Origin of the sequence: Cobetia crustatorum (genome assembly GCF_000591415.1) — a bacterium.
GTDB classification, from domain to species: domain Bacteria; phylum Pseudomonadota; class Gammaproteobacteria; order Pseudomonadales; family Halomonadaceae; genus Cobetia; species Cobetia crustatorum.
This window is the reverse complement of the sequence record NZ_JEMF01000016.1, coordinates 115,343-173,013: the sequence shown is the minus strand read 5'-3', so window position 1 is coordinate 173,013 and position 57,671 is coordinate 115,343. Positions and strand designations below refer to the sequence as shown.

At 55.1% G+C, this 57,671-nt stretch carries 52 protein-coding genes and 3 pseudogenes (1 of these 55 cut by a window edge); 19 read left to right on the top strand and 36 right to left on the bottom strand.

The features are described from left to right. Nucleotides 1-90 precede the first annotated feature (90 nt). The 3 genes from hslO to BF12_RS0104155 form a co-directional block, all read right to left on the bottom strand. Nucleotides 91-1,011 (bottom strand): Hsp33 family molecular chaperone HslO, encoded by a 921-nt coding sequence (gene hslO, locus BF12_RS0104165; RefSeq protein WP_051510732.1) that lies wholly within the window; start codon nucleotides 1,009-1,011, stop codon nucleotides 91-93. Nucleotides 1,012-1,228: 217 nt separating this feature from the next. Then, the gene (locus BF12_RS0104160) at nucleotides 1,229-1,621 is read right to left on the bottom strand and encodes an RNA-binding S4 domain-containing protein (protein ID WP_024951180.1); all 393 of its coding nucleotides are present in this window, start codon (nucleotides 1,619-1,621) and stop codon (nucleotides 1,229-1,231) included. After that, on the bottom strand, nucleotides 1,618-2,313 hold the full coding sequence (locus BF12_RS0104155; RefSeq protein WP_024951179.1) for an HAD-IA family hydrolase: 696 nt from the start codon (nucleotides 2,311-2,313) through the stop codon (nucleotides 1,618-1,620). Before BF12_RS0104155 ends, BF12_RS0104160 begins: the two co-directional genes overlap by 4 nt. A gap of 323 nt (nucleotides 2,314-2,636) precedes the next feature. Between BF12_RS0104155 and nudE the strand changes: the two genes are divergently transcribed. Beyond that, the gene (gene nudE, locus BF12_RS0104150) at nucleotides 2,637-3,206 is read left to right on the top strand and encodes an ADP compounds hydrolase NudE (RefSeq protein WP_035159013.1); all 570 of its coding nucleotides are present in this window, start codon (nucleotides 2,637-2,639) and stop codon (nucleotides 3,204-3,206) included. Between the two features lie 188 nt (nucleotides 3,207-3,394). Here the strand turns inward: nudE and BF12_RS0104145 are convergent, their stop codons facing one another. Continuing rightward, nucleotides 3,395-3,754, bottom strand: a complete 360-nt coding sequence (locus tag BF12_RS0104145; protein WP_024951177.1) for a protein YbgS — start codon at nucleotides 3,752-3,754, stop codon at nucleotides 3,395-3,397. Between the two features lie 592 nt (nucleotides 3,755-4,346). Between BF12_RS0104145 and BF12_RS0104140 the strand changes: the two genes are divergently transcribed. Next, entirely contained in the window at nucleotides 4,347-5,930 is a 1,584-nt protein-coding gene (locus BF12_RS0104140; protein ID WP_024951176.1) for a helicase HerA-like domain-containing protein, read from the top strand. A gap of 226 nt (nucleotides 5,931-6,156) precedes the next feature. Beyond that, a complete protein-coding gene (locus tag BF12_RS23085; RefSeq protein WP_282705480.1) occupies nucleotides 6,157-6,279 on the top strand; it encodes a hypothetical protein in 123 nt (40 codons plus the stop codon). A gap of 2 nt (nucleotides 6,280-6,281) precedes the next feature. On the opposite strand, the gene BF12_RS21935 is transcribed toward BF12_RS23085, so the two are convergent. Further along, nucleotides 6,282-6,434: a hypothetical protein gene (locus tag BF12_RS21935; protein WP_156941128.1), complete on the bottom strand. Its 153-nt coding sequence runs from the start codon at nucleotides 6,432-6,434 to the stop codon at nucleotides 6,282-6,284. 32 nt (nucleotides 6,435-6,466) lie between these two features. Continuing rightward, nucleotides 6,467-8,311, bottom strand: coding sequence for a dihydroxy-acid dehydratase (gene ilvD, locus BF12_RS0104130; protein WP_024951175.1), 1,845 nt, complete (start codon nucleotides 8,309-8,311; stop codon nucleotides 6,467-6,469). Nucleotides 8,312-8,680: 369 nt separating this feature from the next. Between ilvD and BF12_RS0104125 the strand changes: the two genes are divergently transcribed. Continuing rightward, the gene (locus tag BF12_RS0104125; RefSeq protein WP_024951174.1) at nucleotides 8,681-9,022 is read left to right on the top strand and encodes a YegP family protein; all 342 of its coding nucleotides are present in this window, start codon (nucleotides 8,681-8,683) and stop codon (nucleotides 9,020-9,022) included. A gap of 184 nt (nucleotides 9,023-9,206) precedes the next feature. Here the strand turns inward: BF12_RS0104125 and lon are convergent, their stop codons facing one another. The 9 genes from lon to nrdR form a co-directional block, all read right to left on the bottom strand. Continuing rightward, the gene (gene lon / locus BF12_RS0104120; protein ID WP_024951173.1) at nucleotides 9,207-11,663 is read right to left on the bottom strand and encodes an endopeptidase La; all 2,457 of its coding nucleotides are present in this window, start codon (nucleotides 11,661-11,663) and stop codon (nucleotides 9,207-9,209) included. A gap of 209 nt (nucleotides 11,664-11,872) precedes the next feature. Continuing rightward, entirely contained in the window at nucleotides 11,873-13,153 is a 1,281-nt protein-coding gene (locus BF12_RS0104115) for a DUF945 family protein (RefSeq protein WP_024951172.1), read from the bottom strand. A gap of 113 nt (nucleotides 13,154-13,266) precedes the next feature. Further along, a complete protein-coding gene (locus BF12_RS0104110) occupies nucleotides 13,267-13,740 on the bottom strand; it encodes a phosphatidylglycerophosphatase A family protein (protein ID WP_024951171.1) in 474 nt (157 codons plus the stop codon). Beyond that, nucleotides 13,737-14,765 (bottom strand): thiamine-phosphate kinase, encoded by a 1,029-nt coding sequence (gene thiL, locus BF12_RS0104105; protein WP_024951170.1) that lies wholly within the window; start codon nucleotides 14,763-14,765, stop codon nucleotides 13,737-13,739. The genes BF12_RS0104110 and thiL overlap by 4 nt, the downstream gene beginning before the upstream one ends. A 1-nt stretch (nucleotide 14,766) precedes the next feature. Continuing rightward, entirely contained in the window at nucleotides 14,767-15,282 is a 516-nt protein-coding gene (gene nusB, locus BF12_RS0104100) for a transcription antitermination factor NusB (RefSeq protein ID WP_024951169.1), read from the bottom strand. Then, nucleotides 15,279-15,761, bottom strand: a complete 483-nt coding sequence (ribH, locus tag BF12_RS0104095; protein WP_024951168.1) for a 6,7-dimethyl-8-ribityllumazine synthase — start codon at nucleotides 15,759-15,761, stop codon at nucleotides 15,279-15,281. The genes nusB and ribH overlap by 4 nt, the downstream gene beginning before the upstream one ends. A 113-nt stretch (nucleotides 15,762-15,874) precedes the next feature. Beyond that, nucleotides 15,875-17,029 (bottom strand): bifunctional 3,4-dihydroxy-2-butanone-4-phosphate synthase/GTP cyclohydrolase II, encoded by a 1,155-nt coding sequence (ribBA, locus tag BF12_RS0104090; protein WP_024951167.1) that lies wholly within the window; start codon nucleotides 17,027-17,029, stop codon nucleotides 15,875-15,877. Between the two features lie 156 nt (nucleotides 17,030-17,185). After that, entirely contained in the window at nucleotides 17,186-18,433 is a 1,248-nt protein-coding gene (gene ribD, locus BF12_RS0104085) for a bifunctional diaminohydroxyphosphoribosylaminopyrimidine deaminase/5-amino-6-(5-phosphoribosylamino)uracil reductase RibD (RefSeq protein WP_024951166.1), read from the bottom strand. A 126-nt stretch (nucleotides 18,434-18,559) separates the two neighbouring features. Further along, nucleotides 18,560-19,045 (bottom strand): transcriptional regulator NrdR, encoded by a 486-nt coding sequence (nrdR, locus tag BF12_RS0104080; protein WP_024951165.1) that lies wholly within the window; start codon nucleotides 19,043-19,045, stop codon nucleotides 18,560-18,562. 300 nt (nucleotides 19,046-19,345) lie between these two features. On the opposite strand from nrdR, the gene BF12_RS0104075 reads away from it, so the two are divergent. Continuing rightward, a complete protein-coding gene (locus tag BF12_RS0104075) occupies nucleotides 19,346-19,594 on the top strand; it encodes a GlsB/YeaQ/YmgE family stress response membrane protein (protein WP_024951164.1) in 249 nt (82 codons plus the stop codon). 143 nt (nucleotides 19,595-19,737) lie between these two features. Further along, on the top strand, nucleotides 19,738-21,603 hold the full coding sequence (locus BF12_RS0104070; protein ID WP_024951163.1) for a sugar phosphorylase: 1,866 nt from the start codon (nucleotides 19,738-19,740) through the stop codon (nucleotides 21,601-21,603). 149 nt (nucleotides 21,604-21,752) lie between these two features. Here the strand turns inward: BF12_RS0104070 and BF12_RS0104065 are convergent, their stop codons facing one another. From BF12_RS0104065 to BF12_RS0104040, 6 genes are all read right to left on the bottom strand, one after another. Beyond that, a complete protein-coding gene (locus BF12_RS0104065; RefSeq protein ID WP_024951162.1) occupies nucleotides 21,753-22,964 on the bottom strand; it encodes a glycosyltransferase family protein in 1,212 nt (403 codons plus the stop codon). Between the two features lies 1 nt (nucleotide 22,965). Beyond that, nucleotides 22,966-23,856, bottom strand: a complete 891-nt coding sequence (locus BF12_RS0104060) for an HAD-IIB family hydrolase (RefSeq protein ID WP_024951161.1) — start codon at nucleotides 23,854-23,856, stop codon at nucleotides 22,966-22,968. Nucleotides 23,857-24,147: 291 nt separating this feature from the next. After that, entirely contained in the window at nucleotides 24,148-25,449 is a 1,302-nt protein-coding gene (locus BF12_RS0104055; protein WP_024951160.1) for a TRAP transporter large permease, read from the bottom strand. Next, complete coding sequence (locus BF12_RS0104050) at nucleotides 25,449-26,054, bottom strand: TRAP transporter small permease subunit (RefSeq protein ID WP_024951159.1); 606 nt, start codon at nucleotides 26,052-26,054, stop codon at nucleotides 25,449-25,451. The genes BF12_RS0104055 and BF12_RS0104050 overlap by 1 nt, the downstream gene beginning before the upstream one ends. A 127-nt stretch (nucleotides 26,055-26,181) precedes the next feature. Beyond that, a complete protein-coding gene (locus BF12_RS0104045) occupies nucleotides 26,182-27,228 on the bottom strand; it encodes a TRAP transporter substrate-binding protein (RefSeq protein WP_439644471.1) in 1,047 nt (348 codons plus the stop codon). Between the two features lie 93 nt (nucleotides 27,229-27,321). Further along, entirely contained in the window at nucleotides 27,322-28,158 is an 837-nt protein-coding gene (locus tag BF12_RS0104040) for a FadR/GntR family transcriptional regulator (RefSeq protein ID WP_024951157.1), read from the bottom strand. A gap of 3 nt (nucleotides 28,159-28,161) precedes the next feature. Here BF12_RS0104040 and BF12_RS21930 point away from each other — a divergent pair, with 3 nt between their 5' ends. From BF12_RS21930 to BF12_RS0104025, 4 genes are all read left to right on the top strand, one after another. After that, nucleotides 28,162-28,302: a hypothetical protein gene (locus BF12_RS21930; RefSeq protein ID WP_156941126.1), complete on the top strand. Its 141-nt coding sequence runs from the start codon at nucleotides 28,162-28,164 to the stop codon at nucleotides 28,300-28,302. Between the two features lie 324 nt (nucleotides 28,303-28,626). Continuing rightward, nucleotides 28,627-28,845 carry a DUF4177 domain-containing protein gene (locus tag BF12_RS0104030; protein ID WP_024951156.1) on the top strand — a complete coding sequence of 73 codons (219 nt, stop codon included), beginning with the start codon at nucleotides 28,627-28,629 and terminating at the stop codon, nucleotides 28,843-28,845. Continuing rightward, entirely contained in the window at nucleotides 28,754-29,077 is a 324-nt protein-coding gene (gene yidD, locus BF12_RS23540) for a membrane protein insertion efficiency factor YidD (protein ID WP_369343278.1), read from the top strand. Before BF12_RS0104030 ends, yidD begins: the two co-directional genes overlap by 92 nt. Before the next feature lie 4 nt (nucleotides 29,078-29,081). Beyond that, nucleotides 29,082-29,498: a hypothetical protein gene (locus BF12_RS0104025; RefSeq protein WP_024951155.1), complete on the top strand. Its 417-nt coding sequence runs from the start codon at nucleotides 29,082-29,084 to the stop codon at nucleotides 29,496-29,498. Nucleotides 29,499-29,568: 70 nt separating this feature from the next. Here the strand turns inward: BF12_RS0104025 and BF12_RS0104020 are convergent, their stop codons facing one another. From BF12_RS0104020 to BF12_RS18605, 5 genes are all read right to left on the bottom strand, one after another. Then, entirely contained in the window at nucleotides 29,569-29,847 is a 279-nt protein-coding gene (locus BF12_RS0104020) for a DUF6506 family protein (RefSeq protein ID WP_024951154.1), read from the bottom strand. A gap of 223 nt (nucleotides 29,848-30,070) precedes the next feature. Continuing rightward, nucleotides 30,071-31,333, bottom strand: coding sequence for a serine hydroxymethyltransferase (glyA, locus tag BF12_RS0104015; protein ID WP_024951153.1), 1,263 nt, complete (start codon nucleotides 31,331-31,333; stop codon nucleotides 30,071-30,073). A gap of 218 nt (nucleotides 31,334-31,551) precedes the next feature. Beyond that, nucleotides 31,552-32,739, bottom strand: coding sequence for an ABC transporter permease (locus tag BF12_RS23320; RefSeq protein ID WP_345917357.1), 1,188 nt, complete (start codon nucleotides 32,737-32,739; stop codon nucleotides 31,552-31,554). After that, nucleotides 32,736-34,301: an ABC transporter permease gene (locus BF12_RS23315; protein WP_345917356.1), complete on the bottom strand. Its 1,566-nt coding sequence runs from the start codon at nucleotides 34,299-34,301 to the stop codon at nucleotides 32,736-32,738. The genes BF12_RS23320 and BF12_RS23315 overlap by 4 nt, the downstream gene beginning before the upstream one ends. Next, on the bottom strand, nucleotides 34,294-35,106 hold the full coding sequence (locus BF12_RS18605; RefSeq protein ID WP_024951152.1) for an ABC transporter ATP-binding protein: 813 nt from the start codon (nucleotides 35,104-35,106) through the stop codon (nucleotides 34,294-34,296). The genes BF12_RS23315 and BF12_RS18605 overlap by 8 nt, the downstream gene beginning before the upstream one ends. A gap of 157 nt (nucleotides 35,107-35,263) precedes the next feature. Here BF12_RS18605 and BF12_RS0104000 point away from each other — a divergent pair, with 157 nt between their 5' ends. Both BF12_RS0104000 and ppk2 read left to right on the top strand, forming a co-directional pair. Beyond that, on the top strand, nucleotides 35,264-35,974 hold the full coding sequence (locus tag BF12_RS0104000; RefSeq protein WP_084487961.1) for an arylesterase: 711 nt from the start codon (nucleotides 35,264-35,266) through the stop codon (nucleotides 35,972-35,974). A 137-nt stretch (nucleotides 35,975-36,111) separates the two neighbouring features. After that, nucleotides 36,112-37,014: a polyphosphate kinase 2 gene (gene ppk2 / locus BF12_RS18600; protein WP_024951150.1), complete on the top strand. Its 903-nt coding sequence runs from the start codon at nucleotides 36,112-36,114 to the stop codon at nucleotides 37,012-37,014. An 18-nt stretch (nucleotides 37,015-37,032) separates the two neighbouring features. Here ppk2 and BF12_RS18595 read toward each other — a convergent pair. After that, nucleotides 37,033-37,945: pseudogene (locus BF12_RS18595) on the bottom strand (DMT family transporter). A gap of 136 nt (nucleotides 37,946-38,081) precedes the next feature. On the opposite strand from BF12_RS18595, the gene BF12_RS0103985 reads away from it, so the two are divergent. Beyond that, complete coding sequence (locus tag BF12_RS0103985; protein WP_024951149.1) at nucleotides 38,082-39,092, top strand: zinc transporter ZntB; 1,011 nt, start codon at nucleotides 38,082-38,084, stop codon at nucleotides 39,090-39,092. 6 nt (nucleotides 39,093-39,098) lie between these two features. On the opposite strand, the gene BF12_RS0103980 is transcribed toward BF12_RS0103985, so the two are convergent. Next, nucleotides 39,099-39,431 (bottom strand): Rdx family protein, encoded by a 333-nt coding sequence (locus BF12_RS0103980; RefSeq protein ID WP_024951148.1) that lies wholly within the window; start codon nucleotides 39,429-39,431, stop codon nucleotides 39,099-39,101. 155 nt (nucleotides 39,432-39,586) lie between these two features. Here BF12_RS0103980 and BF12_RS0103975 point away from each other — a divergent pair, with 155 nt between their 5' ends. From BF12_RS0103975 to BF12_RS23675, 4 genes and pseudogenes are all read left to right on the top strand, one after another. Beyond that, nucleotides 39,587-40,969 (top strand): MFS transporter, encoded by a 1,383-nt coding sequence (locus tag BF12_RS0103975; protein WP_024951147.1) that lies wholly within the window; start codon nucleotides 39,587-39,589, stop codon nucleotides 40,967-40,969. A 192-nt stretch (nucleotides 40,970-41,161) separates the two neighbouring features. Then, entirely contained in the window at nucleotides 41,162-41,602 is a 441-nt protein-coding gene (locus BF12_RS0103970) for a PAS sensor domain-containing protein (protein ID WP_024951146.1), read from the top strand. A 260-nt stretch (nucleotides 41,603-41,862) separates the two neighbouring features. Beyond that, the gene (locus BF12_RS0103965) at nucleotides 41,863-42,108 is read left to right on the top strand and encodes a PA3496 family putative envelope integrity protein (protein WP_024951145.1); all 246 of its coding nucleotides are present in this window, start codon (nucleotides 41,863-41,865) and stop codon (nucleotides 42,106-42,108) included. Between the two features lie 915 nt (nucleotides 42,109-43,023). Continuing rightward, nucleotides 43,024-44,002: pseudogene (locus BF12_RS23675) on the top strand (IS30 family transposase). A 69-nt stretch (nucleotides 44,003-44,071) separates the two neighbouring features. On the opposite strand, the gene BF12_RS0103955 reads toward BF12_RS23675, so the two are convergent. Genes BF12_RS0103955 through BF12_RS0103945 form a run of 3 tightly spaced genes read right to left on the bottom strand, consistent with a single transcriptional unit; the run spans nucleotide 44,072 to nucleotide 49,567 of the window. Next, on the bottom strand, nucleotides 44,072-47,062 hold the full coding sequence (locus BF12_RS0103955) for an AAA family ATPase (protein ID WP_024951143.1): 2,991 nt from the start codon (nucleotides 47,060-47,062) through the stop codon (nucleotides 44,072-44,074). Then, the gene (locus BF12_RS0103950) at nucleotides 47,059-47,658 is read right to left on the bottom strand and encodes an ABC-three component system middle component 1 (RefSeq protein WP_024951142.1); all 600 of its coding nucleotides are present in this window, start codon (nucleotides 47,656-47,658) and stop codon (nucleotides 47,059-47,061) included. Before BF12_RS0103950 ends, BF12_RS0103955 begins: the two co-directional genes overlap by 4 nt. A gap of 1 nt (nucleotide 47,659) precedes the next feature. Then, nucleotides 47,660-49,567: an ABC-three component system protein gene (locus BF12_RS0103945; RefSeq protein WP_024951141.1), complete on the bottom strand. Its 1,908-nt coding sequence runs from the start codon at nucleotides 49,565-49,567 to the stop codon at nucleotides 47,660-47,662. A gap of 442 nt (nucleotides 49,568-50,009) precedes the next feature. Here BF12_RS0103945 and BF12_RS18585 point away from each other — a divergent pair. Next, a pseudogene (locus tag BF12_RS18585) lies at nucleotides 50,010-50,958 on the top strand (DDE-type integrase/transposase/recombinase). Between the two features lie 170 nt (nucleotides 50,959-51,128). Here the strand turns inward: BF12_RS18585 and BF12_RS0103935 are convergent. From BF12_RS0103935 to BF12_RS22300, 5 genes are read right to left on the bottom strand one after another with little or no spacing between them, the layout of a single operon-like run. Next, the gene (locus tag BF12_RS0103935) at nucleotides 51,129-51,527 is read right to left on the bottom strand and encodes a hypothetical protein (RefSeq protein WP_024951140.1); all 399 of its coding nucleotides are present in this window, start codon (nucleotides 51,525-51,527) and stop codon (nucleotides 51,129-51,131) included. Between the two features lie 2 nt (nucleotides 51,528-51,529). After that, entirely contained in the window at nucleotides 51,530-53,743 is a 2,214-nt protein-coding gene (locus BF12_RS0103930; protein ID WP_024951139.1) for a hypothetical protein, read from the bottom strand. Further along, complete coding sequence (locus tag BF12_RS0103925) at nucleotides 53,740-55,326, bottom strand: tyrosine-type recombinase/integrase (protein WP_024951138.1); 1,587 nt, start codon at nucleotides 55,324-55,326, stop codon at nucleotides 53,740-53,742. The genes BF12_RS0103930 and BF12_RS0103925 overlap by 4 nt, the downstream gene beginning before the upstream one ends. Then, nucleotides 55,323-56,033, bottom strand: a complete 711-nt coding sequence (locus tag BF12_RS22305; RefSeq protein ID WP_248623617.1) for a site-specific integrase — start codon at nucleotides 56,031-56,033, stop codon at nucleotides 55,323-55,325. The genes BF12_RS0103925 and BF12_RS22305 overlap by 4 nt, the downstream gene beginning before the upstream one ends. Nucleotides 56,034-56,079: 46 nt before the next feature. Then, nucleotides 56,080-56,595, bottom strand: a complete 516-nt coding sequence (locus BF12_RS22300) for a hypothetical protein (RefSeq protein ID WP_211242390.1) — start codon at nucleotides 56,593-56,595, stop codon at nucleotides 56,080-56,082. Between the two features lie 145 nt (nucleotides 56,596-56,740). On the opposite strand from BF12_RS22300, the gene ettA reads away from it, so the two are divergent. Beyond that, nucleotides 56,741-57,671, top strand: the 5' portion of a protein-coding gene (gene ettA, locus BF12_RS0103915) for an energy-dependent translational throttle protein EttA (protein WP_051510714.1). 758 nt of this gene lie beyond the right edge of the window; only the first 931 of its 1,689 coding nucleotides appear in the window; it begins with the start codon at nucleotides 56,741-56,743; its stop codon lies beyond the right edge, outside the window.

Genomic DNA, 57,671 nt, shown 5'->3' with positions numbered 1-57,671 from the left:
GGCCATCTCATCCTTCACGAGGAAATGTCAGACAAATCACTGCATCCGCGCCCGCTTGAGCCTTTATCCTCAATGCCTGCCACCTCCCCTTCAGTGAACGACCGGACTACCGGCGTCGGGGTCTTCGATGATGGACTCGATTTCGGCGGCACTGAACGAATACCGGGTGTGACAGAAGTGGCACTGAGTCGATAGCTCACCCTGGTCTGCGACAATCTGGCGCAGCTCTTCAGCCTGAATGCTGTGCAACGCGGCACCCAGACGCTCACGAGAGCAAGTGCAGCCGAAGCGTAGTGCCTTGGGGTCAAAGATACGCACCGTTTCTTCGTGATACAGGCGATGCAGTACATCCTGCTGATCGAGCGTCAGCAGCTCTTCTGCCTTGAGCGTCTCGGCCAGATGTGTCACACGCTCCCAGGCATCCGGGTCTTGATTGGAGGCATCATTGGGCAGCTGCTGCAGCATCACGCCACCGGCACGATGACCGTCCGCCATTAGCCACAGGCGCGTCGGCAGCTGCTCGGACTGGCTGAAATAGCTTTCCAGACAGCCAGCAAGATTGTCTTGATCAATCGCCACGATGCCTTGGTAACGCTTGCCGTCACGCGGGTCCAGCGTAATGACAATCTGGCCCTGACCAATCAATTCCATCAGCGACGCTTCGTCTGTCGGCAGCACGGCTTCATCGCTGAGACGCGCGATGGCACGCAGCTCGCCACCCGGATTGGACTCGGCCATCAGCTGGCGCACCACGCCATTGCCACGCACTTCTAGCGTGAGGGTGCCATCCAGCTTGATCGTTTCAGTCAGCAGCGCCGCGGCCGCCAGCATCTCACCCAGCTGGCGAGAGATCGCCTGCGGATAAGAGTGGCGGTCCAGCACTTCGGCATAGGCCTTGTCGAGCGCGACGATTTCACCGCGCACGTTGGTCGCATCAAACAGAAAGCGCTGAATCTGATCAAAAACGGGCACGTCAACCTGAGTGTCGGCATCTTGCTCGGTATCTTGCATGTCGGTGTCTTGCATATCGTTATCACTCATAAAGGGGTCCTCGAGCCAGTTACCATCAGCCGTCAGTAACGACGAGTAACGATGCTCAATCTCTACCGGCAACGACGTATGCCTGACCCATCAAAGAGCTGAGAGGTCAGACACATCGCAATGAAATTGGGGGAAGTGGACGTATTACAACCGCACTAGTGCCTGCCATCTATCCAACGGTGCCAAACTAGCTGTCGGCATCCTGGCGCTGGAAGCGGTGAATGCTGCGGCGCTGCTTCTTGTCAGGACGCCCCGGCGGCGGACTCATGCCCTGATTACCGAGACGCCGCGTTTCCGCCTCACGCTCTCGACGAACACGAGAATCTTCCGTCTCCTGATAAAGCTTCTGCGCTTCCGATGCGCCGCGGCGCTGATCGCTCAGCGTCAGCACTTCGACAACGAGGCGATCCCAGCCCTGTGGAACCTCGACAAGAGCGCCAATCTCGACCATCTTCGACGTCTTCACCCGCCCGCCGTTATAGTGGATCTTGCCCCCTTCGATGGCCTTCTTGGCCAGTCCTCGTGTCTTGAAGAAACGGGCAGCCCACAGCCACTTGTCAATGCGTACCTGCTCGCTCATCCGTTCTCCTTGTTATCTCCGCCCAGCGTTTTCTCGATGCCGCCACCAGCCGTCAATACTGCAAAGCCATCAAGGCCGTGCACACGCTCGAAATCACGTGGCGGTTGTTTGGAATCCGGCTGACGCACACCCAACAGATGCGCAATACCGTAAGTATGGGCGCTGTTCAGCACCTGAGGGTTGTCATCGATGAACAAGGTGCGCGCTGGATCAAAAGGCTCGATCTCGTTGAGCTTGTGCCAGAAAGCCTGCTCTTCCTTGGCGTGGCCAAGGTCCGCTGACGACACCACCGCATCAAAATACTCACCCATACCGGTCAGCCCGAACTTGAGCTCGATACCGTGACGATCGGCATTGGTCGCCAGCACTACGCGCTGGGGTTGATCCCTCAGCCAGGCGAGGAAGGCTTCGGCCTCATGGCGATAACCGATGAGATGCTGCACTTCTCGCTTGAGCGCCACCACATCCAGCTCAAGCTCCCGACTCCAGTACTCCAGACTGTACCAGTTGAGTGTGCCGGATTCTCCGATGATCCGCGCCTTGAGATCGGCCTGCAGCGCAGCATCGAGACGGTGCAGTTCACAATAGCGACGCGGTAGGTGCTCCAGCCAGAAATGGCTGTCGAAGTGCAGATCGAGCAGCGTGCCGTCCATGTCGAGCAGCACGGTATCGATAGTGTTCCAGTCAATCATCAGTGTCAGTCAGCCGGAGGGGAAATGGGGGCTCATAGTGTAAAGCATGGCATGTGCCTGCGCATGTCTGGAGAGCATCGTTACCGTGCCCACACAGGCGCTACGCACCAGCCAGAGCTTGCGTGCCAACCTGATCAAAAGACATGATCTTCCCGTCTCAGGAAAAGCGCCTCATTTTCAGTGGAACAGCGATTGCTCCACCCTCGGAGGCCTGCCACGATAGACAGTAATGTCAGCATTTCTTTATTACTCGAGGACTCACGATGGACGATGCTTCGCGCTCCAATGGCTTGACGGGCGATGACCCGTTTGCTGCCAGTGACATGATTCCACCCCGTATTGATTCGCGGCGAGAAGTTGCACGCTCACGTCTATTTGCCGTCGAAGCACTGGAACTGACCTTCTCCAACGGTGCTACGCGTAGCTTCGAGCGCCTCAAGAGCGGCGGTCACGGCGCAGTGATGATCGTCGCCATGCCAGACCCGGACCACGTACTGCTGATACGTGAGTATGCTGCTGGCCCCGAGCAGTACGTGCTGACGCTCCCCAAAGGCTTGATCGACCCGGGTGAAGATCCCGTCACGGCAGCCAATCGTGAACTGATGGAAGAATGTGGATATGGTGCGCACGACATCGAGCCATTGGCCGAACTCAGCCTTGCGCCCAACTACATGGATCACCGCATGAACGTGATGCTGGCGCGTGATCTATATGAAAAGCGCCTACCGGGAGATGAGCCGGAGCCGCTGATCGTCGAGCGCCATCGCCTCGATGAACTGCCCGCCCTGCTGGCGCGCGAGGACTTCCATGAAGCACGTGCAATCGCTGCGCTATTCATGGCTCGCGAGCGACTCCTGGCCGGCGAAGAAACCCACAGTCCGCGTTGGTGGTAACGCTGGCGTTGATCGCTGATGCGAAGCCGCCTGTCTCTGCACATTCTACAGACCAAAACGCCAGCTCCCCGCAATGCGGAGAGCTGGCGTTTCACTGTAGAGCTAGAAAACCGAGTTGTACTGGCAACTCATGCCATTACCCAGCCCTACCGATCATCTTTACAGACAAACCTTCCCGAGGGAGGGATTTACTGCGTTTTCATACTGCCATCATCGGTGTTGGCAGAGCCAGACTCCGGGCTGACACCCATGTGGTCCTCATCTTTATCCATCACCTTGCCATGCTTGGCAGACTCTGACTCCGCAGAATTACCTTTCACCATCATGGAATCTTCTTTGGTGTTGGCAGAACCGCTATCAGTGTTCATCTGAGTATCGTCTTTCACCTTGCCACCTTCGTGACCAGCAGCAGCTCCTCCCTCTACCATGGTGGAATGAGCTTCGGTGTTGGCAGAGCCAGTGTTGCTGGACTCATGGTGTTCGGCATAGGCCGCAGCAGCCGGTAGCGTCAGTGCAGTCGCCAGCAATACAGTCGTTAGCTTCTTCATGATCCATTCTCCAGTTGCGGTCTAGTACAACAGGCCGGTAGATACTCTACCCGGCTGTTGATGATGAGCTTGGGTCTCTCCAACACTGACGTACTTTTGTCAGTCAGGAACCGGCTCAGATAAAGTCAGGCAATACATCGCCTGCACCTTTTCGTGATTCAGTAGCAGTTAAGATCAAAACGTAGTAGCGGAAAAAGCACTACCGAAGTTATATCTTCACCGTACATCGGTAGGCTTGGCAACACTCATTTCTGCTAACTCACCTCGATCTTCGCTGCGCTTGTGCTTAAAGATATGGAACCATCGACAGAGACTTTCAAGCGATCGCTTTGAAAATTCTTCATGGAACGCAAGAATACCTATACACAAATGACACAGAGCAGGCGCGTTTATCCAGCGCAAGCAATGGTGAATCACGCGGCGTTCCTTGCGTGCGAGCATCTGAATAACGGAGAAGTGATCGTCATCTAACGAAAATTCGCTTGCGTTATTTTACCCAAAAAAACATATTGTAACAATAAGATACTAACGCAAAGCGGCAGCAGGTCTTTCCCCCTGCAAGACTCAATACTCAAAATGGCAGGAGAGCAACATGAATGAGGTCCTTATCGGTGGTCTTGCAGGGCAAGGCCCGCAAGGTCACGTCACGCTTGCAGGCCGACTCGCCAATCGTCATGGCCTGGTCGCAGGCGCTACCGGCACTGGCAAGACAGTCACCCTGCAAGTGCTAGCCGAAGGATTCTCGCGCATGGGAGTGCCTGTTTTCACAGCGGATGTGAAAGGCGACCTTTCCGGAATTGCAGTCGCAGGTACACCACATCCTCGTGTCGATGAACGACTCGCGAGCCTTGGTATCAATGATTGGCAGCCACAGGCCTCTCCCGTCCGATTGTGGGATCTTTACGGCGAGAGTGGCCATGCCGTACGCGCCAGCGTGGCTTCCATGGGCCCGGATCTCATGTCGTCGCTACTAGAGCTCAACGAGACGCAAGGTGGATTGATGCATCTCGCATTTGATCATGCCGAACGCGAAGGACTCGAGCTGATCGACCTCAAGGATCTCATCAGCCTGCTCAAGCACATCGAGCGTGAGCGCGACAGCTTCGAGGAGCGCTATGGCCGCGTCAGCCCACAAAGTCTGGGGGCCATGCTGAGACGCGTGCATGTACTGGCCACTCAGGGCGGCGAGCGTTTCTTCGCCGAGCCCGCTCTCGATATCAATGACATGCTGGCGACCGTGGGAAAAGGTGAGCACACGCGCGGCTTCATCAATCTACTCGACGGACGTGAGCTTATGCAGAGCCCGCGCCTTTATACGACCTTCCTGTTGTGGTTCCTGTCGACGCTATTTCGCGTCCTACCGGAACGCGGCGATGCCGAGAAGCCAGTATTAGTATTCTTCTTCGATGAGGCGCATTTGCTCTTTGATGCAGCGCCCAAGGCGCTATTGGAGCGACTCGAACAGACGGTGCGTCTGATTCGCTCCAAGGGTGTCGGTGTCTACTTCGTGACCCAGTCACCGGCAGATATTCCCGATGATGTACTCGGCCAGCTGGGTAATCGCATCCAGCACGCACTGCGTGCCTTTACTCCACGTGATCAAAAAGCCGTCAAGACAGCGGCTGACACTTTCCGTCCGAACCCCGCACTCGACACCGCACAGGTGATTACCGAGCTGGGCGTCGGTGAAGCGTTAGTCTCAGTATTGGATAACAAGGGTGTACCGACGCAGGTAGAGCGCACGTTGATCGCGCCACCACGCGGACGGATAGGTCCATTGACCGACACCGAACGGACAGAGGTTTTAGCCAGTTCTTCGCTGACTGGACGCTATGACGAGCGGATCGACCGTGACTCTGCTCATGAGCGCCTCGAAGCACGCCTGACTTCACAGGCCGCAGCCATCAAGACAACGACCTCACCCATGCCTGAGGCAGCAGGCTCTTCTACCAGCGACGCAGCCCACACGGATGCATCGACCGCTGTGCCAGGTCCCGTTACATCGCATGCCCCGCCATCGTACCCAGACTCCTCACGTTCCAAATCATCAAGTTCTGGCGGGCGCAAACGCCAGGGAGCGCTAGAGACACTGATCAAATCGGTCATGCGCGCGCTAGGCTCTCAACTGGGGCGCTCATTGATTCGCAGCCTGATTCGCTCATTCACCAAGCGCTAACTCCTTCTACTTGATCTCAGGAAAAACACGAAAAAAAGCAGGACATCACCCATGAAAAAATAACCATGGGTGATGTCCTGCTTTCGCTATCTCTACACGCTGACATCAAGTCATCGTGCAATCCTCCCTCGCTGCTTCCTATAACACGCCATACTAATGCTTGCTGCTGATCAGCAGTGCACCATCACACTCACTGGTTTGCCAATACTCTTGGGGAGACTTGACGATGTGTATGAGCAATGAGGCGTTGGAACTCTGGGTGGACGATAACTGGTTCACCATCGAGTTGGCGCTGGAAGCACTCGACTCCGAAGAACAACCAGCTCTTGTGCTGGCTGAAGCCGCCTAAGCCTAGCCACTAGCGCTGAGATAGCTCGCTTCAGGCTGCTCGTAACCGACATACGGACTACAGCAGCCAGCATGCGAGTGACGGTAGGTAGCGTCTTCACGACTTCGCAGTAACAGCAACGGCCACCCCTGAGGGTGGCCGTTGTCAGTATGCATGCTGCTTGCTCTGCTGATTCAGCGTTCTCGAATCAGTCCAGCTTGCTCAGATCGCGCACTGCACCTTTATCGGCAGAGGTCGCCAGCAATGCATAGGCCTTGAGCGCCGCAGAGACACGACGGTTACGCTGGATACTTGGCTTCCAGGCATCCTTGCCACGCGCTTCCATCGCTTCGCGACGGGCATGCAGCTCTGCATCAGACAGTTGCACGTTGATGGTGCGATTCGGAATATCGATCAGGATGGTATCGCCATGCTCGACCAGACCGATGGCACCACCCGCCGCAGCTTCCGGAGACGCATGGCCGATGGAAAGACCCGAGGTACCGCCCGAGAAGCGACCGTCAGTCAGCAGCGCACAGGCCTTGCCCAGTCCCTTGGACTTGAGATAGGACGTCGGATAGAGCATTTCCTGCATGCCCGGGCCGCCCTTCGGACCTTCATAACGAATGATCACGACATCGCCTTCCTTGACCTTGTCGGCCAGGACGTCTTCCACCGCTTGATCCTGAGATTCACACACATAGGCGCTTCCCTCGAAGACTAGAATCGAGTCATCGACACCGGCGGTCTTCACCACACAACCATCCAGCGCGATGTTACCGTAAAGCACAGCCAAGCCGCCTTCGGTAGAGAAGCAGTGCGCATAGTCACGGATACAACCATTGGCACGATCACCATCCAGACTCGGCCAACGCGCACTCTGGGAGAAGGCCGTCTGGGTCGGAATACCACCAGGACCTGCCCGATAAAATTCGATCACCGCATCGGTAGGCGAGCGCATGATGTCCCACTCTTCGAGTGCAGCAGAGAGTGAATCGCCATAGACCGTCGGTACCGAGGTATCAATGACACCGGCACGATCCAGCTCACCGAGAATGCCCATGATGCCGCCGGCACGATGGACGTCCTCAATGTGGTACTTCTGCGTATTGGGCGCGACCTTGCACATCTGTGGCACTTTGTGTGACAGCTGATCGATATCAGACAGCGTGAAGTCGATCTCTGCCTCCTGCGCTGCTGCCAGCAGGTGCAGAATGGTGTTGGTGGAGCCACCCATCGCGATATCCAGCGTCATCGCGTTGGTGAAGGCGGCCCGCGAACCAATCGCGCGTGGCAACAGATGCGCTTCATTACCTTCGTAATAGCGACGCGCCAGCTCAACGATACGGTGGCCTGCATTCTCGAACAGGCGACGACGATCAGAGTGGGTCGCAAGCACAGTACCGTTACCCGGCAATGCCAGACCCAGCGCTTCCATCAGACAGTTCATGGAGTTGGCCGTGAACATGCCAGAACAGCTGCCGCAGGTCGGGCAGGCGCTGCGTTCGATCTCGGCGACGGTTTCATCATCGACACTGTCATCAGCCGCGATGACCATGGCATCGACCAGATCAAGACCGTGATCCAGAAGCTTGGTCTTGCCGGCCTCCATCGGACCACCTGAAACGAAGATGACCGGCACGTTAAGGCGCATGGCAGCCATCAACATTCCAGGCGTGATCTTGTCGCAGTTGGAGATACATACCAACGCATCGGCACAGTGAGCATTCACCATGTACTCGACGCTATCGGCGATCAGGTCACGCGATGGCAATGAATACAGCATGCCATCGTGACCCATCGCGATACCGTCATCGACTGCGATGGTATTGAATTCCTTGGCAACACCGCCGGCTTTCTCGATTTCACGCGCGACCAGCTGGCCCATGTCCTTGAGGTGGACGTGGCCCGGCACGAACTGCGTGAAGGAGTTGGCCACCGCGATGATCGGCTTCTGGAAGTCGTCATCCTTCATGCCGGTGGCGCGCCACAGGGCGCGAGCGCCGGCCATGTTGCGACCCGCGGTGGTAGTACGAGAGCGATACTCTGGCATGGTGTCCTCGTCAATGCTTGGCCGCTCTCCTGAAAAGGGAGGAACTGTCCCAACGGGAGCGGCTTCTGTTTTGGTCAGTCACTAGTGACTGGTGTCCAGTGGTGACTCGCGGCGCGAAGGCCAAGCGAGATCTACCTGATAGCAATTCTGTCACGCCACGCCCCTATTTGCCTACCAGAGAGCGCCATCAATGACACCTGAAATCTGCGTGGCTCATGACGCAACACAAGAATGATGGCCAGGATCGTTGAATCACTCGCTTGCAGCATCAAGTCGTGGCGATACGCTCTATACAGCGAATTCTTTCCTGCAGGCACATGCTTTCAGGCGCGGGGACGCCATATATTCCACAAGGAACAGGAGTCACACATGGCCGGAAAATTTGTCATCACGCGTGGCAAGGACAACAAGTTCTACTTTGCCCTCAAGGCCGGTAACGGCGAGCAGATTCTCCAGAGCCAGGGCTATGCCGACAAGCGTGGCTGCCTGAACGGGGTGGAATCTGTGCGCAAGAATGCCATTGAAGAGAAACGCTTCACGAAAGAAATCGCCAAGGACGGACGCTTCTACTTCACGCTGCTGGCAGCCAACAGTCAGCAAATTGGTCGCAGTCAGATGTATAAGTCAGAATCAGGTCGCGATAACGGCATCGCCAGCGTCGGCCGCAATGCCGCCGATGCCGCGATACTGGAACAGCTAGATCCGGTCTAAGCTGTCCAAGCAAACCCTGAAGCTTGAAGCACTTAAACATCTGAATCATCTGAGACCTCGCTCGGCGCATCTCATGCTCCCGCTGATGATGCCTGTCGCGCCCAGACACACAAACCCCGCCATTTGGCGGGGTTTGTGTGTCTGGGCAGTTACGTGACGTCAGAGAGACACTTCGCATATCCGATCAGTGACGCATTCCGGTGGAAGCACCAGTATCAAAGGCTACCCGAGCGACATCTGCATAGCGGGCGGCGAAGTGCACGGTCATGCCTTCCTTCAGATAGTCCGGCAGCTCGTCATAGTCGCGCTGATTGGCCTGCGGCAGAATCAGTTCAAAGATATCGCTACGTCGTGCAGCAATCACCTTCTCGCGTATTCCTCCGACTGGCAGCACCTGCCCCGTCAGCGTCAGTTCGCCTGTCATGGCCAGTCCCTTGCGCGGCGCTTGATGCTTCGCCAGTGACATCAAGGCAGTCGTCATGGTCACGCCTGCACTCGGGCCATCCTTCGGTGTGGCGCCTTCAGGGACATGCAGATGGATGAAGGATTCATTGAAGAAACCAGGCTCAGCATCGTATGCCGCCAGATTAGCCAGTGCATAAGAATAGGCGATATTGGCCGATTCCTGCATCACTTCGCCCAACTTGCCGGTCAGCTTGAGGCCTCGTGTCAAACCGTGCACTCGCGTCGCTTCAATAGGCAAGGTGGCACCGCCCATACTGGTCCAGGCGAGACCAGTGACCACCCCTTCGCCCGCCATTACCTTCTCTTTACGGAATATCGGAGCACCAAGAAATTCCTCAAGATTCTTGACCGACACCTTGACGGTATCCAGCTCCTCCTCAAGCAACTTGACGGCGGCCTTGCGCACGATGCGGTGCAACTGTTTCTCCAGCTGACGCACCCCCGCCTCACGGGCGTAGCCTTCAATCACCTGACGCAGCGCTGCGTCGGAAAGATTGATGCGTTTCTTGGGGATGTTGTCGCGGGTCAGCAGTTTCGGCCACAGGTGATGCTTGGCAATCGCCACCTTCTCTTCAGCGATATAACCCGAGAGGCGGATCTGTTCCATGCGATCCAGCAAAGGGCTGGGAATGCTATCTAGCGTATTGGCAGTACACACGAACAGCACCTTGGAGAGATCCAGGCGGACATCAAGATAATGATCGAGGAAGTCGACATTCTGCTCAGAATCAAGCACCTCAAGCAACGCCGAAGCTGGATCGCCCTGGAAGGACTGACCGAGCTTGTCGATCTCATCAAGCATGATCACGGGATTCTCGACCTTCACTTCCTTGAGTGCTTGAACCAGCTTGCCCGGCATGGCACCGACATAGGTGCGACGATGGCCTTTGATCTCGGACTCATCACGCATCCCCCCTACCGAGAAGCGATAGAACTCACGACCCAGTGCTTGAGCGATGGATCGGCCAATGGAGGTCTTGCCAACCCCGGGCGGGCCGACCAGCAGCAGAATAGAACCGCCAACGTCGCCCTTGAAGGTTCCTTCAGCAAGAAATTCAATAATCCGCGATTTAACATCTTCCAGGCCATCGTGATCACGGTTAAGCACCGTGCGCGCATGAGCCAGGTTCAACTGATCGGTCGAGGTAATGCCCCACGGCAATGAGGTCAACCAATCGAGATAGTTACGCGTCGTACCATATTCCGGTGAGCCGGTTTCCAGCACCGACAGTTTGTCGAGTTCATCGTCAATTCGCGACTGCACCCGCTCCGGCACCTTCAATTCCTCGAGGCGACCGCGGAAGGTATCCACATCGTTCTCGCGATCATCCTTGGAGATGCCCAATTCGCGTTGGATAACCTTGAGCTGCTCGCGCAGGAAGAACTCACGCTGATGCTTCTCCATCTGTGCGTTCACTTGCTGAGATATTTCGGTCTGTAATTGAGCGACCTCAATCTCCTTGCGCAGCAGTGGCAACACCTTCTGCATACGCTCCATCACCGGTAGGGATTCCAGTACCTCTTGTAGCTCCGCCCCTTTCGCGGAAGTGATGGCAGCAGCGAAGTCCGTCAGCGGACCCGGCTCATGTGGACTGAAGCGATTGAGATACTGCTTGAGCTCCTCACCGTAGAGCGGATTGATCGGCAACAATTCCTTGATGCCATTGATCATCGCCATCGCGTAAGCACGTGTCTCATCACTTTCGGTGTCCACCGCCTCACGCGGATAGGTCACTTCCACCAGATACGGCGGCTTGCGCGACAACCAGCGCGTGATACGGAAACGCCGCAATCCCTGGGCGATGAACTGTACCTGCTCCTGGCCGTCTTCAGGCTTGTGCACTCTGACTGCCGAGCCAATTTCGGGGAAGCTTTCGACCTCCAGCTCATCGACTTCAACATCGCCGACAAAGACGAGGCCCACGGCGTGATGCGGCGTGTTGCCGACCAATTGCATGGTCTCTGCCCAACGCTGCTTGTTGATGACCAGCGGCTGTACTTGAGCGGGAAAGAAGGGACGATTATGAATAGGCAGCAGATAGAGGCGCTCAGGTAACTGATCACCACTGGGCACCAGGCCGCCAGTCATCGGCTGGTCATGTTCCTCGGCCTGGCCATCATCTTCGAAGCCAGAGAGAATATCGTCGTGATCGGGAGTCTTTTCGTGACGTGACATGCAACCCTCTTGAAACCGGGCCTCGGCTGAGGCGATTAACGACTGCAATGCGGCCAACTGCATGCTTTATCAAGTCCATCCATAAATTGGGGATGCGGAAACGACGATGCCCGCCAAGAGGCGGGCATCGTCGTGATATCACACAGCATGCTTGCTGAAAGGTTCTGACGACAGCATTGCTGCAGCCTCAAGACCAACTCAGCAGAGACTCAATAGATAGGTGTGCCATTGACGCTCAGCTTGTCACCCTCAATGGTCAGCACAACATTCTTGTCAGTCGCTTCCGGCGAGAGACCTGCCATCAATGCAAGCATCGGCGGCACATTGCGGAATTCGAAACGCCCACTCATGCGGTTGAGGAATGCCTGCTGACCTTGTGTGGTCTGCAACTCAGCAACACTCAAATCAGTGGCGTCTGTTCCGTCCAGGATCAGCTGGCCATCACCACTCATGTCGACCCCAAATACCTGGCTCTTGGCTTCGAATGATTCAAGCGTCAAGCGCGGAGAGGTACTCAGCATGGTGAACAGCGGCGCTTCAACCTTCTCAAGCATGGCGACCTGCTCACTCTCACTCAGCTCTTCAAACGGCTTGCCAGCTTCTTCCAACAGTCCCTGCAGCTGGGTGATGAGGTCATAAACAGCCGCCCCCTGCAGACGGTCAATCGACAGTGCCAACTTGCCACTGGCCATTTGCTGATCACCTGCGCTCACGTCCTTGACAGCCAGCTTCATCAGATAACGCAGCTCCGTCGGATCAAGGCGCGTCTCACCGGCGTAGCTGATATCCGTCGCGACAACTGGCGGTTGACCCATACCATTGTCGATAGTCAGGGTATCGAGCGTAATGTTGTCATCCTGACGGAAATCATTATCCGCACCACGATAAAGCCCATTCAGGCTCAAGGTGCCGACACTGATCGTTTCCTTATCATTCATGATGTCAAAGGGTGTGATCTCGCCTTCCACCTTGATCTCAGGTGTGTCACTACCATCATGAGAAGCGGTCATTTCGCCGCCCTTGAAATCAAAGCGCGTGCCGCTCTCAGGATCCTGCCATTCAAAGGCCGGTAGTGTCAGGGTCGTGTCGCTGGCACCGCTGAAGTTATCGACACTGCCCTCAAAGGCGATCGCCTTGCCATCACCGACGACATCAGAGAGCACATCACGCGCCGGCTTACCCAGCAGCAGCTTGACGTTGCCCTTCATGCTGGTAGACAGCAGACCGTGACCGGCTTCATAAGGCAGTACCATGCGCACGGGGCCTTGCTCTGCGCCAGTCGCCAGCTCCATCTCAACGCGACCGGTAGAGTCGAACCAGCCGCTCTCAACGTCGGTACGGCTCGCCTTGATATCAGAACTCTTGTCGAGCTCCGCCACCATGCGCGCCATTTCTTCGTCAAAACGCTGACTGGAGTAAGCCACACCACCAACATAACCAGCAGCACCGATCGCGACGACTACTGCCGCAGTTACAAGTCCCTTGCCCATCATTGTTATCCCTTGTGTATCGTTATTTAAGCATTGCACCGTCTACGCAGTGCGTCATATGTCGCGTAATGAAGCCATCAACGCCGATGAATCTGTCGGCAAAACCAGAGTCATCAGTGAAACCACAGCCAGAGGTGCATCGTCGACCAGGCAAAGATGCCCGCGAAGACATCATCCAGCATGATGCCGAATCCGCCGGCGACACGTCGGTCAGCCCAACGTATCGGCCACGGTTTCAAGATATCGAAGACTCGGAAAACGACAAAGCCCCACAAGGCAGCCTGCCATGAGAACGGTACGGCCACCATCGTAATCCAGTAACCGACAAACTCATCCCAGACGATACCCGAGTGATCGTGGACACCGAGATCCTTGGAAGTACGATCACAGATCCAGATACCGACAATGGACGCCACCAGCACTATTGCAAGATAGGGCCATAGACTGAGGCTGGCCATCATCCAGTAAAAGGGAATCGCAGCGAGTGTCCCGAAGGTACCCGGCGCAAAGGGTGCAGTACCGCTGCCTAACCCGAAGGCTAGAAAGTGGACGGGCCGCCGCCATACACTGGCAGGTGCACGATTCATGAAGACACCTCCGCAGTCGTGTTCGCCGGAAAATGCTGCCAGCTTTGTCCTGTCGCTATCTGCTCGACACCAGCCTTCAGCAACGACACACGATGAACCTCTTCCTGTGTCGTGTGCATACGGCCAATAACCGTCAAGGACAGATGACTGGCACGCAATACTGCTCTGGCAGCGTCAAGATTGGCCTCAGGAAGCGTCAGCAACAACTCATAGTCATCGCCACCATTGAGCACCGCCTGCTGCGCACCTTGCTCACCCAGTGCAGCGATCAACTCAGGCGCCAGCGGCAGCTGATTCAACTCGATAGCCGCCGACAACTGACTCGCACGACAGATATGTGACAGATCCCCCATCACGCCGTCGGAGACATCCAATGCGGCGCTCGCCAACTCACGTAGCGCCATTCCGGCATCGATACGCGGTTCAGGACGCAGGTAGGCGGCAAGGCAAGGATCAAGTACGTCACGCTGACCGGATTGCCATGCCTTCAGTCCCGCATGTGCCAGCCCCGGCTGTCCCGTGATGACGACAAGATCGTCCTCACTTGCGCCATCGCGACGTAGAATCGGCTGCGACACGCGATCAATGGTACTGGCAGCATTCAGCACTAAAGGCAGCTCTCCATGCACAGTAATCGTGATCGAAAGCGGCCCTCGCGTGACATCGCCACCCACCAGCGCAATGCCGTGTCGATCCGCCAGCGCGTGGAAACCGGCTGCAAATCCATGCAGCCAATCTTCATCGACGTCTGGCAGTGTCAGCGCCAACAGCGCCCAACGCGGCGTGGCGCCCATGGCGGCGAGATCAGACAGATTGACCGCCAATGCCCGATGACCGATGGCAGACGCCGGTGCATCTGGCGGAAAGTGCACACCCGCCACTGAGGTATCGACACTGACTGCCAGCTGCATGCCATCGCTGGGCGCGAGCAGTGCACAGTCGTCACCCGGCCCCAACAATACACCCGGCGCTGCGGACAGATCGCGATGGAAGTAGCGGGCAATCAGCTCGAATTCACCCGGCATGTCAGCGCAGGCGAGCCTGGGTAACCTCGGCACTGCGCAGCCTGACTGCCAGCTTGTCGAGGATACCGTTGACGTATTTGTGCCCATCGGTGGCACCAAACGTCTTGGCCAGTTCGACCCCTTCATTGATCGCCACGCGATACGGCACATCCATGCGCTTGGACAGCTCATAGGCACCAATGCGCAGAATGGCGAGCTCGATCTCGTCGAGATCCTGCAGGCGGCGATCAAGTAGCGGACTGATGCTGGCATCCAGTTCTTTCTGGAAGCGCGGCACGTTGTGCAGCAGCTCGTGGAAGAGTGCCTGGTCGGCGATTCGCATCACCTCGACCCAGTTCTCATGCAGCTCAACGTCGTCATCGATCTGCTGGCTACGGAACTCAGCCTCGATGGTCGTCATGTTCTTGCCAGTCATCTGCCACTGGTAGATGCCCTGCACTGCCAGCTCACGCGCGGCACGGCGTGCCTGTTGCTGCTTGGACGGCGCGCGCTCGTTCCGCTCTTTACGTTCGCTCACGCGTCACCTCCCAGAGCCTTGAGCAGCGAGACCATTTCCATCGCGGCCATGGCAGCTTCAGTACCCTTGTTGCCGGCTTTAGTGCCTGCACGTTCAATGGCCTGCTCGATGGAGTTGACCGTCAGTACGCCATTGGCAACCGGTGTATTGAATTCGAGCTGCAAACGCGACATGGCGGAATTGCATTCACCGGCCACATACTCAAAATGCGGCGTACCGCCACGAATCACGGCGCCCAGCGCAATGACAGCATGCGGCTTGACCTTGGCCAGCACCGCCTTGACGGCCAGCGGAATTTCCCAGGCACCCGGCACATGAATCAGATCAATGTTTTCCTCATCGACGCCGTGGCGCACCAGAGAATCGACCGCGCCTTCCACCAGGCTGTCGACAACATGGTGGTTGAAACGCCCGACGACGATGACGTAACGGCCATCGACATTGGTGAAAGTGCCTTCGAGTTGAGCAATCGGTTGCATGGTCAGTCCACAAAGCTAGCGCCCCGGAGGACCGGGGCGGGGATATCATTCATACCGGGAGTGACGGCCGGAACAAGGCTACCACCCCCGCCATTTGGGGGTCACCGGAGCGCTTACGCGCCCTCGGTCTCAACACCTGCATCAGTCGCCGCATCATCACTGCCGACCAGCTCGACCACTTCAAGGCCAAAGCCGGACAAGGCAGAGAACTTCCACGGTGAGCTGAGCAGACGCATCCGGCCCACACCAAGATCCCGAAGGATCTGAGCGCCAGTACCGGTCGTCAGATAGTTGCCCGCACCATCGGATTCGTTGGTGCGCGGCGCACGGCATCTTCCGAGGAAGACGTCGAGACGATCCTTGTAATCCATCTGGTCGCTGCCGGTATCCAGCAGGACCAGCACGCCAGCATCAGCGGCGGCGACTTCACTCAACGCATCATTGAGCGCCCAGCTACTGCTGCCCGGCTGACGCAGTGTCAGCAGGTCACGCATCGGGTCCTGCACATGAACGCGCACGGTGGTCAGTGCATCAGCGGTCGGCGTACCCTTGACCAGTGCCAGGTGGTGACGGCCCTGAATGCGATCACTGAAACAATGCAGTGTCAGCGGACCAAAGGCCGTCTCGACCTCCTCGCTATCCTGCACTTCCACGGTCTGCTCGTTATGGATGCGGTACTCGATCAGATCGGCGATCGTGCCGACCTTGATGTCGTGCTGCACGGCGAACAGTTCGAGTTCTTCACGACGTGCCATGCTGCCGTCATCGTTCATGACCTCGCAGATAACGCCCGTCGGCCCAAAACCCGCCATCTCAGCCAGATCACACGCAGCTTCAGTGTGGCCTGCGCGACGCAGAACGCCACCCGGCTCTGCCATCAACGGGAAGATATGTCCCGGCTGCACGATATCCGCGGGACGCGCGTTACGTGCGGCAGCAGCCTGTACGGTGCGAGCGCGATCAGCGGCCGAAATACCCGTGGTCACGCCCTCAGTGGCCTCGATGGACAGCGTGAACTTGGTGCCAAAACCAGACCCGTTGGCCTGCACCATCAGCGGCAGCTTGAGCTGCTCGCAGTGTTCACGCGACATCGGCATGCAAATCAGACCACGTGCATGGCGAGCCATGAAGTTGATGTGCTCAGCAGTCACGGCCTCGGCGGCGACAATGATGTCACCTTCGTTCTCACGATCCTCATCATCCATGAGGATGACCATCTTGCCGTGCCGGATATCCTCGACGAGTGCTGCGATGCCTGATAGCGCCATGCTTGCTCCACTTTACGGGCCGCGCCGGCCCTTGGAAGGCCCACGCGTGTTATCAAAAAGTCGGGCGTCAGGGTACCCCGCCACCCCGTTTTGCGCCAGCACCCCGCGACGCCACTGTCGCCAGACAGCGGCAAGTGCATGCGTAGGCTGACAAAATCACTCGTTTATCATGTCACCAATCTTCAACTGATCAGCGCTCTGTTCTCGCATGGAGTCCAATGTTTCGTCAGCCATCTCAGCGGATGACGAGGCAACAGGAATCGCCGTGATACGCCAGTCGCGACCTATCGCACGAATCTCACGAATCTCAAGGCGACGCTGGTTAGCCATGTTGTCCAAGCCGGGCAACGCCAATAGCGGACGGGCATCACCGCCCAACAGGGTCGGCGCCATGAACAGCTGCATCTCATCGATCAGCCCTGCACTCAGCATGGCACCGGCCAGCACTGCACCGGTTTCCAGTAGCACTTCATTGGCTTGCTCATGTTCTGCCAGATATGCCATCAGTGCGGGAAGATCCACGCGTCCATCCTGCCCGGCGGGCAGCGCCAGTACTTCGGCACCCGCAGCTTCCAACAGTGTACGCCGCTCCTGAAGCGCCGGAGTCTCATCTGCGACACAGACCAGCAGCGTCCTGCCCGTCTGTTCAAGAATGCGCGCCGCCAGCGGCAGGCGCAGACGCGAATCCACCACCACACGCAGCGGCTGATGAGCGACCAGTGCCTCGATGCCCAGCGGATGATCCTCAAGACTGAGCTGATCAGCACGCACGCTGAGACGCGAATCATCGAAGATGACTGACTCAATGCCACTCATGACGACACTGGAGCGAGCGCGAAGTCGCTGGACGGCACTACGCGCTTCAGGGCCGGTAATCCATTGGGATTCGCCAGAGGCCATCGCGGTGCGTCCATCCAAGCTCATGGCCTGTTTGAGACGCACGAAAGGACGACCTCGCTCCATGCGTGATAGGAAACCGGGATTGAGCGCGCGCGCTTCTGTCTCCAGCACGCCAACCGTCACAGCGATACCGCCACCTTCAAGCAGCGCAATGCCTCGCCCCGCCACCTGCGGATTCGGGTCGCGCATGGCGATCACGACGCGTGAAACGCCTGCTGCGATCAAGGCCTTGGCACAGGGGCCAGTGCGTCCTGTGTGCGAACAGGGTTCCAGCGTGACATAGGCCACTGATCCCAACGCTCGCTCACCGGCCGCCGCCAGTGCATTGACTTCAGCATGCCCTTCCCCGGCGCGCGCATGAAAGCCGGTCGCGATGACGCTATCCGTATCTGAATCCACCAGCACGCAACCGACGCGCGGATTCGGGTGAGTCGTGTAGCTACCTAACCGCGCAAGACGTAAAGCGTGCGACATATGGGCGATATCGCGGGATTCGATAGACATGCAAATCCTTGGAGACATGAACGAGGTCAGTAAAGGCCACCGGTGCGGCCGTACTAGTGAATGTCGCCCTTCAAAACTGGCTCTCAAGACCGACCTTAAAACTGAATATTCAGCCGCGATTCAGCATCAGGACTGATCCTCTTCGCCAGGCAAAAAGCTTGGCTCCTGAGCAAGACGATCAATCTCGGCGCGAAACTCATCGAGATCCTGAAAACGGCGATAGACGGAGGCAAAGCGGATATAAGCCACTTGATCAAGGCGCTTGAGCTGCTGCATGACCTCATCACCGATACGGCGTGCTTCTATCTCACGCTCGCCAGTCGCGCGCAGGCGCTGGCGAATACGCTCGACGGCTGCCTCGATAAGCTCCGACGACACCGGACGCTTTTCAAGAGCCCGCAACATGCCGGCGCGCAATTTGTGCTCATCAAAGCTCTCCCGTGAACCATCGCCCTTCACCACCCGAGGCATGACCAACTCGGCCGTCTCATAGGTCGTGAAGCGCTCACCACAGGTTGCACACTGCCGACGCCTACGCACCTGATCACCCTCGACCACCAGACGTGAATCCGTGACCTTGGTTTCATGAGTTCCGCAGAAGGGACAGTGCATTGTAAGGGGCCTGCTTGGGTGCGAGGCGGCTGCGTCCTGTGCCGTGAAGCAAAAGGCAATGGACAAAAGGCAGCGATGCCGAGAGAACATGGAATGACCACTATTGTAACCGCTAAGGCGCTTGCACGGGAGCCTATGTCAGTGAGATCACTTCTAAGCTAGCCTTGGGGAGTGAACTTGAAATTCGCGCGCTTCACCCTGAGCCTGAAGACAGGCGGCAAAGTCTCACAAAGACAGCCGCCCACAATGTGAATGACCTTCACACTTACGATACTTACGAATGACGCAAGGAGACGCGACATGGGAATCATTGCCTGGATCATCTTTGGACTTATCGCCGGCATCATCGCCAAGGTCATCATGCCCGGCAAAGACCCCGGCGGCATCATCGTCACCAGCATCATCGGTATTCTGGGTGCTGTCATCGGTGGCTGGGTGGGCACAATGATGGGCTTTGGACAGGTGACTGGATTCAACCTGGCCAGCTTCATCATCGCCGTGGTAGGCGCAGTCATTCTGTTGATTCTGTATCGGGTTATTCGCAAGTAGTTGCTGACAGCCTGATGGCTGCTCCTCCTGTTCTGCTTGCCCTGTAAAAGCCTTCTCATGAAACAACGGCCAGTCGGCACATGCAGGCTGGCCGTTGTCTTGCATGGTCAAGTGACCTGCCCTGATGCTTTCGAGGATTGCTTATGCCCGATGCGCCGCCTGCGACTCATACTCCTGTCACCCACTCGACTGCGCTGCATTCTCTCTGCCAGCCACTATCACACGATGCCTTTCTTGACCATGCGCGCCAACTGCTCACTCGGCTGTATCCCGAGCGCTACGAGGAGGTGCTTCGGCGAATGGAGACACTGCTTGATTTCCATCGCCCGCGGCTCGCCCCTCGAATTCCTGCCGGAGAAGTACTCTGGAGCGAGCGCGATCAGTGGCTGATTACCTACGGCGACAGCCTGCAGCAACCTGATGAAGCGCCACTGGCCACCCTCAACGACTTTCTCGCCAGCCATTTGGGCGAATGCTTGTCCGGCGCTCACGTACTGCCCTTCTTCCCGTGGAGCAGTGACGATGGCTTCAGCGTGGTGCACTACCGCGAGGTCAATCCAGCGCTGGGAGATTGGCAGGACATCCGCCGCCTGAGTGAGCAGCGTGATCTGATGGCTGACCTCGTCATCAACCACTGTTCTCGTGAATCATTGTGGTTTGCCGATTATCTGGCCGGTGTACAGCCTGGTCGTGACTATTTCATCGAGATGGACCCCGAGACCGATATCTCGGCAGTCGTGCGCCCACGCCCTTCTGCGCTGCTTACACCGGTGCATACTCGGCGCGGCCTGCGCCATCTGTGGGCGACCTTCTCGGATGACCAGATCGATCTCAACTTTGGCAATCCGGATGTGCTGCTGGAATTCATCGGCATCCTGCTTTACTACCTTGAGCAGGGCGCGCGCATGATCCGACTTGATGCGGTGGCTTTCCTATGGAAGCGCCTCGGCACCTCGTGCATTCATCTGGAAGAGACTCACGCCGTGGTGCGTCTGCTACGCGCCATCGTCGATCACCTCGCGCCTGGTAGCCTGTTGATCACCGAGACCAACGTGCCGCACACCGAAAACATGTCCTACTTCGGTCTGGACCGCCTTGTAGAGGCAGAACAAGAGGGTGGCAAGTCTGTTGCACAGGCGGATGAAGCCCACCTGATCTACCAGTTCACGTTACCGCCACTGACGCTGCACACCCTCACCTCGGGTGATGCCAGCGCTCTGACCGCCTGGGCCAACAGCCTGCCGACACTGCCAGCAGGCTGCAGCTACTTCAACTTCACTGCCAGCCATGACGGTATCGGAGTTCGTGCCTTGGAAGGACTATTGCCAGACCACGAACGCGACACGCTGGTGCGACTGGTGCATGACTTCGGCGGCTACGTCAGCATGCGTGCCAACCCGGGCCACCCCGACACACCCTACGAGCTCAACATCAGCTACTTCGATGCTCTCAAGGGCACGCGTCGTGGACGCGATCCGTGGCAGATCGAACGCTTCATCGCCAGCCAGACACTGATGCTGAGCCTGCAAGGTATCCCGGGGCTCTATATCCACTCATTGACGGCGACCCCCAATCACCAGGAAGGCGTCGAGCGCGACGGTCATCTGCGCGCCATCAACCGCCGCAAGTGGCATCGTGATGAGCTGGAGGCACTCCTTGCCAGCCCCAATACTGCAACGCACGAAGTCTTCCATGCCTTGAAGCGCCGCATGGAACTGCGCCGTGAAGAACCCTGCTTCCACCCGGATGCCCAGCAACACGTCTTCGACATGGGGCCAGACTTTTTTGTCTTCGAACGCGTCAACCATGAAGGCCGTCGTTTGCTGTTCGCCCTCAATGTGACCGATCAACCGCGCGTGTTGCCAGTGCCGGAGCATTGGCAGAACATCCCGCTGACCGACCACCTCTGCCATGACAAGGCCTTTGACCCCGACATGGCACGACGTCCCTATCAGGCTGCCTGGTTGATGGAGCAAACCGTGCGTGCACCCGCCATTGAAGTCGTCTGACACTCACTAACAGACTCCTGACATCGATAAAAACGTGGCCTGATATCCACGAAAAAAGGGCTGCCAATGGCAGCCCTTTTTCATACCGCCATGAACTCATGCTTATCACATGACGCCTTGCCGCATATCTTCATCTCATGCCGAGTCGCTTACTGGTTATCCAGTTCAACTGCCTCGTGCATACGCTCGAGCAAATCCGGCACGGCAGCCTGCACGCGGTTCCAGCTGGGGATAAACGGCTTGTCGCGTGGATTCTCGAGGAAGGCAGCCCCGGCATCCATGATATTGCCAGCGAATAGCTCCACAGCCGCCTCTTCACTGTGACGATCGACCGTCAGCCCATTCATCAGCGCATCGTTGTAGTAGGTCTCGATAAGATCCAGCGCGATGCGGTAGTAGGTCGCCTTGATGGTGCGGAAGGTTTCGCCATGAATCTCGACCCCCAACGTCGCCAGCTTGCGATACATCGCCTTGGCGATATCGAGGCTCATGCGATTGAGGCCGCCGAGGGCGTCCTCCTCCGACAATGGCTGGTGCTTGTGGTCATAGGCATCAGCGATATCGACCTGACACAGGCGCTTGGTGGAGTAATTGCGATGCACTTCCGAGAGCACACCGATCTCCAGCCCCCAATCGCTGGGGATGCGGATATCCGCCAGCACATCGGTACGCATCGAGAACTCACCCGACAGCGGATAGCGATAGCTGTCGAGATAATCGAGATAGGGTAGCGGCCCATAGACCTTCTTGAGCGCACGAATCAGCGGCGTCACCATCAGGCGTGCCACACGGCCATTCAGCTTGCCCTGGGCGATACGCGAGTAATAGCCCTTGCAGAATTCATAGTGGAACTGTGGATGTGCGACCGGATAGATGAGGCGCGCCAGCAGGCTGCGGTCATAGGTCACGATGTCACAATCGTGCAATGCCACCGCCTCGGCAATACCGGAGGACTGTACATAACCAGAGCAGTACCAGACATTGCGTCCCTTGCCGGGTTCCATCGGCGCCAGGCCATGCTCGGCCAGCTCGTCATCGAGCGCGCGCAAACGCGGGCCGTCATTCCACAGGATGCGGTGATGCTGTGGCAGATGTGAGAAGAATTCCTTGGCATGTTCAAACTGGTCACGGTCGGCGCGGTCCAGCCCGATCACGATCTCGCTGAGATAAGGCACCTTGGCCAGCTCATCGACGATATGCTTGAGCGCCGGCCCTTCGAGCTCGGAGTAAAGCGACGGCAGGATGAGGCTCATCGGTCGCTTGCGCGAGAAGCGCATCAGGTCTGCCTCGAGGTCCTCTACCGGCCGATCGGTCAAGTTATGGAAGTTGGTGATGATGCCGTTCTGATAGAAATCGCTCATGTCAGCTCCTCGTGGCGTAGTCGTGATGCGTGAATCCATTCGCTAACCAGTGAGACAGCCCTTCGACCCATCCCGCAGGCCCCGGGGCGCTCGCGCGGTAGCAACGCCGCTCATCTTCCAGTCCGGGAAAAGCTGCCAGCTCGCAGTCACGCTGCGAGGTATCGCCAACGCCCGGAATCAACACGCCGTTATCCACCGCCGCCAACAGCGGCAAGTCATTGGCACCATCGCCAAATCCCAGCGTCCATGGACGGGTGCGCTCACACAGCCGATAGCGGGCAATCAAATAGCGGGCTGCAACGCCCTTGTCTGTCAGGCCAGTGACATGATGAAAGCGGCCGCCACGCGTCAGACGAAGATCATTGGCCGTCAGACGCGCCTTGAAAGCCTCTAGCCGCTCAGGAGTGTCGTTCCAGACCAGCGGCTCGCTGGCATCGCGACATGCAGCCAGAGCCCCCTCTTCTGATGCCAGCCCCGTCAGCGCACAGATGCGTTCGACACTCATGGCAGCAAAGCCTTCGAAGGAAAATTCCGTCGCCAGCGTCTCAAGCACTTCCAGAATCGTGTTGCGTGGCGTCGCCACGGCCACACGGCACAGACCATGCTCGTCCGGTGCACTGGCCTCTTGCAGGGGATAGGCGGCAAGCCAATGTGCGGGCAATGCCACCACACCACCGTTTTCTGCAATCCACGGCTGACCGGCAAGCCCCAGAGACTTCATCAACGGCGCGAGCTCTGCTGCGGTCTTCGAGGTGTTCGGCACTATCCAGGCCCCGCGAGCGCGCAGACGTGTCAGCCAGGCACGCGCTGGGCCAGGCGAGTAATCGTGATGGTCCAGCAATGAGCCATCCAGATCGGTCAGCAACAGCAAGGGCGGTTGTACCTCGGACATGAGTGCTCTCCTTATAAGGCGCCTCTGCATCTCAACCCCACATCTCATTTCGACATGCGTAGCGAGAACATTGCAGGGAATGTGCCACTCTGGTGCACCTGTAACGGTAGCCCACCTATATTGTCCTCAGTAGCGCGAACATGACGCCCTGAACGCACCATCGTGATGCGTTAAAACACTGATTACTCATGCCGTGCAACATTACAGCGCAACCAAAAACGCCCTCGCGAGAGCGAAGGCGTTTTGAGTCAAGACTGACTATTCAATAAAGCCTGAATCAGTCAATAAGCACTAGACCAACCATAGCGATAACTGCGGCCACAGTAACAACAGCGCCAACACGCACAGCTGAATGGCGATGAATGGCAGCAGCGATACGAAGATATCCTTGAGGCTGATACCTTCGGGCGCCACACCTTTGAGATAGAAGGCGGCAGGCCCGAAGGGAGGCGACAGGAAGGACACCTGCATATTGACCGCAAACAGCACGCCGAACCACACCGGATCGTAACCGAGCTGAATGATGATCGGTACGAAGATCGGCAGCGTCAACATCGCGATGCCGATCCAGTCGAGGAACAACCCCAGCAGCAACAGGATCGCCATCATCACCATGATGATCGCCAACGGCGGGATATCGAGGCCGAGAATCATGCTCGACACGAAGCGATTGCCCCCCATCAGGTTGTAGACCCCAACCAGCGCCGCTGCCCCGATACCGATCCAGATGATCATGCCGCAGGTATTCATGGTCTGGGAGAGCGCCCGCTGCATCAGCGTGATGGAGAACTCACCACGCAGCATCACTGCGACCAGCACGCCGAAGCTGCCCATCGCCGCTGCCTCCGTCACCGAAGCCACGCCACCATAGATGGAGCCCAGCACCAGCCCTGCAATCATCGCTGGCACCCCTACCGCCTTGATCAGCTCACCCTTGCTCTGGAAGCTGGCACGCCGCTCTTCCTCTGGCACCACCGGCCCCAGTGAAGGATTGCGCAGGCAGCGAATCAGCACATAGAGGATGTAGCTTGCCATCAGCACGATGGCAGGCGTGATCGCGGCGGTGAACAAATCCGCAATCGACTGATTGGCGATCAGGCCATAGATGATCAGCACGATGGAGGGCGGCATCATGGTGCCCAGTGAACCCCCGGCACACACCACGCCAATGGCGATGTGCTTGTCATAGCCCAGCCTGAGCATCTGCGGTAGCGCCAGAATCCCCAGCAGCACGATCTCGCCGCCGATGATGCCCGACATCGCGGCGAGGAAGAACGCCACCACGATGGTCTGGATCGCCACGCCACCCGGCAGACGCCCAGCCATCAGACGCATGGCATTGAACAAGTCCTTGGCGATGCCGGAACGATCAAGCAGCGACGCCATCAGCACGAACATCGGCACCGCGACCAGCGAGTACTCAGTGATGAAGCCGTAGACACGACTGGTGACCAGCGGCAGTGCCATCGGTCCGAACCAGCCAAAGGTATAGCCCAGCGCCACCAGACCGGTGACGAACGCCAGTGGAAGGCCGGTAACCAGCAGCGCGAAGATCGCGCCTACCAGCAGCATCGTAGCCGTTGCGATATCCATCAGCGCTTCTCCTCATCAATGCGAACATCGCTGTGCGAGTCCGAACGCGGGAAGAAGGTCTGATAGAGATGCCACAGCGCCTGCAACGTCATCACCGCTAGCGCAAACAGGATCACGCTCTTGGTCATCGCCGGAAAGGGCGGATTCCATGAAGTGCCGGAGCGCTCCAGTTGCCACGCGCCCAGCGGGCTGTGCGATGCACGCCAGAACATGACCCACGCCGCGTAGCTCATCGCCACACAGAACACGAGTGTCATGATGTCGTTGAAGCGATCTAGCCACTGACGGAAGCGCTCGCCCACCATGTCGTACAACACGCGCACACGAATGTGGCGGTTGTTGGCCAATGCGGCAGGCCCGCCGAGCGCGAAGCTGGTCGCGACCAGGAAGATCACCGTCTCGTGGACCCACGAAGTCGGCGAATCCAGGCCATAGCGCATCACGACCTCGAAAACACTGATCCCCATCGCCAGCAGCACTATCCATGCCGCGGCACGTGTGCCCTTGCCGACCCAGCGATCAAGCGGCGTGCGGGTACCGAGATCGGGATCGTGGTCGTCTGACGCTTCCGGCAAGCCGGGTGACGCCACATCATGTTCTGCCATATCGAATTCCTTGCTGACTCACTGCAGTGATTACCGACGTCTTGTGAACGACGACCGGCGTGCCCTCAGAGCACACCGGTCGTCATTGCTGCGCCTTGAAATACAGAGGGGAGCGCATAGGGCAGGCTTACATCAGATTGCGCTCGGTCAAGAAGCTGACCACGGATTCGTAGACCTTGCCGGTCAGCTCGTTCTTCTCGGCCCACACCTTCCACTCTTGCTGAGCGATACGACGGAACTTGGCGCGCTCTTCCGGTGCCATGTCGATGACTTCGACATCCGGATTGGCACGTGCCGCACTGACAGCCTTGAGATCACGCGCCTTGAGCGTGAAGACCATGTCGTAGGCCATCGAGTCGGTGGCCGTTTCCATGATCGCCTTGAGATCCGCCGGTAGGCCGTCCCAGATTCCCTTGTTCATCGACACCGCCACCATCGGAAGCGAGTGGAAGCCCGGGTAAGACGGATACTTGGCGAAGCTGTGCAGGCCCTGATCATCGTTGGTCGCAAAGACGGTGTAATCAGCCGCATCGATCACGCCCTTCTCAAGCCCGGTATAGACCTCAGAACCCGGCAGATTGACGGGCGCGGCACCCGCCTTCTGGAAGATGTTGTAGACCATGCCTTCTGGCGCGCGCACCTTGAGACCCTTGAGGTCATCGACAGTACGAATCGGACGCTTGGAGACAAACGACTCAAGGCCGGTCGCGCCCGCGCCGATCAGATGCACGCCGTAAGGCTCGACCAGCTCGTTGTAGAGCTCCTCGCCACCGCCATGCTGCATATACTCGAGATACTCAAGCGGATCGCCCCAGGCACCGACCAGATTGCCCAACATGCCAAAGGCCGGATTTTGTCCAGAGAAGTAGGATGGATCAGTCAGGTGGCCCTGCAAAATACCGGAGCTGACCGCATCCAGCGTCTGATTGGCTTGCACTACGGCATTGACCGGCAATATCTCGATGGCGATGCGGCCATCTGACATGGTCTTGATGTTGTCGGCCCAGGCCTTCTTGACCTCAAACTGCGGTTCACCCGCGGTTTCGGAGGTCTGGAAGGTCCACTCATACTCAGCGGCCCAACTTGGCGACGCCATCAGAGTGGCTGCTACAGCGGTCGACAACATTAGCGTGTTGAGAGAGAAACGTGACGGCATGGCGATGGAAAGCGGCATGGTGAAGCTCCTGGCTTGTTGTTATGACGTAGCATTTTGGAGTGCTGTTTGGGTGTTAGATATGCAGGTTCAGATTCAAGCTCGCACAGAGATTCAGCCTAGCGGGGCTGACAGACTGGGCAACTGACCGAAGCGGCGCAGTAGCTCAAGCGGCTCCTGGGCGCGCCCTGGATTAGTGACGCTCTCGGGCGATGCCAACCCCAAATCACGTGCAGTACGGTCCAGCACACTCAGTGTCGCGGCGTGTGCAGCTTCAGGCTGGCGTAAGCGAATCGCCTCCATCACCGCCCGGTGACGGCCGAGGCTGTCGCCCAATTCCGAAGCATTGTGATTGGAGGTAGCGACCAGCAGGCTGATGGACGGTTTGAGCACATGACCCAGCTGCGCCCAGATGACGTTGTGCGTCGCAGCGAAGATGGCGTCATGAAAGGCGATGTCGGCGGTATCGAATTCGGCCATCGCACTGCCACCGCTGACGGCAGCAGCCATGCCGTTATAGGCCTGCTCGATGGCCGAGAGGTCTTGAGCGGTCGCTTCCGTTGCGGCCAGTGCGGCGACAAACGGTTCGATGGAGACACGAAAAGCATAGATATCGCGTGCCAGCTGCGGGTGCGGCATTGCGTAGCGTGTCATCCACCCCGTCACGCGCGGATCAAGAAGGTGCCACTCACTAAGTGGATTGACTCGTGTCCCCTGCCCCGTCGTGCGAGTGAGAATACCGGCGTTGACGAGGCTCTGGATGGCGGTGCGCACCGTGGCACGGCTCTGAGCATGTTGATCGCAGAGATCAAGCTCACGGGGGATCAGGCTGCCAGGCGGGTAGCGGTTCTCAAAGATGGCCTGAGCCAGCCACTCGGCAACATCGATGCGCGTGGCTGTCGGCGACTCCGTCGAATGCGGACGACTGGCGTCCGAGCGAGAAGAGGTCATGGTGTGGCATCCCTTGATGGCGTGGCGCGATTGTTGTTTGAAGTGGTCCTTACCCTCGAGGGTTTTACTCTCAAGGACTTTGTTCTCAAGGTCTTTGATTCTCGAGAACTTCGCTTCAGCGCGCTCTTGTCCGTCAAGGAATAGCTCATGTCTGACATGACAACAAGTCAGCTTAGACCAACGACGGGCCCCGACTTTGGTCACGCATTTTTGCAACCGCATGTTGCAAAAGGGCTTTCTCAGAATTCATGCCAAGCGTTTTCATGGCCTCCTCTCTCCTCCTTTTACTGTCACTTGCCTCTATTCGGCTTGAACTCACAACATTTCACTCAATAATTCGCACAGCGATTGAAACCGAGTGATAGGAGTGCAGGATGCTTTCATGCCTGACGACAATGAGTCTTGTGTATATTTCAGGAAAGTGATTCAATCCTCGGCCAATATTTATTGCCAATGAGAAATAGAATAATGAATTCAAAATACACAGAATATAAAGTGTCGCATATTGCAGAAGGCGGTTGTGGCACCGTTATTTTAGGAGCTTCGGGTATTCCACTGAAGCGGCTGGAAGCGGAGCTTAATTTGCAAGCTGCGGATGGCTGGAATGTCGTTTTCCAACTCGTCGAGAAAAAGCGTTTCTGGTTGTTCTGGACACGCGAAGCTATCGTTATTACTTTTGGTCGTTGATCGTTTGAAAAAATTGATACTCTTTTTAATACAGCGTTATCGCACGACGGGCGGCAGCAAGCGGTGGTTCGGAATTGAATGTAATTTCGAACCCACGTGCTCACTTTACACATATCAAGCCATTGAAAGATTTGGGGTCTGGGCGGGCATCAAGATGGGGTTCAATAGAATAAAGTGCTGTAACCAAAGAGATATTGCCTGTAAACACCAAGATCCTGTACCCGAGGAATAGCCCTTTGCTCAACAAGGCAGCGGTATCACTGGAAGAAGAACGCCTACGCAGTGAAATCAATCAGCTTGATAGCGAGCAGCGGAAGGAATTCTACTCAAAGGCCAAAGAGCGCCTCAAGGATCCCGATACCTACGCAGTACTTAGCTGGAGTGCAGTGCTGGGGCTGCATCATTTCTATCTAGGGAAATGGCAGCGTGGCGTGTTTGACATATTAGCCATGTGTCTTGGTCTGTATCTTCTATTCTACCTTGAATCGTGGCTAGGGTTGGCGATCATTATCATTATTTTCATCTTCGAATTATGGCAGTTGTTCCGGTCCCAAGTCATCATTCGAGATTGGAATAACACGATATATAGACACATACTCATCGAGATACTCAACAAGCACACCAGCTCGCACACACTCAAGATAGATGAATAATTTACGCTCTGACGCAATTCACATCACCGTGCCTCATAAGGTGCTGTCGGTGGCCATCAAAGCGTCGATATTATGCAAATCGCACGCGCCCGACACTCACCAGATGTTCGGCGCCACTGTCAGCGACAACTGTCTTGACCAACTTTTCCCCCGCCTCACCGAAGCTGCTGGACAACTCAATCTGATTCACGCCCTGTGCGACTAGCTCGCTGACCAGCCGCTCAGCGGCCCTGAGTGAACTCAGCGTAGCCACTGACAGGCGCACTACACCGCTGCCCTGACTATTCAGGGAGGTATTGCCACTACTCTCGACCAGAATCAAGAACGCGTAATGCTGCATGCTGGCCATGGCAGCCTCCTTGCAAGAAGATAAAAAGTACTCAGTGTGAGACTAGCCTGTTGGGTAGCCAATGCAGGCTGACTTTTCTGAGCCAGCGGCCACGTGATAACTGATACAGAAGAAACGTACATCGCCCATGAAAAAACGCCTGCCGCGAAAGCGACAGGCGTTTTTTCATGCCTGACCTTGAATCCGCCCACGTGAATAATCAGGCGGACTCATGTCCACGCGTTTACGCGTAAACCGGCAGACGTGCACAGACGGTAGAAACCTTGGCCTGTACTTCAGCTTCGACAGCGGTGGAATCGCCCGCCACCATTGCGTCGAGGATGTCGCAGATCCAACCAGCCAGCTCCAGACACTCTTGCTCATTGAAGCCACGAGTCGTGACCGCCGGGGTACCGATACGCAGACCAGAAGTGACGAACGGCGACTGCGGATCACCCGGGACGGCATTCTTGTTGACGGTGATGTGGGCACGACCCAACGCAGCGTCAGCATCCTTACCCGTCAGGCCCTGCTTGACTAGAGACAGCAGGAACAGGTGGTCTTCGGTACCGCCGGAGACGACTTCGAAGCCACGTTCGATGAATACGGATGCCATCGCCTGAGCATTCTTGACGACCTGCTTCTGGTAGGTCGTGAAGGCCGGGTCCATCGCTTCCTTGAAGCAGATCGCCTTGGCCGCGATGACGTGCATCAGCGGGCCACCTTGGCCACCCGGGAAGACAGCAGAGTTCAGCTTCTTCTCGATAGCGGCATCACCTTCAGCCGACAGGATCAGACCGCCACGCGGACCGCGCAGAGTCTTGTGCGTAGTGGTGGTGACGACGTGCGCGTGGGGCAGCGGGCTCGGATAGATACCCGCCGCAACCAGACCGGCCACATGTGCCATGTCGACCAACAGGTAGGCACCGACTTCGTCAGCGATCTTGCGGAACTCGGCCCAATCGATGATCTGGGAATAGGCGGAGAAACCGGCGATGATCATCTTCGGCTTGTGCTCACGCGCCAGACTCGCCACTTCGGCGTAGTCGATCAGGCCGTTCTCACCCAGACCATACTGTACGGCGTTATAGTGCTTGCCGGAGAAGTTAGGACGTGCGCCGTGAGTCAGGTGACCCCCCGCATCCAGACTCATGCCCAGAATGGTGTCGCCCGGCATGACCAGTGCCTGGAAAACAGCACTGTTGGCCTGGGAACCGGCGTGCGGCTGAACGTTGGCATAGGTGGCGCCGAACAGTTCGCAGGCACGATCAATGGCCAGCTGCTCGACCTTGTCGACGAACTCACAACCGCCGTAGTAACGCTTGCCCGGATAGCCTTCAGCGTACTTGTTGGTCAGCTGAGTGCCTTGTGCCTGCATGACCCTGGGGCTTGCGTAGTTCTCGGAGGCGATCAGCTCGATGTGAGCTTCCTGGCGAACGACTTCGTCGTCCATGGCGCTCAGGAGCGCATCATCAAAACCGGCAATCTGCATGTCACGGGTGAACATCGGGTGTCCTCGCCTGAAGGGTGATGACGACAGCGATTTCCGGCTCCGCCGGTTCGCTATCTAGGGATAAGATCAGGACCAGCATGATACCTCAGCCAGCGGTCTGATTCACATGAATCGGCATCATTGTTAATGCAAAGCGGCCTCACGAACAAAGGAACGTCCATGAGGCCGCAAGACAGGCTATTCACCCCTGCGCGAAGGTGTCATTCAAGGTGTCATTGCAAGGCGCGCAGACCCGCCATCGGGGGCTGACGCCGTACCTCGCGTGACAGCCAGAAACCCAGTCCACCGACCAGCAGTGCCCCCAGCAGTGGCAGGCTGATCCATAGCCACGGATGCAACGCCACCGGCAATCCCAACCAGCCGGAATAGAGCCCGACCGCCGCCCCTTCGGCCAGCATGGCCCCTAGTAGACCACTGAGCCCACCCAACAGCACGAATTCTGCGGCTTGAAGGCGAGCGAGCAAGCTCTGGCCTGCGCCAAACACCTTGTAAAGCGCACCTTCGTGCTCGCGCGCCGGACGGCTTGCCACCAGCGCGGCATACAGCACGCTGGCCCCTGCCAGCAGTACTAGCCCCAGAATCAGCTCCACCGCCCGTGAGACTTGGGCGATCAACTCCTGTACGCGTGTGAGAATCGCGTCGATGTTGATCAGCGACACGCTGGGATAGTCACGCACCAGCGGTGCCAGCTTGCGCTCATCCTCGAGATGGAAGGCGGTCATGTAGCTGTGCGCAAAGTCATCCAATGCTCCCGGCGGGAAGATGACATAGAAGTTGGGCTGGAAGCTGTCCCAATCGACGAAGCGTGTATTGACCACTTGCGCCTTCACGACCTCACTGCCGACGGTAAATGACAGCGTATCGCCCAAGGTGAGCCCCATGCGCTCCGCGAGGTCCTCTTCCATCGAGACGGGTACGCCCTGCTCATCAGCAATGGCAGCACGCTGTGTCTGATTGGCATCCGCAAAGGTTTCCAGTGGCGTCCAATCACCAGTCGTCAGTCGGTTATGAGACGGCAGATCACGATGCCAGGTCAGGTTGAGTTCACGCTGAGGTACACCCTTGTCTCCATCGCCCTCGGCGCCTTCCTGCATGCCACCCGCCGCCTGCCCTTCGCTCCTTCCTTTGCCCTGCCCTTCACCCGCGGCAGCATTTTCCAGTGCACGCTGCTGTGAACGGCCCAGCAAGGAGTCTCCCTTGAGTGCCGTGATACGTCCTCGCACCATCGGGTAAAGCTCGTTCTGGCTGTCACCGGCCTGTTCGTCAACAAGAGTCGTCAGCTGCTCACCGAAGGCCTGCTGCTGACCCGGTTGAATGTTGATGGCGAAATGATTGGGTGCATTGACGGGAATCTGCGCCTGCCAACGGCTGATAAGATCTCCGCGCACCAGTGCGATCAAGCTACCGCCGCAAAGGTCACGGCAAAGGCGACTAACTGACCGAGACTCGCGCCACGCCGTCTGGCCAACAGACCACCAGCAATGCGAATTGGGCGACTCCAGCCGCCCTGGCCTCGCATGCGCGCCACGATGCGCACCATCAGCGCCAGCAACAGATGACCCACGACCAGCAATACACCTAGCCCGATGATGCCACCGACCAGCAAGCCAGCCGCCAACACCAGGTCCCCTGAGTAGAGCCACATCAGCGCGCCGAACACCAGACTCGCCATCGCCACGACGATCCACGCCGAAGCCGGCATCGGCGCCAATTCACGCCGCAGCACCTTGAGCGCACTGACCTGACGCAAACGAAGCAGCATCGGGCCTGCAAAGCCCACCAGCACCGCTAGTGCCGTCAGAATGCCCAGCGCCAACGGCAGTAGGCCCGGTGCAGGCAGTTCCAGTGGCAAGAAGCGCTCCAACAGGGCCACCAGACCCATCTGGCCCAGCAGGCCCAGCACGGCACCTGCAGTACTCGCCAGCAATGCCAGCCAGCCCAGCTGAGCGGCAAACAGGCGTGACAGTTGACGCTGGGAGGCACCAAAGCAGCGCCATAGTGCGGCACTGTCCAGATGACGCTCGACATAGCGTCGCGTCGACATCGCCACCGCAACACCCGCCAACAACACTGCCACCAGACCCGCCAAGCTCAGATACTTGTCGGCGCGCTCCAGCGAGCGCCCTAGTCGTGGACGATCTTCACGCACATCCTTGAGACGCACCTCAGCGTTGTTGGCGCTCGCCAGCAGTGGCGCAATGGCCTCACGCGCCTGCTGCACCTGAGCCGGGTCACCGGCCGCCAACAGGCGATATTCCCTCCGCGAGCCAGGCTGGATCAGTCCGGTAGCATCGAGATCGGCCATATTGAACATCAGTCGCGGGCTGAACTCAGAGAAACCGCCCTGCTGGTCCGGCTCGCGCGTGATCAAACCAGTCAGTGTCAACTGCTTGCGGCCCACGGTGAGGGTATCGCCAAGCTCCAATGACAGCGCCATGGCAAGGCGCGGCACGACCCAGGCCTCACCTGGTGGTGGAATCGCCGCACGGGCATCTGATGCTTCATCGTTCGCCGCGTCTGTCTGACCAGCACCGGCATTCGGCTCGGCATCAGATTCCAGCTCGACATTGCCCATCAGAGGGTAGCCCGACGACACCGCCTTGAGACTGGAGAGCACGAAGTTGTCACCCTGCGAGGCCATCGAGACTATACCCAGCTGCGGCGACATGGTGAGCCCAGCCTCTTCAAAGGCTTGCGTAAAACGTGGATCGAGCGGATTGCTGGATTCCAGCACCAGATCACCGCCCAGCAACTGACCTGCCTGACGCGTCAGACCGCGATCAAGACGATCCAGAAAAAAGCCAATCATGGTGGTCGCGGCAACCGCCAGCATCAATGCCAGAAAGAGTGCGCGCACATCACTGGCACGCAGATCACGCATCAGACCCCGCAATGCCAACGGCAAGCGTGCAGCGCGAGAACGTCGTGATCGAGTAGAAGACGTCGCAGTGGCTTCAGACATCCTGTCCTCCTTGCAATGGTGCGACAGCGGGCGCACTCGTACCGTCCTGCCACTCGACCAGCTTGCCGGCTTCGAGATTCAGGCAACGATCACAACGCCGCGCCAGCGTCAGATCATGTGTGACCAGAATCAGTGTCGTGCCGCGTTCACGATTGAGCGTGAACAAAAGGTCCGCAATTCGATCACCCGTCGCGGTATCCAGATTACCGGTCGGCTCATCGGCAAACACCAGACCCGGCCCCGCGACGAAAGCCCGTGCGATCGCCACGCGCTGCTGCTCACCACCAGACAGATGGCGTGGCAGGTGGTCCATGCGCTCCGCCAGCCCGACACGACCCAGCCAGTCACGCGCCTTGGCCTCGATATCGCCCTGAGGGGCTAACTCCAGCGGCATCAGCACATTTTCCAGTGCGGTCAGAGTCGGTAGCAGCTGAAAATTCTGGAACACGAAGCCGACCTGCCCCGCGCGCAGCGCCGCACGTCCATCTTCATCGAGCCCGGCAAGCGAGGTGCCAAACAGGCGGATATCCCCTTCCGTCGGGCTATCCAGGCCCGCCAACAGTCCAAGCAACGTGGACTTGCCAGAGCCGCTGGCGCCGATGATCGCCACGCTCTCACCGGCATTCACGCATAGCTCGAGCTGTTCAAGGATGGTCAAGCGACCTTCCCCACTGGCAACACGTTGCGCCAGCCCCGTGACTTCCAATACTGCCTTGGGCGCCGAAATATCCGCGCCTGACTGCGTGTCTGATGACGCATGATCCGACGTGAGCGGCACGTCGTTAATGGAGGCGTTATGTGACATCGTGTCTGCTCGCTTATGGTAGAGAGCGAATCGGGCCTGGGCCCTGGCTCAAGAGATGATGATCGAAGATGGCAACCTGAAAGTGTATCTACCTACCTGCATACAATGTGTCTGAAAAGACAGCTCGGACAACGCCCGATGAAGACGGAGATGATCAATGCGAATACTGTTCGGATGGCACCTGGCCCGCGTGTACAGAAATACTCCCTCGCGCCGCCTTCTGCCGACGCTGAGAAAGACGCTCGCCCCCGCCATGTTGGTCAGCCTGTTGATGCTGAGCCCACAAGCCGCGTTTGCTACCGCTGAAGGTCCGTGGCTGGTGGTGGGCGATTCCATCTCGGCCGGGTATGGCATTGACAGCAGCCAAGGCTGGGTCGCACTGCTCGACGAGCGCCTCGACGAGGCTCTGGGCGAGGATGCACCGCAGGTCATCAATGCCAGCATCAGCGGCGACACCACCGAAGGTGGACTCAATCGTCTGCCAGCCCTGCTCGACAAACATCATCCGTCACTGGTGATGATCGAGCTGGGCGGCAACGATGGACTGCGCGGCCTACCTCCTACCCGCATGCAAGCCAATCTGGCCAGCATGCTGGAGTCGGTCAAGGATAGCGGCGCCCAACCGGTGCTACTGGGCATCGAGATACCGCCCAACTATGGCCCGGCCTATACCGATGCTTTCCGTCAGGTCTACCGCACGCTGGAAAGCGAATACTCGGTACCGCTGGTGCCCTTCATCCTCGAGGGCATTGCTACTGCGCCAGCCAGTCAAAAGCTGATGCAGCAAGACCGCATCCACCCCACCGCCAAGGCTCAACCGATGTTGCTGGATATCATCTGGCCAACACTGGAACCTCTCGCGGAATGATCATGCCTCATTGCCGAGCCGTCCATGCGCCATGCTGACAGCCTGCACGCACCAACCTTGCCGCGAGATGACAAGCAAGAGATGGCTATCTACTGCGTGTCGCGACCGTTTTGGCCTCCCCACCAGAGAGCAACGCCATGAGCAAAGCTGACAAGCACAAGAGCGACAAGAAAAACGACAAGAACACCAGCAACTCCAAGCAGAAAGACGTCCTCAAGGGCCCACGCATGACACTGGGGCCAGTCTCCAGTGATGCCTATCCCTATGACGAGCGCCTCAAACGCAAGCTCTACAAAGCCGAAAAGCGCGCGCTGCAGATCGAACTGCTCAAGGTCCAGCATTGGCTGCGCGACAGTGGTGAACGACTGGCCATCGTCTTTGAAGGTCGTGATGCTGCGGGCAAGGGCGGCACTATCAAACGCTTCATGGAGTACCTCAATCCCCGCTTTGCGCGCATCGTCGCATTGGACAAACCCAATGAGACGGAAAAGGGTCAGTGGTACTTCCAGCGCTATGTGACGCGCTTTCCGACCAGTGGCGAGATCGTGCTGTTCGATCGCAGCTGGTACAACCGTGCCGGCGTCGAGACGGTGATGGACTTCGCCACACAAGAGGAAGTCGAGCGCTTCCTCGTACAGGTGCCTCAACAGGAGCGTCTGTGGGTCGAAGACGGCCTGCACCTGGTAAAACTGTACTTCTCGGTATCCCGCGAAGAGCAATCCAATCGTTTTGCCAAGCGCGCCGCAGACCCGCTGACCCATTGGAAGCTATCACCGATGGACGCCGTGGCGCAGGAGAAGTGGGATGAGTACACCAATGCCGCCGAGGCCATGTTCGCGCGCACCCACAGCCGACACGCGCCCTGGACACTGATTCGTTCCGACGACAAACGCCGCGCCCGCATCGGCGCACTACGTCATGTGCTCAGTCAACTCGATTACCCCGGCAAGGACAGTAAGCTGATCGGCACACCGGATCCGCTGATCGTGGTGGATGCCGAGCGACTGATCCTGCCAGACGACGACAAGAAAAATGGCTAGATCTCTAACGATGTAGCTCTAGACTTCTAGCGGTGCGGGCGTTTTCTGTAACTGTTGCAGACCCAATCCGGCAAGTATCAGTATCAATCCAGCAAGGGTCGAGGTGAGGATTGGCTCTCCGACGATGAAGTGCAGCAGCGTCAGTGAGATGGGCGGTGACAGGAAGATCAGATTGGACACCTTGGCGGTGCGCGACACCTTGTGAACTGCCATTTGCCACAGCACGAAGCGATGCCCATCTCACACAGCCCGACATAGACGCCCGCCGCCAGCGCCTGCGGATTAGCACTCTCGCCGATGAAATTACCGAACCCCGGCCCTATCGCGACCAACACTGTCAGCACTGGCACCGCGACGCTGAAGTTTTGCCACTGAGCCACCAACGGCGCGCGCGCATCACGCGCATTCAGTAGCCAGTAAAGTGCCCATAATAACGTCGAGCCCAGCGCTAACCCGACACCTAGCGGATCAGCGAAGGCCACGTTGAACACCTCGCCACGGGTGGCGATGGTCCACACACCGGCGTAAGCGATCAGCCCTGCTGCGACATCGATTCGCGTCAGCCGCTGCGCCAGAATCGGTACCGCGAGAAAGGCCATCGCCAGCGCCAGGTATAATTCAGTGCCATGGCCTCTTGCCCCGGCAGGCGTGCATAGGCACCGAACAGCACCAGATAGTAGCCGACCGGATTCATCAACCCCGCCCATAGCGCCGTACGCCATCCTCCTCGCCACCCTGTCGTAAGCGCTTCACGCAACTTGCCCTGGCGCCACATCAGCACACCGATCAGCAGCCAGGAAACCAGCGCCGCCAACCACACCAGCTCCAGCGGCGTCATCTGCACCAATGCAAGCTTGAAGGCGGTCGCGACGGTCGACCACAAGCCAACCGCACCGAGCCCGTAAAGCATGGCTTCCCTGTCCTGACTCATGGCATCCTTCCTCACATTTCTGGTATTGCCTTCCTGGCAACGATAATGACAGCTGCCATGGCGCTCTGGCGACAAGCTCGAGCATGGCGCGCCCTGCCTACCGCTGCAAGCGGGGCCATTGAAAGGAATCTCGTGAATGACTCCTGTAACTGATCCGCAGGCACTACCTGCTCAAGACCCGCCCACTACAGCACTGGTTAGCGCCTATCGCCTCGATGGCAAGGGTGGCGGTACCTTGCTGGATGACGCCGAGTTACGCCGTGAATGGCAAAACCCCGAGGCCCTGATCTGGATGCACCTCGACTACACCCGTGGTGACGTCAACGACTACCTCGAGGGTATTGCCCAGTTGGATGACCCCAGCATCGAGGCGCTGACTGAACTGGATACCCGCCCTCGCGTGGCACGTTTCGGAGGAGGCATGGTCACGACGCTGCGCGGCATCAACCTCAATCCTGGTGCTGCACCGGAAGACTTACTCTCGCTGCGCCTGTGGATGAATCCAACACGACTGATCACCCTGCGTCGGCGCCCTTTTCAGTCAATAACCCAGGTACGTGAACAGCTTGAAGCGGGGCAAGGTGCCGAGAGTATCTCCTGGCTATTGGCGATGATCAGTGACGCACTGGTGGACCGCGTGGCTGAACTCAGCCATCGCCTCGATGAGCAGCTGGCCGTCATCGAGGAGGATCAGCTCAATGATGTGGATATTGATCCTGATGACATCACCCGCCTGCGCCGCCCGCTGATCACCTTGCGCCGTTTCATGGGCCCACAACGTGACTGCCTCGCCCAGCTCGCGCAGGGGCCGCTATGGATCGATGAGTCAGCACGGCTCGACCTTCGTGAGATTGCCAACCAGCTATCGCGCTATGTGGAAGATTTCCAGGCCATGCAAGAACGCGCGTTGATCATTCACGAGCAGCGCACGAGTGAACACAACGAGCAGCTCAACCAGCGCATGTATCTGCTGTCCGTCATCACTGCCGTCTTCCTGCCGCTGGGTTTTCTCACCGGCCTGCTAGGCGTCAATGTCGGCGGCATTCCCGGCAGCGATAGTCCGTGGGGCTTCACTATCTTCGCCGGCATGATTCTCGGCGTGGTGGCGATGCAGATGTGGCTGCTCAAGCGCAAGAAATGGTGGTGAAACCGTTCAAGACGAAGTGGTGCCCTGTTCGCGGCTGACACGGTCGATATGACCGAGATCGCGTTCAGGGTCGAGTACATCGCGCACACGCTGCTTGAGATCACGACTGTCAGGGAAGCCTCCCTCGCGCTTGCGCTCCCACAGTACCTGCCATTCGGTATCGGGAGATGCCTGACAGAGCACTTCGAAATGGCCGCCATGACTGGGCGCGAGGGCAACCTCGCCAAGGTCCTCCCCGAAGGTGGAGAGTAGCTCCTGTGCATACCAGGCGGCCCTCAACAGCCAGTTGCAGCCAGTGCAATAGTGAATACGAATCTTGAGAGTGGATGAGTGTTCCATGAGTGCATGCTTTCCTGTCGTTGGAAAATGGGGCGCTGCGCTCACTTCACTGCAGTGATACCGCAAGGTCAAGGCCCAGTTGCCAGCCCTGCACTGGGCATTGATTGACTGACGCATGATAATGGCGTCTCAGCCGTCAATCTGCGGAGCCTCTCATGCAAGACCCCTCGCCTGTTTCTGCTTCTGCTTCTTCTTCATCAAGTGCCGCACAGAGTCGCTTTTTCGAGCGTATGACGGGCGATGAAGACTCGCGCATATGCAAGGATATTTCTGAAGATGCCTGCCATCAGCAATCCGGCAACTTCATGCGTCACCTGCTGGCCTCGCTGGGCACCAAACTCGCCGACGAGCTGGCTAGCGCACGTCTGGTACTGCCGTGGCTATTGGGCCTGATCGGTGCACCGATATGGATGGTCGGCCTGCTGGTACCGATTCGAGAAGCCGGTGCCCTTCTGCCGCAATTGCTGGTGGCGGGGTTTATCCGCCCACTGCCTCAGCGCAAATGGGTGTGGGCCGCAGGGGCTACGTTACAAGCATTGATGGCGCTTGGATTGGTCATTCTCACTCTGCTGGCCGAAGGTGACTCACCATCTCGTCATGGCCTGGACGGCACCTTGGCAGGCAGCCTGATGCTGGTACTGCTGGTCATACTGTCTCTGGGACGTGGTGTGGCCTCGATCGCGACCAAGGATGTGCTGGGCAAGACGATCGCCAAGCAGCGCCGTGGCCGCTTGATGGGCTGGAGCGGCAGCGTGGCCGGTGCAATGACACTGATTGCGGGTGGGTCACTGATGCTGATGGGGCAGCAGCCCGGACAACAGGTGCTAGCCATCCTGATGACCATCGCCGCGCTAGGCTGGACACTCAATGCCGTGTGCGCTGCGCTGATTCAGGAAGATAGCGGCGCGACGGGCGGCGGCGCCAATGCTTGGGATACCGTGCGCGAAGGATTCAGCCTGCTCAAGCATGATGCCGCTTTCCGTAACTTCAATCTGGCCCGCGCTCTGCTGCTGTCCAGCGCATTGGCGCTGCCCTACATCGCTCTGCTGGGCCAGCAGCAAAGTGGCGAGAGCCTCGGCGGGTTGGGCGTACTGGTCGTGGTCTCCGGCCTTGCTGGCATGGTCGCGAGCCCTATCTGGGGCAAGCTTGCCGACACTTCCAGCCGACGTGTGATGCGCAATGCGGGTGCAGGCGCCGCGGCCTGCTGCGCCGTGGCCGGCAGCATGATGTGGTGGCCTGACACACTGTCCAACAATGTCTGGAGCTACGCACTGGTGTATGGCGCACTGGTAGTGGCGCATTCTGGCATCCGACTCGGTCGCAAGACCTATGTGGTCGACCTCGCCAGCGCCGATAATCGCGCGCTATATGTTGCACTCTCCAACACCTTGACCGGCGTGCTGATGTTGGTACTGGGACTGATGATCGGCGGGCTGGCACAATGGCTGGGCAGTGAATGGCTACTACTGATTCTGGCGGGTGTCGCTGCCTGCGCCGCTCTCTATGCCCAACGATTACCCGAGGTGGAAGATGATTGAGCCTGGCCGCGGCGCGCACGCCTGACAACGCCATCACATTAGCGGCTGTGATTGCATAAGCCACTGAGCCCCGCCATAGTAAACCCATCAAGGTGCTGCAAGGTTCAAAAGCACGGACAAGCGCCCATTTATCCAGTTTTCTCAGGCTCGGTCCTGGTGGCCGGGTCCTTCTGCCGCAAGGATCAGAGTCAGATGAAAAGACCTCACATGATCAGCCCCGAGCTGCTCGAGAGAGTCGTGAATGCCTCGGATGATGGCATCGTGGTGGCCGAGCAGGAAGGCGACGAGAACATCCTGATCTACGTCAATCAGGGCTTCGAACGTCTCACCGGTTACAGCGCCGACGAAGTGCTCTATCGCGACTGCCGCTTCTTGCAAAATGATGATCGCGATCAGCCACAACTGGATCGCGTGCGTGATGCACTACGCGAAAAGCGCCCATGCCGAGAGATCCTGCGCAACTACCGCAAGGATGGCAGCCTGTTCTGGAACGAGCTTTCCATGACGCCCGTCTTCGATGAACACGACAATCTGCAATATTTTATCGGGGTGCAGAAGGATGTCACCGACCTGATGACCGCCCATGAGGAGCTTGAGCGCCTGCGCGCCGCTCAAGGCATCAGCGCCGACTGAACACGTAGGCATTACACGCAGGCATTGATATATGACAACGCCCACCCTTTGGTGCGTTGTCATATCCACTCATCATGATCGAAGCCGATAGCGCATTTATAGCCGAGTCTGTACATGCGACGAGAACCCACATCTCACGTGAAAGACTTGTCATCGTCTGCCGTGGACGCTATATAGCGAATGAGCCCTCGGCACGATGCCGGCGGCGGTGTCTGACGCCTGTCGTTGGGCAGCCTGTTTCATGATCGGGAGGTCCGCCCATGGCCCGCGAGCAATTCCTCGACGATATTGATGCCACCGCATTGTCCGAAGATGTCCCAAGTGAGGCCGATTTAGAGCTTCCCATCACCCGCGCTCAGAGCAAGTCCGCACGCAGCGACTCTCGCCAACGCCTGGAAGCACTGATGGAGGAGCGCGCATTGGCACGCGCCATCCGTGAAGGCTGGGATGAAGAAGCGGACGATGAAGAAGTGCTGGACGCCACTGATTGGGGCGAAGAGGAATAATTTCCTTTTCTGGCAGCGTTTGATGCGGTGCTTTCATCGATAAAGGCAAGTGATGAAGGGAATGACATACATGCTACTCGACTGGTCAAGCGTGTCGGCGGGCACTATCATCAGCGCGTCATTCCATTCTCCAACCTAATTGGAATTCCATGGCGCAATCAGCCGATCTACCCCATAAATTTTTCGTTAACTTTTGTGGGTGGGGGGTGTTAGACCATAGATTAAAGAGCCTTAGGGTTGGTTACACAGGAATTTTGAGCTCGAAATCTATAGAAAATCAGTATTTTTGTTAACTTAGACACCCCCAGGGTGACTTATATCTCAAAACTTAACTTTTTGACATCCGATTCAAAAACAAGTGACATAGGTTATAATGTCATTAGTATGTACTGCAGCGTAGTAACCATCTCCTTGTCTAGAGTCGTCAAAGCTATAATTTCAAAACCAATTCCGCGCATCATTCTCGCACTTACAACAAGCAAAATAGTTGATTTTATTCATGTCGCCAGTTACGAATTCATCACGATTCTGGCATGCAACTGCCTTCCGTCCTCTATCAAAACAAGATACACAACTCCATAGCCCATCGATAAAGAATACCCAGGGTCTTTTTTCATACTGACAATTATGACAACCTGCAATATACGCTTGCCCTAGGTCACACCCACCATCTCCCTCGGTATATTTTATTCTACAAAAGTCGATAACAAAGCTACTCAGCGCTATGACTCGAATGAGGATTTAGAACAGATACTCGGGGTGGTATTGCAAATATTTCTCGAAAGCACTACACCGCAGGGCACCTATTGCATTAATGAAAGAGTGGCTGGCCGAACGACTAGAGCTGTTTACTTAGGCTGTAATCAATTAGACGAAACCCGACACAACTCGTGACCCATCAGGTACGGTGTTGCTATGAACCACTGCTATCGCCATCTTTCTGCTGAAGACCGAGCCGATATCATGATGATGGAAGCGAATCACTCGCCCCGAGCTATCGTCCATCATCTGGGCCGCAAGTCGAGTATCGTGTCGCTAGAAATCGCTCGCCACTCCATCCATGGCTACGATGACAGCCTCGTAGGCTACCAGGCTCGCATAACACACCATCGGCCCCGTAGGCGCCCCAAACTTCACTCTGACGGGGAGTTGTTTGAATGTTGCGGTCCATATGCTGCGCAACTAGTCACCGCGTCAGATAACCCGCACACTAAAGCGCATGTCTCCCTACGATTCACGTCGACAAGTCTCGCACGAGGCCATCTATAACGCGGTCTATGTGATGCCCCTCGGTAGCCGCCTGCCTGCGACAAGGCAACGGCAAACGCCGGCCACGAAGTCGTGGAACAGATCGCCACAACTAGATCCCCGATCTGATCAGCATCCACGCGCGACTGCCTGAGGTCGAAGATCGCTTAAGGCCTGGCCACTATGAGCGATCTCATCATCGGCGCCAACAATCGCGCTGCCGTCGGTACGCTGGTCGAATGCACCACGCGATTGGTTACTCTGGCAAAAGTGGATGGCACCACCGCAGCGGCCGTTGGCTCCAGCTACAAGCTAAACGAGGTGCCGCGATTAATGCGCTTGTCCATGATCTACAATCAAGGCAGAGAGATGGTGAAACATTCCGAGATCACCCAGAAGACCGGCACGACGATCTACTTTGCTGCCCCGCATAGCTCCTGAGCGAGGTTCGAACGAGAAAACCAACGGACTGTTGCGTCAGTATTTGCCAAAGGGCACGGATCTCTCCGTCTACAGCCAGGCAGAGCTCGACGAGATCGCCGACTCACTGAACACACGGGCTCACCAGACAATAGATTGGCGATCTCCACAGGAAGTCTACGCCGAGGTACTCAAGAACTACCTCGGCGGTCCGAGCCCCCCTTAATAGCATTGCACTTGGAACTTGAGACCGCCCAGTCTAGAACTGAAAGAGCCACTATCATTTCCGAAAGGGCTAACTTCTACCCGGCCATGGACTTTCTGAGGCAATAACGCCCTCAGGGGTTGGAGCGAGAGACCATATGCGAGCTTCGATCCCGTCATTTTGTAACTTACGCATGAAGTAACGAGCTTGAAGAGCGTCATGGGTTGCAATTACGACCTGGAAACCATGATCGACAATATAATCACGAAGCACATCGAATACTGAAGCTGCATGTACCAAGTCATGATGTTGGGTTGGGTCGTCTAGAAGCAGACCACGCCAGGGAGACCATGAATGATCCAGTGCCATTGACAGCAGAAAAGTCAGTTGCAAATCCGTCAGCTGAGCCTCACTAGCTATCGCCGGCACTGGAACTGACTCCCCATGTAGTGGTACCGATACCTTAGCTCGTTCCTTTCTATAGGAACTGCGTAAATCCAGATTAGTCTCGGTAAAACGTTGTTCTCTAACTACTCGCTTTAAGAGCGCCTGCCATCGCGGAACCACAGATAGCACGTATTGTTGAACATTAGCAATTTCTTTTCCTAGAGACTTATCGAGCGTGTCCATGGCACCGGATAGCTGCAATAGATGCTCTTGGCTCGATTTTTCTTGCTCCATTAGCTGACGAAGATTGTTAGTAAATTCAGCCTCCGATAACTCGCCCCGCCTACGATCAAGGATACTCTGAGCGAGGCGTGCCTGCTCCAATTTGCGCCAAGCACCAATTTCAATTTTAATAGTTTGTAGTGTTTCTGTGTGCCGAGCCAGATCGGTGACAACAGACTGCAACTGAGCCTCTCGACTCCTCGCAACCTCAGTAGTTGGATCACCAGAAAATGCTAGTTGGCGCCAGGATGCTCGAACATCATCAAGTCGAGATTGGACATAAGATAAGTCTTTTTCCAGATCAGAGATCCTATTCATAACTTCGATCAGTTGAGCCTTCTTCCGCCCCGAAGCAGACTCCTCTGCCGTCAGATTAGCGATGAGCTCTGCGATCTTTTTAGCATTTTGATTTTGCGCAAAGGATAACTCTTCAAGCGTTTTTTCTGGCGGAGTGTCTGTAGTGAACGCTGCCAATGCCGCGGTCGCCTGCTCGAGCCTGCTGCTAGCATGTGCTCGGCCCTGCTGCGCGGAATCTAATGAACGAATAGCCGAATCGTAGGCGTTTTTGGTCTGCTCAAAGACATCATGGCCTAGTGGCGGCGCAAGATTACGTTGTTTCTCATCGAGCTGGAGCTTGGCTACTACATTTGCATCTTCACGGTACTGTATCGACTCTCTCGCAAGTGTTACTGTATCTCCGTCGAGCAAAGAGTTATTTCTGAAGTGGTTAATTTCTTCATCTAAGTTTTTCTGCTGAGAATAAAGCTCAGCAATTCTGTCCTTGCATGAGCTCAATTCTGATTCTATATGTGTTACTTCTTCTACACATTTGCGCAAAGTATCTGTTGCTTTCTTGCTCCGTCGTTCAGCGTCAAGAACATTAGGGTCGATAGCCTCCAACGCCTTAGCTACACGTTCATGTAGAACTACGTCTCCGTGCTCTTCGCCACATAAGGGGCAGTCACCGCGATCGCTTGGTAGGTGAGCCGCAATGGACGCCACGGCTTGCCGTATCGAATCAGCAGCCGAGGTCAAACTCTCGTGGTGGCTCTTCGCGGCCAGAACCTCAGTTTCAGCCGATACTCTTAACGAAACCGAGGCTCGGAGACGTTCTTGAAGGACATTTTCTTTCGCCTCTTCACTACTGATGGAGCCCTGGACATCTGCGTCCTGCTGAAGCGTCTGTTCCCAGCGATCCAAAAGTTTATAAGCATTGAGAAGCTCCTCATCTTTTTGTAGCAACGCCTTGCGTTGTTTCTCGATGAACTCATGCTGTATGCCGAGCTGCTCATTGTATTCATGCTCGCTACGTAAAATAGCAACCTGGGACTCAGCACTGGCAAGAACCTTGTCAGCGGTCTCCAGTAGATGCTTACGTTGATCCACAGCCTCCTTAGCCTGGGTCTCATTTACGTACCATTCGATCTGCTGAGCGATGGCATCACGCTCACCTTCTGCAGTGACCAACTCCTTCTGGAGTTTCTCATGATGTGCAGCTACTGTGGCTCGCTCCTGTTTCTTCTGTTCAAGCTCATGCGTAGCAGTAACAAGTTCGTTACCAAGCTTCTCCGAACGTGCTTGCTCAGAAACGAACTGAGCTATGATGCCATCAACCTTAGTCAACGCCGTAATTTGCTCACGAAGCTGGTCTAGCTTAGCTTGCACCAATTGCTCCAATGCATCGTGTAACGCTTCCAAGCCATTTTGGTCCAACGGCTGCATCAGTAGACCTGCCGGTAACTGTTCGAAGCTTTTAGTCTGACGAGCAATACCTGAAATGGAGTCAGCGATATGCTCTTTGCTACGAAGTGACTCTTGGGACTGAGAAGCAGCTAGATCACGCTCACGAGTCAAGCTTAGCCATTCCTCAAACTCGGCTTCAAGTGTTTCGATAGCTTTCTTAGCTTGTTTCAGTTGCTCTGTAAGTGCGCGACGAATGCCGACAAGGGCAGAACTCACCTGGCTGCCATCCTTACCAATCGGCAACCGAGCTAATTGAGAGCCTGCAACTTTGGCATCTGCCTTTACCAGCCATTCCGCCTCATGTTGATCAAGCAAATGGGTAAGTCTAAGCAGGAACGGTATGTCTTCAGGTAATACATCTGGAAAAAGAGAGCTTAAGTCGCCCCATCTCTCAATTTTACCAATGTTACTCACCTGAGAAGTGGCCTGCATGTCACCGAAATCTAGGCTCACTCGAGCCATGGTTTGAGTGTCTCGAATGATTGGAGAAAGGTTTTCGCCTAGTCGAGAAATCTTGCCGGTGAGGCCGAACTCGATAGCTTCGAATACGGACGTCTTTCCAGTACCATTCGGAGCCAGAAGAATAGTTGCACCCGGACTAATTTCAATAGTGGTATCGGAGCCAAATCTACGGATGTTGGAAAGCGTAATAGACTTCAACTGCTTCATTGGGATTCCTCGTCACTAAACGCCGAAATTTTCAGGTCTTCAGCAATATCACCACCCGATTTTCCAGACAGCAGTAATTCTCGCCATGTATCCAAGTGCGGCACCACCCATGAATGCTCTCGGCCCAGTGAACTCAAAGACGCTAAAAGTGGATCACTGATGGTGTCTGAACGACCTATAGGCGAAAGTATCGCTAAGAAACTACGGTCTAGAAAAGAGTCAACATCTTCCGGCTCTCGAGCAACTATCTTTCTACAGAAGCGATCATCAGCCTCAAGACGTGCCGCGTCTTCTTGAGATATGCTCTCGATGAGCATAAACATGTACAGGTCGGCTATTTGTGGCTCTGGAAGCAAGTCACGGATATCCGCACCCCATCGAAACGCGCTTTGGATCTTTGCCAAATCGAAGGGAAAGGCTGCTATCAATACTGTTCGCCAACCCGCACCTTCATTACCGATACGTTTTAGTTGCACCGTAGCGGAGTCAACGTCATTCGGCGGCAATGCAAATCCAAATGTATCAGGTATATTAACTTCATAGCGACCTTCGGCACGCTTCAAGATTGCCTCAGTCATCTCCGAGATTTTTAGCATTTCAGGTTCCTTTCGCATTCGTCTCGATGGCTGACTGTCGGGCACGCAGTCGATCTTGCGATTGCTGGATAAAGTGTTTTTGGACAGAGGCCAAAGTGCCCCTACGCAGGTGCTGAAAAACCCTAGACCGTGTAACGAGAAGATACGGCTGGCGTTCGGCCGCCATACTAGTAGCCGTCTCAGCGTCATCAGCCATCCCTATGTTCAAGAGCTCTGAAGGAGAAGCACTCACGCCTGACAGAATTACAATAGGTGCTGGGGAAGGGCCGGTAACCGATGTCAAATGATCATCAGACAGTTCACGGACTTCTGGAGCGTGGCCTACGGGGCCAGACCAGTATTTAATGGCGATACTCAGTACCTGCCTACAATCCGGGAAAGAAGCCCAGTTGGTACCGTTTCCAGCAACCCCCACTGCAACCAACAGCAGAGTTTCAACTGCAGTGACCAGAAGCTCTAAGGTGCGGGGCCCCAATCGAAGCGCGTGCTTCGGATTTTTCCCTTCTGTCTCTGGATACAGAAGTTGTTCTAGGAATTTTCGACGGCTTTTTGAATTGCTATTAAAATCCGCTAACCAACTTAGCCAAACATTTTCCATGGCTTCAGCAAGGTCTATATCAGTAATGCGCGTAAACTTATCAGTAACGCTCTCTATGAGACGTTGCCATACGAGCTCGTCCATAGCGTTTGCGAGCGCCTCAGCTTCTTTCCGGATCGCGACTTGTGTCTCGAACTTATGATCCAAAGTACATGCAAGACGCTCCGGGTTTTCGAGCCACGGGAGGTTTTTTAGGTCACTCTCCCCACAACCGAGTGTGTGCCCGACTTCATAACCGACGCTATCGCGCCATGTGGATTCGCCTAGCATTAGACCCTGGCTGCCATTAGGCAAGTGCAAAGCCATGCGCAGTATTGCTGATGAAAGAGTGAGATTTTCTCCAGAAGGGGGCGTGTACGGAGCGTATATCCTCAGCTTTCGACTTCTGAGCTCAGTGCTCCACATGTGCTCAACAACTCCCTGTGCAGTTCCAGGAGTCACTCCACCAAGATCATGAGTTCCCGCGAAAGTCCATGACTTGCCAATTAGCTGAGATTCATCACCTAAATGATATTGGGCCCAGGTTCCGATATCTGCGCGAAGCTCGTCCTTGAGCTCTTGCGCTACTGAATGGCAGTCCAAAGCTGATACATCAGATGTCTCGCTAGTGATGTAAGTTATGAGGCGTCCAAGAGTCCGTTGTGGATCGGAAAAGTGACGTCCGAGTGATTCAACGGCGCGTTGTTCCAGAGCCAAATCGTTGCCTACGCAGGCTATGGTGACTAGACGCAGAGTATCTCGAATCTGCTCCCAATCTTTAAAACCGCACCAAGTCGTTAACCATAGATAGTTTTGTTTAGTGGGACCGTCCTCGCGACTAGCAAGATCGTTCAGATCAAGGCCATCCTTACGACATAGTTCACACAGTTCCTCCAAATGATCGACTCTAAGGCCTTTTTTAATCTGCAAGTTCGTACTAACGAGGGTTAGCTGAAACTTACGATTAGGAAGGCTGTCAAAAGTACCTAATTCGGCGTGCTTAGCGAGACTAATGAATGCCTTATCAATGACTGAAGCCTTAGGCTCATTAGGGGCAGATCCGTCTTTTGTCACCTTGACTTTCTGTTTTGTCTTATCTGAATTCTGGGTGCAGAAATCTGTAGTTTGGCGTTTGATCTGCAGATACTCTAAGGAATCCGCAGAGTGGAGGATAACTACGTCATCCCATTCGTCAATACCACCCTTTTCAGCCCCGATTGAGAGTGAAGCGCGCCGTCCGTCAAGGAACTTATCAAGCATATCCGATAAGCGCTGAGCAATAACTAGCTTCTCATATTGAGACTTCCGCTCCAACCGGAACCTTTTGATCATCCAAATTTCCCTTATTAAATAGCCACTAGTTTCCTAGATTCCTGTAATGATCTTATAAGGCACAGGACATCACCCAACAACTCCCAATTGAACCCTTAAAGGAACCTCATGTCCAGATAAGTTATCTATCTTCCGGAAAAAAAGTTGGAAATTCCAGTTCTATCATACTATTGACACCGATATTGAAAACAGATTCATCGTCATAACGAAACAACTCATGATGATGGGTATGAATGATCAACCTCATCCCCAAATCAATGAGTCCATACACTTACAGTCCGCCCAAAATAGGTTAACTGTAGGGTCTCGGATGTTCAATTGACGAAAAGGAGCTATCCTTTGATTGCTGCTAGAGGACTTCTTCGTCAGTTCATTTAGGAGCATCGAGATGGACATCAAGCTTCATAAGCAAGCTACTACCACACCCAAGATTCGTGCCTAGATCCAGGCCGCTCCTGCCCACATCCCGGACACGATATTGGCGGAGCGCTCTGGCGTGAGCGATATGACCATCCGCCGGTGGCTACATCGAGACGACGTATATGATCGTCCTCACACGCGTCATAACCTCCTGGCCACTCTCAACAGGGAGCAGGAAGAAGTGCTCATCGCTGCCAGAACGTTCCTTCGCCTGGGGCTGGATAAACTCCTCGTGGTGGCTCGTGAGTTTCTTCATCTGCCCCTTTCTCGCGCTGCCTTGCACCGGATGCTGAAAAGGTGGCAGGTGCCGGCGCTTGCTGAACTGGTACGCCAGGACCAGGAAGACAACAAGCAGGCTCCCAAGGCCTTTCGGGACTACGAGCCAGGCTACCTGCACAACGACATCAAGTACCTGCCGCAGATGCCCTATGAGACCCAACGACGATACCTGTTCGTGGCCATCGACCGCGCCACGCTATGGGTCTATCTTGAGGTGCGCTCCAGCAAGTCAGCGAAAGACGCAGAGGCGTTCTTCCATCGCGTTATCGACAAGATGCCGTTCAAGGTTCAGAAGGTGCTGACAAACAATGGGAAGTGTTTCACCGGTCGTTTTACGTCGGGCGGTGAACAGAAGCCGACAGGGGCCATCTCTTCGACAAGGCCTGTGTACAGCATCATGTGGAGCACCGGCTCATACGTCCGGGGCACCCCCAAACCAACGGGATGGTCGAGCGCTTCAATGGCCGTATCAGCGATGTGCTGGCGACTCGGCGCTACGAATCAAGGGAGGGCCTGGAACAGACACTCAAGCATTACTGTTGGCTCTACAATCACTGCATCCAGTAGAAGGCATTACATCATCAGGCAACGATATTAGCCATGAAAGATTGGCAAAAAAGCGGCCCGAGATTTTTCACAGGCAGGTAATCAATCACACGGGACCCGACAGCAATACACCAGCTATAAACTAGCCTGAAAAATAAAAAAGAAAATTTTACCTCATCCTTCAACTATGTTTTTAATTAAATTGTAAGCTATATATTTTTCTTCAACTGTAAAGGACAAAAAACTCCATCACCAACCCATATCAACCAATTATTCGTTAACAAAAATTATCCTAAAATAGGATGACCAACCCCACTTAGGTTCGCTTTTGAAGCTGAGATACTGGCTGCTCAAGCATCGATTGTGATACACCATACATATCAGCGTTTGCCTGCCACGTTAGGAATAACGCATGCATATCTTGGAGAGCACTCTTAAGCTTTCGATTATTCTTGGTCAACTCTTCAATTCGCTCATTCGCCTTTTGGATGTCGTTAACCCAACCCGCCTTTTCTATTGGAGCCTTCAATGCCACTTTACGGTTTTTCATCGCCATATTAACCGCAGGTAGCTTCATCAGAGACTGACGAGCACGGCTGATATCTAGCTTTTCTTTGCATGCCTCCACGAGTAAGGGCCAAGTGAGTTTTTGCTCCGGCCAACCCTCAACTAATTTAATAATACGCTGTACGTCCTTTTGCGTCAAATGCCCCATTATTACACCTCTATATTATTTAGTATTTTACTCAATTCATCTAATGACAGCAGTCCCTGTCGATTATTTTTTTCTTCGAAAACTTTGATATCGATTAGTCCTGCCATTGCCACAGCATTATTTGTCAGTGTCCAACCATTATCGATGTTCCAGACGATATCGCCCTTTTCGAGTTCAGGATTCTCTAAGGTTCGGATCAACGCGTCGCACTTATAGAGATCCATACCAACTTTTTTAACCCACTCTAAGGCCCCAAAAATATCGCTAGACAATGCAGAAAGCGCTTTATCGTAGCGGTATTTAAGATATCTACGCTCTTCTTTAAGATTTTCAATCTTCACATCATCACCTTTCACGCAGCCGAGTAGAGCACAGCTTAAGCAGGCTCCCATTTTTGGACAAGGTTCAGACGCAAAATTATGTATGCAGATACCAATGTGAGTCTGATGAATGATCCGGTCCTGGTCGTCCCTATACAGATCTCTCACATCACTGAGGTGCAAGGGTTTATTTGTTTTTAATTTCTCTAGTCGCTGAGCTGCATTACTATAGTTCGTCTTAGGATGGTATTGTGTGACTCTTTGAGTGCGTTCCTCGATAGTCTCATGGTTGTAAATCGAGCCCATAGAAGTTCGTCCAGAAAATGCATCGATCAATAGTTGTGAAAGACCTGCCCGATGCATTTCAGTATTAAGCTCGTGACGAAAGGCGTGAGTTTTCACCTTAACACCCTGATATCCATATCGCTCGAATATACTCTGTGTATTTTGGGCGCCTCCTAATTGTCCTGTCATTCGGTCTTGGTTAGCTGCAATCTCTACTCCAAAATCACGTTGTGTTGCGAATGCATTCTTTGTCTCATTGGGCAGACTGCCTGTCCGAACTGTGAACAACGCGTCACGGTAGGCCACACGCTGCTTCCCATCTACTACAGGTGAGGTGTATGGAAAGTCTTTAGATAAATATTTTTCACGCATTAACACATTGAGCTTTCTCAAAGTAATAACAGCTTTATCGTTAAAATCGTAATGGTCAAGCTTTCCATTCACATAAACTCGTTTCCCATTACTGGTATCCCATCCTGCTTTGATCTCATCAAATATAGCCTGCGCCTCGGGACTCATTGCTTTGTATTTGGCTAAAGGCTCAAGCCACAAGGTATCAAATGTTTTCCGATACGATTTCTGCTTACTTCGCGTAAGTTTAAGCGCCATACAAGCTTCATGATATGAAAGCGGTTCGTCTTGCTTTTTAAAACGTATATTATCATGCAGTGGAAATTCATTGGGATGATCTTCGAGCCATGCTGCATACTTACGTGCCTCATTAGTCATCGATACCAGCTGCTTAATGACATGCCCCACTGGTAATTCCATACCCGCCATAACAGGCTTAATCGTCGCTCCATAACCTTTCTCTGCGTACCATCGCAGAAACATGCGCTGATTACCTTCAACATCTTCTTTAAACAACACACAATCGTGCTCCACATCGGCTAATTCACCGATACGACTAGGTTGACTAAGTAATAGGACACATGCTGAAATAGTCACAACATCTAGAGGGCTGGTCATATTATTATTATAAAGTTCACCTAAGGCTAGAATAGACTCACGGCTCGGCATTTTTGTGTCGCTATTATTTTTCTGTTCTTTAAGCGTGCCCAAGTGTTTCATCTTCAATGGCGAAGTCCATCGAAAGGATGTATCTAGCAATGACTTATCTATCATTAATCGAATTAAACTTTCAAGTTTTTTACTGAATTTGTATGCAACATCGCCACTAGGATATTTATTTTTTAGGTGCTCACAGGTCCTATTGCAGATAGCAGCTGATACTTTTGTTACGTCACTTTTTCCGGACAATTCGACCAGTGCAACCTCTAGAACTTTAGCAACTGATAGCCAGTCCTTCACTGAACTTTTTCCTCTAAATACTCTATAATATACTATTAGCGCCTTTACAAAATCTACAAATGGAGGCTGCATATATATTTTGTTCTTCGCCTTCGCATTTTTAGGTGAACCATGCGCAGTAAAAGCACAACTGGCAATTCCAGACTTATGCCATGAGTCCATATCCCACCGTATCCCCGCGTGAACCCGATTATTAGATATACCCTTAGGTAAGATGTCTTTCGCCCATAAGATAAAGGCATCTAATTGTGCGGTGGCTTTAAGGTAGCTCTGAGGTTTAAAGTCAATAATATTATTCATACATCATTACTGCCTTCATTGTCTGACTTACATAGCTCATTGCAATCGATAATTATCATGCGGCATGCCAGAATGGCACGGTCCCAAAGCACGCCTGTCGTTTTATCGGTGGCAATAGTTTGCGCTCGACGATGCTCCAGCCGTTCAAGTGCAGCGCTGTGATCCGCGTCTAGGAGTGGCTGAAATTTACTGCACCCGTAACAAGTAAAAGGCGCGTCTAAATGACATGCTGTATCTGCACCACAGACTGCCAAATCCTCAATTTGGCGGTCCGCTCGATCCCCATTTTTAGCTGAAGCACGATCTGTCACGATAGTACCCGTGAAAGCTCTGACAACCAGCGCAAGATGATCATTCATTTTCTCATCAATCAATTTCATTAGCTCAGCCGATACCGCTCTGTATTTCCGGACGGTACGTGTATTAGAATGCATTAATGCACTAGCTATCGTCCATTCATCTAGTCCTGCGTTCGAAAGATCGGTACCGAGCGTATGCCTGAAGCGATGACCTCTACTGATTTTAATAGGCTGGTGCGTTCGAGAAGAAATGGGGAAACCTGGCATATTCTCCATTTGAAAAAGCCAGTATCTTATAACTCCACCGGCAACATGGAATTTTGTCTGTGGTGAATCCTCTAATAAATGTTGATTGGGCATATCAACTATTACAGATGCTTTATTCTTGTTATTTTTATAATCAGTCTTGCGACGAAAAAGCGGTACATGCTTAATCGCTTTATCCCAATCGGCTCGCACAGGATATTCCTGCTTAAGCTGAAAGAGAATAATTGATCGATAAACCTGCACAACTTTATAAAGATCTTTATCTAAGTTAAAGGTCTCAGGCCTCATCCTCCATCCTGCATCATCGCCTCTCTGCTTTGCCCGAAAAAGTCGAATTTGGTAACCCCTCTCTGCTTGAATAAAATCATCAAAGACCATCATGCGTAGTTGCGTACCACGCTGACCATAGATCATAGCTAGGCGCAAATAGAGGTAGCGCTCAATATCTAAATGACCATGACAGAATTGCTCATGTGCCCACTGATGTAGAGCGTTCTGCTCCACCTGCGTGAATGGACCCTGTTCAGGATCTAATCGTAAGATGACATCATTCTTGACCCTCTTCTTTCTTGGTAGCGCGTCATAAGCATTAATTAGAACTTGAGATGGTCGTTGTTCAAGCGACTCACACTCCTGCCAAAATCTCATGAAACCGATAAGTGTAGAAAACTCTCCCATAGTAAAACGCTCTCGCAAATCGATCAGATGAAACTCATCGAGAGGATCTAGCTCATCCTGAGCCGCGCGCGAAAGAATTGAAGTAGTGAATCCAATAGTTCCCTGTGATAACTCTGCCATGCGATAGGCCAATGCGGCATGTAACCAAGGTTGCCAGTCGGGTGAAACACTAGCAATTGCCGCTTGCCAATTAATCGAGCTGCGAGATGACCTATCAGGCCACCACATCGGTTCAGAGGGAGTAAAAAATTCACCACATTTAGCGATTCGAGGTGTGTTCAACCAGGTACCGAGAGAATCTTGTGTAGGTGACGAAAGAGCTGAAACTGAAATTTTCATTTTATGTATCCCTTATAGATTGCAGTTTCAACTCTCTCTCTAATCACTTTGAATTTCTCAGCGCGCTTTGTCATCGCCTTATCTGCCTCTTCTTTCCAGAACTTCGCCCCATAGAGACTCGGCATATTAGAATTAGGACTCCATCCAAACATCCAAGTGAGTGTCTTCTGAACTTGAGTTGCACGGTCTTCCGGCGTCAGCTTCTCAAGCTCTTCATTCATGCTTTCAAGCATCGTGTAGACCGAATCATGCCTCAATATATGAGGATGAATGTGAGCCAACTCAGGCGCCACCTTGCCTACTCGAGGAAAAATACCATCTAGCGCTTTGATGCTTAAAGGTTGACCTTCATTTCGTCTATGTGCTACGAGCAAGAATGGATGATTTCTTGCTTGTGATGAGCCTGTCTGGATATATCTGTACCGAAGTTTCGACTCGTATTGACTAATCGCTTCATAGAGGTCATCGCTCATTACCAGCACTCGCTCATGCGTTTTGAATTGTGGAGCCATAGTTCGTGGATCCATATTTTCATCTTCTAGATTGACTACTGATAACTGGCGACTATGCCACTGGATATCGCTGACTTTGATTAAGAGCATTTCGGAGCGACGCAGTCCCATATCAAGACCCAAGAGCAATATTATATAGTTACGCATTTTAATTGATTTATCCGAGAACGGATTTTCGGCACTGTCCGGATGCATAATTTGCAATAGCCGCTCTCGCTGCCAATTTGTTAGTCCTTTTATCTTATCTATTCGCGTTTTTTTTCCACCTCGGATTTGCAGCCTTAATTTTTCTATTCAATCGCCTCTTAACATCGTCAGCTGCTTCATAACGAGTATGATAATCGCCCAGCTTTTCGTAAATAAAAATCAGATAATCGCGTACAGTCTCAATACGTTGTCTGGCATGTATTCTACCGACAGACTTATATGCAATCGGATGTAACCGCAATACCGCATACTTCTTGACTAAAGTTTCCTTACTGAATCCTGCGTCTGAAACAAAACGAGATAGCTCGCTATCTGTTAGATACTGTGAATTTGGTCGCTGTTCTAGGCGGTGAATAAGATCGATAGATGAGAAAGAGAGAAAGTCCTCAAATAAAGCCAGGTGCTCAAGATACTTTTTTGTAGTTTCTAAAGCATTACCTGACAACTCAAAAGTTACATAGAGATTTGGGTAATAGATAGGAATGAAATCTTTTACAATTAACTTTCTACGCGCAGCATTAACTACTTGCTCAATAATTTTATGGCCCACATTTTTTTCCTCAATGCTTAACTTTTTGAAGAATAGTAACGAGCATTGATTCCCACAAGGAGAGCTTAACTTTTTTTTTTCTGCCCTGATCGATTATCATTGCGTGAAAAGCCCCATGAAAACTGACCTAGAGGCGTAATAAGTTATGTCCAAAAGTGACAAAACAGGTAAAACAGGTTCATACGTCTATACCATGAACCGGGTGGGCAAGGTCGTCCCTCCGAAGCGCGAGATCCTCAAGGACATCTCGCTGTCCTTCTTCCCGGGTGCCAAGATCGGTGTACTCGGTCTCAACGGCTCCGGCAAGTCCTCGCTGCTGCGCATCATGGCCGGCGTCGATCAGGACTATAACGGCGAGGCTCGTCCCATGCCGGGCCTGAATGTCGGCTACCTGCCCCAGGAGCCGGAGCTCGATAATTCCAAGAACGTACGCGAGTGCGTCGAGGAATCGCTCGCTCACATCAAGAATGCCCAGAGCGAGCTTGATGAGGTCTATGCTGCCTACGCCGAACCGGACGCCGATTTTGATGTCCTCGCGTCGCGGCAGGCCAAGCTGGAAGATCTGATTCAGGCCTCCGACGCTCACAACCTCGAGCGCAAGCTGGAAGTGGCTGCAGAAGCGCTGCGCCTGCCACCGTGGGACGCCAATGTCGGCGTGCTGTCCGGGGGTGAGCGTCGTCGTGTTGCGCTGTGCCGCCTGTTACTTTCAAGCCCGGATATGCTGCTGCTGGATGAGCCGACCAACCACCTGGACGCCGAATCCGTCGCCTGGCTGGAACGCTTCCTCCACGACTACGCTGGCACCGTGGTCGCGATCACCCACGATCGCTACTTCCTCGACAACGTCGCAGGCTGGATTCTCGAGCTTGACCGTGGCCAAGGCATTCCCTTCGAAGGCAACTACTCCTCGTGGCTAGAGCAGAAGGATGCTCGTCTACAGCAGGAAGCCAAGCAGGAAGCTTCGCGCAACAAGGCTATCCAGCAGGAGCTCGAGTGGGTTCGCCAGAATGCCAAGGGCCGTCAGGCCAAGAGCAAGGCACGTCTCAATCGCTTCGAAGAAATGCAGTCCGGTGATT

Coding starts and splice junctions, on each gene's coding strand:
- hslO (WP_051510732.1), bottom strand. CDS start 1,011: ATGCAAGATACCGAGCAAGATGCCGACACTCAGGTTGACGTGCCCGTT.
- BF12_RS0104160 (WP_024951180.1), bottom strand. CDS start 1,621: ATGAGCGAGCAGGTACGCATTGACAAGTGGCTGTGGGCTGCCCGTTTC.
- BF12_RS0104155 (WP_024951179.1), bottom strand. CDS start 2,313: ATGATTGACTGGAACACTATCGATACCGTGCTGCTCGACATGGACGGC.
- nudE (WP_035159013.1), top strand. CDS start 2,637: ATGATTCCACCCCGTATTGATTCGCGGCGAGAAGTTGCACGCTCACGT.
- BF12_RS0104145 (WP_024951177.1), bottom strand. CDS start 3,754: ATGAAGAAGCTAACGACTGTATTGCTGGCGACTGCACTGACGCTACCG.
- BF12_RS0104140 (WP_024951176.1), top strand. CDS start 4,347: ATGAATGAGGTCCTTATCGGTGGTCTTGCAGGGCAAGGCCCGCAAGGT.
- BF12_RS23085 (WP_282705480.1), top strand. CDS start 6,157: ATGTGTATGAGCAATGAGGCGTTGGAACTCTGGGTGGACGATAACTGG.
- BF12_RS21935 (WP_156941128.1), bottom strand. CDS start 6,434: ATGCATACTGACAACGGCCACCCTCAGGGGTGGCCGTTGCTGTTACTG.
- ilvD (WP_024951175.1), bottom strand. CDS start 8,311: ATGCCAGAGTATCGCTCTCGTACTACCACCGCGGGTCGCAACATGGCC.
- BF12_RS0104125 (WP_024951174.1), top strand. CDS start 8,681: ATGGCCGGAAAATTTGTCATCACGCGTGGCAAGGACAACAAGTTCTAC.
- lon (WP_024951173.1), bottom strand. CDS start 11,663: ATGTCACGTCACGAAAAGACTCCCGATCACGACGATATTCTCTCTGGC.
- BF12_RS0104115 (WP_024951172.1), bottom strand. CDS start 13,153: ATGGGCAAGGGACTTGTAACTGCGGCAGTAGTCGTCGCGATCGGTGCT.
- BF12_RS0104110 (WP_024951171.1), bottom strand. CDS start 13,740: ATGAATCGTGCACCTGCCAGTGTATGGCGGCGGCCCGTCCACTTTCTA.
- thiL (WP_024951170.1), bottom strand. CDS start 14,765: ATGCCGGGTGAATTCGAGCTGATTGCCCGCTACTTCCATCGCGATCTG.
- ribH (WP_024951168.1), bottom strand. CDS start 15,761: ATGCAACCGATTGCTCAACTCGAAGGCACTTTCACCAATGTCGATGGC.
- ribBA (WP_024951167.1), bottom strand. CDS start 17,029: ATGGCGCTATCAGGCATCGCAGCACTCGTCGAGGATATCCGGCACGGC.
- ribD (WP_024951166.1), bottom strand. CDS start 18,433: ATGTCTATCGAATCCCGCGATATCGCCCATATGTCGCACGCTTTACGT.
- nrdR (WP_024951165.1), bottom strand. CDS start 19,045: ATGCACTGTCCCTTCTGCGGAACTCATGAAACCAAGGTCACGGATTCA.
- BF12_RS0104075 (WP_024951164.1), top strand. CDS start 19,346: ATGGGAATCATTGCCTGGATCATCTTTGGACTTATCGCCGGCATCATC.
- BF12_RS0104070 (WP_024951163.1), top strand. CDS start 19,738: ATGCCCGATGCGCCGCCTGCGACTCATACTCCTGTCACCCACTCGACT.
- BF12_RS0104065 (WP_024951162.1), bottom strand. CDS start 22,964: ATGAGCGATTTCTATCAGAACGGCATCATCACCAACTTCCATAACTTG.
- BF12_RS0104060 (WP_024951161.1), bottom strand. CDS start 23,856: ATGTCCGAGGTACAACCGCCCTTGCTGTTGCTGACCGATCTGGATGGC.
- BF12_RS0104055 (WP_024951160.1), bottom strand. CDS start 25,449: ATGGATATCGCAACGGCTACGATGCTGCTGGTAGGCGCGATCTTCGCG.
- BF12_RS0104050 (WP_024951159.1), bottom strand. CDS start 26,054: ATGGCAGAACATGATGTGGCGTCACCCGGCTTGCCGGAAGCGTCAGAC.
- BF12_RS0104045 (WP_439644471.1), bottom strand. CDS start 27,228: ATGCCGCTTTCCATCGCCATGCCGTCACGTTTCTCTCTCAACACGCTA.
- BF12_RS0104040 (WP_024951157.1), bottom strand. CDS start 28,158: ATGACCTCTTCTCGCTCGGACGCCAGTCGTCCGCATTCGACGGAGTCG.
- BF12_RS0104030 (WP_024951156.1), top strand. CDS start 28,627: ATGAATTCAAAATACACAGAATATAAAGTGTCGCATATTGCAGAAGGC.
- yidD (WP_369343278.1), top strand. CDS start 28,754: ATGGCTGGAATGTCGTTTTCCAACTCGTCGAGAAAAAGCGTTTCTGGT.
- BF12_RS0104020 (WP_024951154.1), bottom strand. CDS start 29,847: ATGGCCAGCATGCAGCATTACGCGTTCTTGATTCTGGTCGAGAGTAGT.
- glyA (WP_024951153.1), bottom strand. CDS start 31,333: ATGTTCACCCGTGACATGCAGATTGCCGGTTTTGATGATGCGCTCCTG.
- BF12_RS23315 (WP_345917356.1), bottom strand. CDS start 34,301: ATGTCTGAAGCCACTGCGACGTCTTCTACTCGATCACGACGTTCTCGC.
- BF12_RS18605 (WP_024951152.1), bottom strand. CDS start 35,106: ATGTCACATAACGCCTCCATTAACGACGTGCCGCTCACGTCGGATCAT.
- BF12_RS0104000 (WP_084487961.1), top strand. CDS start 35,264: ATGCGAATACTGTTCGGATGGCACCTGGCCCGCGTGTACAGAAATACT.
- ppk2 (WP_024951150.1), top strand. CDS start 36,112: ATGAGCAAAGCTGACAAGCACAAGAGCGACAAGAAAAACGACAAGAAC.
- BF12_RS0103985 (WP_024951149.1), top strand. CDS start 38,082: ATGACTCCTGTAACTGATCCGCAGGCACTACCTGCTCAAGACCCGCCC.
- BF12_RS0103980 (WP_024951148.1), bottom strand. CDS start 39,431: ATGGAACACTCATCCACTCTCAAGATTCGTATTCACTATTGCACTGGC.
- BF12_RS0103975 (WP_024951147.1), top strand. CDS start 39,587: ATGCAAGACCCCTCGCCTGTTTCTGCTTCTGCTTCTTCTTCATCAAGT.
- BF12_RS0103970 (WP_024951146.1), top strand. CDS start 41,162: ATGAAAAGACCTCACATGATCAGCCCCGAGCTGCTCGAGAGAGTCGTG.
- BF12_RS0103965 (WP_024951145.1), top strand. CDS start 41,863: ATGGCCCGCGAGCAATTCCTCGACGATATTGATGCCACCGCATTGTCC.
- BF12_RS0103955 (WP_024951143.1), bottom strand. CDS start 47,062: ATGAAGCAGTTGAAGTCTATTACGCTTTCCAACATCCGTAGATTTGGC.
- BF12_RS0103950 (WP_024951142.1), bottom strand. CDS start 47,658: ATGCTAAAAATCTCGGAGATGACTGAGGCAATCTTGAAGCGTGCCGAA.
- BF12_RS0103945 (WP_024951141.1), bottom strand. CDS start 49,567: ATGATCAAAAGGTTCCGGTTGGAGCGGAAGTCTCAATATGAGAAGCTA.
- BF12_RS0103935 (WP_024951140.1), bottom strand. CDS start 51,527: ATGGGGCATTTGACGCAAAAGGACGTACAGCGTATTATTAAATTAGTT.
- BF12_RS0103930 (WP_024951139.1), bottom strand. CDS start 53,743: ATGAATAATATTATTGACTTTAAACCTCAGAGCTACCTTAAAGCCACC.
- BF12_RS0103925 (WP_024951138.1), bottom strand. CDS start 55,326: ATGAAAATTTCAGTTTCAGCTCTTTCGTCACCTACACAAGATTCTCTC.
- BF12_RS22305 (WP_248623617.1), bottom strand. CDS start 56,033: ATGCATCCGGACAGTGCCGAAAATCCGTTCTCGGATAAATCAATTAAA.